This is a genomic window from Streptomyces xanthochromogenes (genome assembly GCF_014650455.1).
GTDB classification, from domain to species: Bacteria; Actinomycetota; Actinomycetes; order Streptomycetales; family Streptomycetaceae; genus Streptomyces; species Streptomyces xanthochromogenes.
On record NZ_BMUZ01000011.1, the window covers coordinates 169,724 to 226,954 of the forward strand.

Annotated in this window: 48 protein-coding genes and 1 tRNA gene (1 of these 49 running past the window's edge); 22 read left to right on the forward strand and 27 right to left on the reverse strand. The window is 72.2% G+C overall.

All coding sequences use genetic code 11. The annotated features are described in order from the left end of the window. From IE267_RS27305 to IE267_RS27320, 4 genes are all read right to left on the reverse strand, one after another. Positions 1-2,948 carry the 5' portion of a non-ribosomal peptide synthetase gene (locus tag IE267_RS27305; protein WP_189765052.1) on the reverse strand. The gene continues 241 nt to the left of window position 1, outside the view, so only the first 2,948 of its 3,189 coding nucleotides appear in the window; the start codon lies at positions 2,946-2,948; its stop codon lies beyond the left edge, outside the window. A gap of 156 nt (positions 2,949-3,104) precedes the next feature. Beyond that, positions 3,105-4,412, reverse strand: a complete 1,308-nt coding sequence (locus tag IE267_RS27310; RefSeq protein WP_189765053.1) for a non-ribosomal peptide synthetase — start codon at positions 4,410-4,412, stop codon at positions 3,105-3,107. A 95-nt stretch (positions 4,413-4,507) separates the two neighbouring features. After that, positions 4,508-5,821 carry an MFS transporter gene (locus IE267_RS27315; protein WP_229861452.1) on the reverse strand — a complete coding sequence of 438 codons (1,314 nt, stop codon included), beginning with the start codon at positions 5,819-5,821 and terminating at the stop codon, positions 4,508-4,510. A 294-nt stretch (positions 5,822-6,115) separates the two neighbouring features. Then, positions 6,116-6,565, reverse strand: a complete 450-nt coding sequence (locus IE267_RS27320; RefSeq protein ID WP_189765054.1) for a DUF6299 family protein — start codon at positions 6,563-6,565, stop codon at positions 6,116-6,118. 330 nt (positions 6,566-6,895) lie between these two features. Between IE267_RS27320 and IE267_RS27325 the strand changes: the two genes are divergently transcribed. Both IE267_RS27325 and IE267_RS27330 read left to right on the forward strand, forming a co-directional pair. Further along, positions 6,896-8,029, forward strand: coding sequence for a glutamate--cysteine ligase (locus tag IE267_RS27325; RefSeq protein ID WP_167160161.1), 1,134 nt, complete (start codon positions 6,896-6,898; stop codon positions 8,027-8,029). Between the two features lie 250 nt (positions 8,030-8,279). Beyond that, complete coding sequence (locus IE267_RS27330) at positions 8,280-8,918, forward strand: hypothetical protein (protein ID WP_189765055.1); 639 nt, start codon at positions 8,280-8,282, stop codon at positions 8,916-8,918. A 166-nt stretch (positions 8,919-9,084) separates the two neighbouring features. Here the strand turns inward: IE267_RS27330 and IE267_RS27335 are convergent, their stop codons facing one another. The 3 genes from IE267_RS27335 to IE267_RS27345 all read right to left on the reverse strand — a co-directional run bounded on the left by IE267_RS27335 (position 9,085) and on the right by IE267_RS27345 (position 10,784). After that, positions 9,085-9,786 carry a ribonuclease H family protein gene (locus IE267_RS27335; protein ID WP_167160157.1) on the reverse strand — a complete coding sequence of 234 codons (702 nt, stop codon included), beginning with the start codon at positions 9,784-9,786 and terminating at the stop codon, positions 9,085-9,087. Positions 9,787-9,952: 166 nt separating this feature from the next. After that, entirely contained in the window at positions 9,953-10,393 is a 441-nt protein-coding gene (locus IE267_RS27340; RefSeq protein ID WP_167160155.1) for a lamin tail domain-containing protein, read from the reverse strand. 317 nt (positions 10,394-10,710) lie between these two features. Further along, positions 10,711-10,784, reverse strand: a tRNA-Met gene (locus tag IE267_RS27345). Between the two features lie 179 nt (positions 10,785-10,963). On the opposite strand from IE267_RS27345, the gene IE267_RS27350 reads away from it, so the two are divergent. Beyond that, on the forward strand, positions 10,964-11,149 hold the full coding sequence (locus tag IE267_RS27350) for a hypothetical protein (protein ID WP_167160153.1): 186 nt from the start codon (positions 10,964-10,966) through the stop codon (positions 11,147-11,149). Positions 11,150-11,273: 124 nt separating this feature from the next. Here IE267_RS27350 and IE267_RS27355 read toward each other — a convergent pair whose 3' ends face one another. The 4 genes from IE267_RS27355 to IE267_RS27370 all read right to left on the reverse strand — a co-directional run bounded on the left by IE267_RS27355 (position 11,274) and on the right by IE267_RS27370 (position 17,913). Next, a complete protein-coding gene (locus tag IE267_RS27355) occupies positions 11,274-12,323 on the reverse strand; it encodes a PHP domain-containing protein (RefSeq protein ID WP_189765056.1) in 1,050 nt (349 codons plus the stop codon). Between the two features lie 179 nt (positions 12,324-12,502). Continuing rightward, positions 12,503-12,889 carry a hypothetical protein gene (locus tag IE267_RS27360; RefSeq protein WP_161246670.1) on the reverse strand — a complete coding sequence of 129 codons (387 nt, stop codon included), beginning with the start codon at positions 12,887-12,889 and terminating at the stop codon, positions 12,503-12,505. A 179-nt stretch (positions 12,890-13,068) separates the two neighbouring features. After that, positions 13,069-13,956: a C40 family peptidase gene (locus IE267_RS27365; RefSeq protein ID WP_189765057.1), complete on the reverse strand. Its 888-nt coding sequence runs from the start codon at positions 13,954-13,956 to the stop codon at positions 13,069-13,071. Between the two features lie 192 nt (positions 13,957-14,148). After that, the gene (locus tag IE267_RS27370; RefSeq protein WP_189765058.1) at positions 14,149-17,913 is read right to left on the reverse strand and encodes an nSTAND1 domain-containing NTPase; all 3,765 of its coding nucleotides are present in this window, start codon (positions 17,911-17,913) and stop codon (positions 14,149-14,151) included. 399 nt (positions 17,914-18,312) lie between these two features. Between IE267_RS27370 and IE267_RS27375 the strand changes: the two genes are divergently transcribed. Next, positions 18,313-20,097 (forward strand): M4 family metallopeptidase, encoded by a 1,785-nt coding sequence (locus IE267_RS27375; protein WP_167160145.1) that lies wholly within the window; start codon positions 18,313-18,315, stop codon positions 20,095-20,097. A gap of 57 nt (positions 20,098-20,154) precedes the next feature. Here IE267_RS27375 and IE267_RS27380 read toward each other — a convergent pair whose 3' ends face one another. Further along, positions 20,155-21,048: a hypothetical protein gene (locus IE267_RS27380; protein WP_308428855.1), complete on the reverse strand. Its 894-nt coding sequence runs from the start codon at positions 21,046-21,048 to the stop codon at positions 20,155-20,157. Positions 21,049-21,229: 181 nt separating this feature from the next. On the opposite strand from IE267_RS27380, the gene IE267_RS27385 reads away from it, so the two are divergent. Beyond that, the gene (locus IE267_RS27385) at positions 21,230-22,969 is read left to right on the forward strand and encodes an outer membrane protein assembly factor BamB family protein (protein ID WP_189765059.1); all 1,740 of its coding nucleotides are present in this window, start codon (positions 21,230-21,232) and stop codon (positions 22,967-22,969) included. Between the two features lie 66 nt (positions 22,970-23,035). Here the strand turns inward: IE267_RS27385 and IE267_RS27390 are convergent, their stop codons facing one another. Then, a complete protein-coding gene (locus IE267_RS27390) occupies positions 23,036-24,358 on the reverse strand; it encodes a serine hydrolase domain-containing protein (RefSeq protein ID WP_189765060.1) in 1,323 nt (440 codons plus the stop codon). Positions 24,359-24,769: 411 nt separating this feature from the next. On the opposite strand from IE267_RS27390, the gene IE267_RS27395 reads away from it, so the two are divergent. The 4 genes from IE267_RS27395 to IE267_RS27410 all read left to right on the forward strand — a co-directional run bounded on the left by IE267_RS27395 (position 24,770) and on the right by IE267_RS27410 (position 29,507). Next, the gene (locus IE267_RS27395) at positions 24,770-24,976 is read left to right on the forward strand and encodes a hypothetical protein (protein ID WP_161245873.1); all 207 of its coding nucleotides are present in this window, start codon (positions 24,770-24,772) and stop codon (positions 24,974-24,976) included. Positions 24,977-25,132: 156 nt separating this feature from the next. Next, entirely contained in the window at positions 25,133-26,677 is a 1,545-nt protein-coding gene (locus IE267_RS27400) for a carboxylesterase/lipase family protein (RefSeq protein ID WP_189765061.1), read from the forward strand. A gap of 136 nt (positions 26,678-26,813) precedes the next feature. Next, positions 26,814-28,322, forward strand: a complete 1,509-nt coding sequence (locus IE267_RS27405; RefSeq protein ID WP_189765062.1) for an MFS transporter — start codon at positions 26,814-26,816, stop codon at positions 28,320-28,322. 231 nt (positions 28,323-28,553) lie between these two features. Further along, a complete protein-coding gene (locus IE267_RS27410; RefSeq protein WP_189765063.1) occupies positions 28,554-29,507 on the forward strand; it encodes an NAD-dependent epimerase/dehydratase family protein in 954 nt (317 codons plus the stop codon). 17 nt (positions 29,508-29,524) lie between these two features. Here the strand turns inward: IE267_RS27410 and IE267_RS27415 are convergent, their stop codons facing one another. Continuing rightward, positions 29,525-29,941 carry an organic hydroperoxide resistance protein gene (locus IE267_RS27415; RefSeq protein WP_167160132.1) on the reverse strand — a complete coding sequence of 139 codons (417 nt, stop codon included), beginning with the start codon at positions 29,939-29,941 and terminating at the stop codon, positions 29,525-29,527. Positions 29,942-30,075: 134 nt separating this feature from the next. On the opposite strand from IE267_RS27415, the gene IE267_RS27420 reads away from it, so the two are divergent. The 4 genes from IE267_RS27420 (at position 30,076) to IE267_RS27435 (ending at position 32,541) form a co-directional block, all read left to right on the forward strand. Beyond that, complete coding sequence (locus IE267_RS27420; RefSeq protein ID WP_167160130.1) at positions 30,076-30,552, forward strand: MarR family winged helix-turn-helix transcriptional regulator; 477 nt, start codon at positions 30,076-30,078, stop codon at positions 30,550-30,552. A 216-nt stretch (positions 30,553-30,768) separates the two neighbouring features. Then, positions 30,769-31,509, forward strand: a complete 741-nt coding sequence (locus IE267_RS27425; RefSeq protein ID WP_167160128.1) for an SDR family oxidoreductase — start codon at positions 30,769-30,771, stop codon at positions 31,507-31,509. 37 nt (positions 31,510-31,546) lie between these two features. After that, complete coding sequence (locus tag IE267_RS27430; protein WP_189765064.1) at positions 31,547-31,987, forward strand: hypothetical protein; 441 nt, start codon at positions 31,547-31,549, stop codon at positions 31,985-31,987. Between the two features lie 83 nt (positions 31,988-32,070). Beyond that, a complete protein-coding gene (locus IE267_RS27435; RefSeq protein ID WP_167160124.1) occupies positions 32,071-32,541 on the forward strand; it encodes a hypothetical protein in 471 nt (156 codons plus the stop codon). Between the two features lie 36 nt (positions 32,542-32,577). Here IE267_RS27435 and IE267_RS27440 read toward each other — a convergent pair whose 3' ends face one another. Next, positions 32,578-33,612, reverse strand: a complete 1,035-nt coding sequence (locus tag IE267_RS27440) for a methyltransferase (protein WP_189765065.1) — start codon at positions 33,610-33,612, stop codon at positions 32,578-32,580. Between the two features lie 236 nt (positions 33,613-33,848). Between IE267_RS27440 and IE267_RS27445 the strand changes: the two genes are divergently transcribed. Further along, complete coding sequence (locus IE267_RS27445) at positions 33,849-34,235, forward strand: PPOX class F420-dependent oxidoreductase (protein WP_161245883.1); 387 nt, start codon at positions 33,849-33,851, stop codon at positions 34,233-34,235. Positions 34,236-34,240: 5 nt separating this feature from the next. Here the strand turns inward: IE267_RS27445 and IE267_RS27450 are convergent, their stop codons facing one another. Beyond that, complete coding sequence (locus IE267_RS27450; protein ID WP_189765066.1) at positions 34,241-36,475, reverse strand: RICIN domain-containing protein; 2,235 nt, start codon at positions 36,473-36,475, stop codon at positions 34,241-34,243. Between the two features lie 245 nt (positions 36,476-36,720). Here IE267_RS27450 and IE267_RS27455 point away from each other — a divergent pair, with 245 nt between their 5' ends. Then, a complete protein-coding gene (locus IE267_RS27455; RefSeq protein ID WP_189765067.1) occupies positions 36,721-37,227 on the forward strand; it encodes a hypothetical protein in 507 nt (168 codons plus the stop codon). A 103-nt stretch (positions 37,228-37,330) separates the two neighbouring features. On the opposite strand, the gene IE267_RS27460 is transcribed toward IE267_RS27455, so the two are convergent. Next, on the reverse strand, positions 37,331-38,548 hold the full coding sequence (locus IE267_RS27460) for a trans-sulfuration enzyme family protein (RefSeq protein WP_189765068.1): 1,218 nt from the start codon (positions 38,546-38,548) through the stop codon (positions 37,331-37,333). A 59-nt stretch (positions 38,549-38,607) separates the two neighbouring features. Between IE267_RS27460 and IE267_RS27465 the strand changes: the two genes are divergently transcribed. Continuing rightward, positions 38,608-39,081 (forward strand): Lrp/AsnC family transcriptional regulator, encoded by a 474-nt coding sequence (locus tag IE267_RS27465; RefSeq protein ID WP_167160114.1) that lies wholly within the window; start codon positions 38,608-38,610, stop codon positions 39,079-39,081. Between the two features lie 94 nt (positions 39,082-39,175). On the opposite strand, the gene IE267_RS27470 is transcribed toward IE267_RS27465, so the two are convergent. The 3 genes from IE267_RS27470 to IE267_RS27480 all read right to left on the reverse strand — a co-directional run bounded on the left by IE267_RS27470 (position 39,176) and on the right by IE267_RS27480 (position 43,858). Continuing rightward, a complete protein-coding gene (locus tag IE267_RS27470) occupies positions 39,176-40,759 on the reverse strand; it encodes a GMC family oxidoreductase (protein ID WP_167160112.1) in 1,584 nt (527 codons plus the stop codon). Next, the gene (locus IE267_RS27475; RefSeq protein ID WP_167160110.1) at positions 40,740-42,281 is read right to left on the reverse strand and encodes an APC family permease; all 1,542 of its coding nucleotides are present in this window, start codon (positions 42,279-42,281) and stop codon (positions 40,740-40,742) included. Before IE267_RS27475 ends, IE267_RS27470 begins: the two co-directional genes overlap by 20 nt. 89 nt (positions 42,282-42,370) lie before the next feature. Further along, positions 42,371-43,858 carry an aldehyde dehydrogenase family protein gene (locus IE267_RS27480; RefSeq protein ID WP_189765069.1) on the reverse strand — a complete coding sequence of 496 codons (1,488 nt, stop codon included), beginning with the start codon at positions 43,856-43,858 and terminating at the stop codon, positions 42,371-42,373. A 282-nt stretch (positions 43,859-44,140) separates the two neighbouring features. On the opposite strand from IE267_RS27480, the gene IE267_RS27485 reads away from it, so the two are divergent. After that, positions 44,141-44,740, forward strand: a complete 600-nt coding sequence (locus IE267_RS27485; RefSeq protein ID WP_161250303.1) for a Type-2Aa cytolytic delta-endotoxin — start codon at positions 44,141-44,143, stop codon at positions 44,738-44,740. Positions 44,741-44,749: 9 nt separating this feature from the next. On the opposite strand, the gene IE267_RS27490 is transcribed toward IE267_RS27485, so the two are convergent. From IE267_RS27490 to IE267_RS27500, 3 genes are all read right to left on the reverse strand, one after another. Next, positions 44,750-46,465: a ricin-type beta-trefoil lectin domain protein gene (locus tag IE267_RS27490; protein ID WP_189765070.1), complete on the reverse strand. Its 1,716-nt coding sequence runs from the start codon at positions 46,463-46,465 to the stop codon at positions 44,750-44,752. A gap of 315 nt (positions 46,466-46,780) precedes the next feature. After that, positions 46,781-47,434 carry a response regulator transcription factor gene (locus tag IE267_RS27495; protein WP_161251405.1) on the reverse strand — a complete coding sequence of 218 codons (654 nt, stop codon included), beginning with the start codon at positions 47,432-47,434 and terminating at the stop codon, positions 46,781-46,783. A 5-nt stretch (positions 47,435-47,439) separates the two neighbouring features. Then, a complete protein-coding gene (locus tag IE267_RS27500; RefSeq protein WP_189765071.1) occupies positions 47,440-48,645 on the reverse strand; it encodes a sensor histidine kinase in 1,206 nt (401 codons plus the stop codon). Positions 48,646-48,813: 168 nt separating this feature from the next. Here IE267_RS27500 and IE267_RS27505 point away from each other — a divergent pair, with 168 nt between their 5' ends. The 4 genes from IE267_RS27505 (at position 48,814) to lepB (ending at position 52,492) form a co-directional block, all read left to right on the forward strand. Then, positions 48,814-49,356 carry a YceI family protein gene (locus IE267_RS27505; RefSeq protein ID WP_189765072.1) on the forward strand — a complete coding sequence of 181 codons (543 nt, stop codon included), beginning with the start codon at positions 48,814-48,816 and terminating at the stop codon, positions 49,354-49,356. Between the two features lie 131 nt (positions 49,357-49,487). Further along, positions 49,488-50,174 (forward strand): N-acetyltransferase, encoded by a 687-nt coding sequence (locus tag IE267_RS27510; protein WP_229861453.1) that lies wholly within the window; start codon positions 49,488-49,490, stop codon positions 50,172-50,174. A 215-nt stretch (positions 50,175-50,389) separates the two neighbouring features. Next, positions 50,390-51,502 (forward strand): alpha/beta hydrolase, encoded by a 1,113-nt coding sequence (locus tag IE267_RS27515; protein ID WP_167160093.1) that lies wholly within the window; start codon positions 50,390-50,392, stop codon positions 51,500-51,502. Positions 51,503-51,649: 147 nt separating this feature from the next. Next, positions 51,650-52,492, forward strand: a complete 843-nt coding sequence (lepB, locus tag IE267_RS27520; protein WP_189765073.1) for a signal peptidase I — start codon at positions 51,650-51,652, stop codon at positions 52,490-52,492. A gap of 15 nt (positions 52,493-52,507) precedes the next feature. On the opposite strand, the gene IE267_RS27525 is transcribed toward lepB, so the two are convergent. The 4 genes from IE267_RS27525 to IE267_RS27540 form a co-directional block, all read right to left on the reverse strand. Beyond that, complete coding sequence (locus tag IE267_RS27525) at positions 52,508-53,014, reverse strand: hypothetical protein (RefSeq protein WP_189765074.1); 507 nt, start codon at positions 53,012-53,014, stop codon at positions 52,508-52,510. Then, a complete protein-coding gene (locus IE267_RS27530) occupies positions 53,011-53,664 on the reverse strand; it encodes an RNA polymerase sigma factor (protein ID WP_189765075.1) in 654 nt (217 codons plus the stop codon). The genes IE267_RS27525 and IE267_RS27530 overlap by 4 nt, the downstream gene beginning before the upstream one ends. Positions 53,665-53,737: 73 nt before the next feature. Then, positions 53,738-54,229 carry an LPXTG cell wall anchor domain-containing protein gene (locus IE267_RS27535; protein ID WP_167160087.1) on the reverse strand — a complete coding sequence of 164 codons (492 nt, stop codon included), beginning with the start codon at positions 54,227-54,229 and terminating at the stop codon, positions 53,738-53,740. A gap of 142 nt (positions 54,230-54,371) precedes the next feature. After that, a complete protein-coding gene (locus IE267_RS27540; RefSeq protein WP_189765076.1) occupies positions 54,372-55,604 on the reverse strand; it encodes a carbohydrate-binding protein in 1,233 nt (410 codons plus the stop codon). A 248-nt stretch (positions 55,605-55,852) separates the two neighbouring features. Here IE267_RS27540 and IE267_RS27545 point away from each other — a divergent pair, with 248 nt between their 5' ends. Beyond that, positions 55,853-57,013: a D-alanyl-D-alanine carboxypeptidase family protein gene (locus tag IE267_RS27545; RefSeq protein WP_167160085.1), complete on the forward strand. Its 1,161-nt coding sequence runs from the start codon at positions 55,853-55,855 to the stop codon at positions 57,011-57,013. The last annotated feature ends 218 nt before the right edge of the window (positions 57,014-57,231 follow it).

The following is a 57,231-nucleotide window of genomic DNA, read 5'->3' on the forward strand; positions in this document are numbered from 1 at the left end:
ACGGCCGGGTCCTGCGAGAGCGCGGGGTCCGTCAACGGCTGCGCTTCCCCGACGGGGGCGGCCGGGGCCAGTTCGGCGGCCAGGCGGGCGAGGGCCACCCGGTTGGGCTTGCCTCCGGCGAGGGTGGGCATGGCGTCAAGGAGCACCCAGCGGGCGGGCACCAGGGCGCCGGGGAGGCGGTTGCCGAGCTCGGTGTGCAGCGCCTGCTCGTCCCACTCCTCGACCTCGTCGGCGCGCTCGCGGAAGGCGACCAGGCGGGGGCCGCCGGCGGCGTCCTTGTCGAGCACGACGGCGCACGAGCGGCCACCGAGCGCGGCGGAGGCCGCGGCCTCGACCTCTTCGAGTTCGATGCGGTAGCCGCGCAGCTTGATCTGGTTGTCGCGCCGGCCGAGGAAGCGCAGCAGCCCGTCCTGGCCGCGGTAGCCGAGGTCGCCGGTGAGGTAGACCCGCTCGCCGCCGAGGGCCTCGACGGTGACGAAGCGGGCCGCGGTGGCCTCGGGGTTGCCGAGGTAGCCCTCGGCCAACCCGGCTCCGGCGATGGCGAGTTCACCGACGGCGCCGGTGGGCAGCGGGCGCAGGCCCTCGTCCAGCACGTGGACGCGCTCGCCGGGCAGTTCGCCGCCGAGCGGGATCTCGGCGCCCTCGACCAGGCTGTCCCGGGTGATCTCGTGGACGGTGGAGCTGATGGCCGCCTCGGTCACGCCGTACACGTTGAGCACCGAGAACGGGGTCGTGGCGTCCGTCTCCGTCTCGGCGAAGAAGGCGCGCATCACGTCCGCGGGGATGCGCTCGCCGCCCAGGACGACGAGCCGCGGCGCCCAGCGCTCTTCCTTGAGGACCGGCAGGAGGTCTTCACGGGTGGCGAGGAAGTAGCTGGTGGGCAGGTTGGCCACGGTGACCCGGGCGGCCGCGAGGAGCTGCGCGAGTTCCGCGCCGGTGGGCACGTCCTGCTCGGGTACGACGAGGCAGGCGCCCGCGTACAGGGAGGGCAGCACCTCTTCGAGGGCGACGTCGAAGGAGGGCTGGGCGAACAGGAGCACCCGGTCGCCGACCTCCAGGCCGAACCGCTCGGCGGCGCCGGTCAGGTGGTTGATCAGGGCGTCGCGCCCGACGGCCACCGGCTTGGGTATGCCGGTCGAGCCGGAGGTGTGGATGATGTACGCCGTGTTCGGCACGACGTCGGCCGCTCGTGCGGCGGGCAGGACGGGTGCGTCGAGTGCCGCGCTCGGCAGGCCCTCGGGGACGCGGACCGGGCTGCCGTTGGCGGTGAGGACGAGCGCCGGGGCCAGTCGCTCCAGGAGCAGTTCCAGGCGGGCGGCCGGGTCGGACGGCGACAGCGGGCAGTAGACCGCGCCGGTGCGCAGACAGGCCAGCAGGGTGACCACCGAGTCGACGCCGCGCGGCAGGACCGCCGCGACCGGCTGCCCTGCGCCGACACCGGCGGCCCGCATCCGCTCGGCGAGCGAGGCGACCTGGGCGTCCAGGTCGCCGTAGGTGAGTCTGCGGGCGCCGATCAGGAGGGCGGGCAGCGACGGGTCCTGGCCTGCGGCCGGGTCGAGCGCGTCACGGTCGGCCGGCACGACGGGCGCGGGCTCCGGTTCGGGGAAGGTGGTGGGGAGCGCGAGGTTACCAAGGACGGTGGCGGGGGCGTCGAGGTAGGCCCGCAGCAGGTCGAGGAAGCGATCGGCGAGGAGCTTCGCGACCTCCTCGCCGAACAGGTCGGCGTCGTAGTCCCAGACGAGCGTCATGCCCGCCGTGCCGTGTCGCAGGCTCACTCCGCGCCGGTCGTCGGGGAGCAGCACCACATCGAGGTCGAAGCGGGTGGTGCCGGTGTTGAACCCCTCGAACAGGGTGACTTCGAGGCCCGGCACGTCCAGTTCGGGCAGGGGCGCGTCGTGTGCGCTGAACATGACGCTGAACAGGGGGTTGTCGGCGCCCGATGTGTGCAGTCCGAGTGACCGGGTCAGCTCCTGCACCGGTACTTCCTGGTGCGGGAGCGCACGGATGAGGGTGTCGGTGACCTCGTCCATGGTGTCTTCGGCCGGTGCGGCAGCATCCAGGTTGAGGCGCAGTGGAATGGTGTTGACGAACATGCCGACGGCGTCCTCGAAGCCGCGCGGCCGGTTGCCCACGGCGGTGCCCACCACCATCTGGCTGCGTCCGCTGTGGCGGCGCAACATCTCGGCGAAGAGCCCGAGCAGGGTGGCGAACGGGGTGAGTCCGCGTTCGCGGGTGTGGGCGCGCAGCCGCTCCGCGAGGTCGGCGCCGATCGACTGGCGCAGCTGGCCGCCGTGGTGGCGGCGCCGGGCACCGGGCCGGGTCAGGCCCGGCAGCGGCATGTCGAACGAGGCGTCGCGCAGCGTGTCGGACCAGTACGCCAGGCTGGCGCCGAGCTCCTCGGACCGTACGTCCTCGGCGCGGGCGCGCACGTGGTCGGCGTACGAGCTGGGGGTGCCCAACTCGATCTCTTCTCCGAGCACATGGGCGCGGTAGACGCTGAAGACGTCGCGCAGGAGGATCGCGAAGGAGTGCCCGTCGTGGATCAGGTGGTGTTCCACGTGGATGAGCCGGTGCTGGTCCTCGCCGAGCTTGACGAGGGTCCAGCGGATCAGCGGTGCCTCGAAGGTGTCGAGCGGGGTCTCCGCCTCGCCGCGCAGCAGCTTCTCGAAGGCGGCCTCGGGATCGGCCTCCCAGGAGATGTCCACGGTGCGCAGCCGCGGCAGGCAGACGTCGGCCACCCGCTGGCCCGGCATCGCTCCGGGCACGGCCACGAGTTCGAGCCGCAGCCCGGTGTGCCGGGCGAGCGTGGCGGCGAGACCGCTGCGCAGCGCGTCGACGTCGAGGGTGCCCCACAGGTCGAGCGAGGCGGTGAAGTTGTAGGCGCGGCTGCCGGGCTGCACTTGTTCGTGCAGCCAGACGATCTCCTGCGAGGAGGAGAGGGGGAGCATGGGCGATCCCTTGGGTTGTCGGGTCGGAGTGGTGCGGAACGCGGTCGTGCGCCCGCACGGCGGCGCGCCGGCCGCGGATCGCGCGGCACGGACGGATGCGGGAGTTCTGGGGTGCGCGCGGCCGTCCGCGGACGTCCGCGCGCGGTGCGGGTGGTGCTAGTGGGCCGGGACCCCTGCGGGCAGCGCGCCGCACAGGGCCGCGAAGGCGTCCTCGGCCGCGGCGTCGTCGAGGACCGTGCGGTCCCACACCATGCGGAGGTGGAGTTCGGGCCCCTGGGTCGCGGAGACGGCGAACGGGGCGCGGACCTGGCGGCCGCCGATGTGCACTTCGCGGCCGGGCGTCGCGCCGAGGGCGAGCGGGGTGCGGTGGCGGGCGTCGTCCACGGTGAGCAGGCCGTCGAGCCTGCCGGACCAGGTGGAGCCGCCGGCGCGGGCGGCCCGTACCACTTCGTCGAAGGGGGTGTCGGCGCGGTCGAGGTCGTCCCACCAGTCGGTCGCGGTGACGTCGGGTGCCGTGGCCGCGCCGGTGTCGGCGGGGAAGACCACGGTGTTGAGGAAGCAGCCGAGCACCGGCTCCGCTCCGGCCGGGCGCCCGCCCCACGGGTAGCCGATGGGTGACACCGGGCCGGTGCCGAACAGGGCCCCGGCCGCCGCCCGGCAGGCGTCGAGCAGGACCGGGAAGGGGACGCCCCCGACGGGCGAGGGAATTCTCAACTCGGCCGCACCACTGGGCAGTTCGGCCGATATGGAGTGCCTTCCGGGCAGCGGGGCCTGCTCGTGTGCCGTACGCAGCCGCTCTCCCCAGTACGCCAGAGCGCGGGGCGAGGCGGCGCGGTCCTCCGCGTCGAGCTGGCGCAGGACGGCGTCGCGGTAGGCGGCGAGTTCGGTGGCCGCCTCGGTGGGCGACAGGTCGTCGGGGCCCAGGTGGTCGCGGTAGGCGGCGCCGAGTTCCTCGACGATGCGGGCGAGCGACTGGCCGTCGCAGGCGGTGTGGTCCAGGACCACGGCGAGCAGTTCCTCCTCGCCGTGCACGGGGTCCTGGGCGCCGTCGCGGGTGAGGAACAGGCGCAGCGGGGGGCCTTCGGCGGCCCAGCTCGCGAGCGTGCGGCGCAGCGCGTCCTCGGCACTCTCGCCGGGGGCGCAGGCCACCTGTTCCAGGGGCACGTCGGCCGGCTGCGGCCGCAGGACGGGCGTGCCGCGCACGATGCACGGCTGGGAGCGAAGGACGGGATGGCGGGCCGCCAGGTGGCCCGCGGCGGCGCGCAGCCGCGCCGGGTCGACGGTGCCGCGCGGGAACGCGAAGAACATCGGGACGATGTCCGCGCGGCCCGCGGGATCGAGGGCGCGGACGAGCAGGAAGCGCCGCTGGGCCCCGGTGACGGGCAGCAGTGCGGCGGCCGGGTCACCCGCGTCGCCGAGGCGCTGGTAGCGGGCCAGATACTGGCCCGTGATGCTGGGGAGCACGTGGTCCTCTCTCGGGTCGGAAACTCTCGGCGTGGGGGGCGGCGTGAACGTCCGTGCGGCGGTGCGGGGTTGGGCGGGTGCTGCGGCTTCGCGGGTCAGGCGACGGGGACGCTCTCGTCGTGGCCGGGGGCCACGAGCCGCGCCTCGTCGTCCTCGGGGTGGGCCGTATCCGGGAGTTCACGCATGCGGCGCAGTGGGGAGAGCAGCAGCGGCAGGGGGACGGCGAGGAAGCCGACGGCGCAGATCCACAGCGCGGTGCGGGCGCCCGACGCGTCGGCGACCGCGCCGCCGACGAGTGCGCCGAGCGGCAGGGTGCCCCACATGAGGAAGCGCAGGGTGGCGTTCATGCGGCCCAACAGGCGCGGCGGGCACAGAGTTTGACGGAAGCTCACCTGGGCGACGTTGTAGACCACGGCGCCGAAGAAGACGACGCCGGAGGCGACGGCGAACAGCGCGGCCGCGGCGCCCTTGCCGGCCAGCGGCCACAGCAGCGCGAACGGCCCGGTGACGAGGGCGGAGAGCCAGATGATGCGGGCCTGGCCGAAGCGTCCGGCGAGGCGACCGGCGCAGAGCGCGCCGGCGAGTCCGCCCACGGCGGAGGCGGAGAGCATCGCTCCGACCGCGGCGGGTGCGAGGTCGAGGACCCTGACCAGGAAGACGGTCTGGGTGGCCATGAGCATGGCGGTGAAGAAGTTGCCGAGGCCGGTGGTGCCCGCGATGACGCGCAGCAGCGGATGGCCGAGTACGAAACGCAGCCCCTCACCGACCTCCTTGCGCAGGGAGGCGCCGGGTACCGGCTCCGGTTTGGCCTCGGGACGGCGGATGGCCAGGAGGAAGACGGCGGATATGGCATAGCCGATGGCGTCGGCCACGATCGCCAGGTGCGCGCCGACGAGCTGGACGAGTCCGCCGCCCAGGCCGGGGCCGGCCACCTGCGCCGAGGAACGTACCGTCTCCAGGGCACCGTTTCCCGCCACCAGGTGCTCCCGGGGCAGCAGTTGGGGCAGATAGCTCTGGTGGGCCACGTCGAAGAAGACGGTCGCGACACCCACGACCAGTGCGACCACGTACAGCTGAACCATCGTCAGCACGTCGGCGATCGCGGCGAGCGGGACGCTTGCCATGGCGAGGGAGCGCACGATGTCGGCGCGGATCATCAGTGACAGCTTGCGCATCCGGTCGACCCAGGCCCCGGCCGGCAGTCCGATGAGCAGGAACGCGGCGGTCTCCGCCGCGGTGAGCAGTCCCACTTGGAAGGCGGGCGCCTTGAGTTCGAGTACGGCCACCAGCGGCAGCGCCACCAGTGTGACCTGGGCACCCACCTGCCCGGCCGCCGCTCCGGCGAGCAGCAGGCGGAAATCGCGCATACGGAGCAGGCCACCGGAAGCGGCCTGGGACGAAGGGGACATGCACGAGACCTTCACCTCAGGCCGATCAGGAGTCAAAACAAACAGGACACTTTCGGTCGTTTCTTGTGTCATTCTGACAGTGGATCAAGAGAATCTACGGCCAGATCAGGGCAACCACCATATGAATTGCAGGTGTTGACACCTGTCGACACAGGACTTTCACCACCGAGGACCGAGCATCCGCAGGGCAGGGCACGCCTCTGGCCCCCATGAATGCAGGTATGTCCGAAACTCACCGTCCCCACACGTGAGGAGGCAACCTTGAGCCCGCTCGACCGTCGGGGTGCGGGCCCCTCACTGCACGGCGGGACGCAGGTCCACCTGGTGCCGGTCGGCGGCGATGAGCGAGGGCAGCGGAAGTCCGCCGCGCATGATCAGCTGCACGAGTGTCGCCTGGACGTCCACGGGCCCGGCCGCCGGGGCCAGCCCGCTGCCGAGCCTGCCCCGGTTGACCCAGGTGTGCTCCGCGCCGTCGCACTGCGCGGCAACGCCGTTCATCCCGTACCGCACGGTGCCGCTGTCCGCCGAGCCGATCCCCACCGAGCTGGCCACGAGCACCGGGCCCGGGCTCGACGGCGCGGAACACCGGTAGGTGCCGGACAGGGTGATGGTGCCGTCCGGGGAGATCGTTCCCGTCGGGCCGGCGGTCACGGTTCCCGAGCCGGCGGCGGCCGGGCCCGCCGTCACTCCGAGCAGGGCTCCGGCGGCGGCAACGGCCCCGGCGGCGAAAAGGCTTACGCGCATCGGCAGATCTCCTACATCGTGACGTGAGTGGGGGTGCGTGGGCGGCACGTTCCCCCGCCCGCGCTGCCCAAGAAATACCGTGGGCGCACCCGCCCATCGGGGATTCACCCCGGTCGGCGGCGTGTCCGGCGGCCCGGGACGGCTGATGTCCCCGTGACGGGGCGGGAGTCGGTTGAACGGCTGGGGCAGGCGGTGCCGGGCCCCGCGCGGTGTGACCGAAAGAGAGCCCCGCACGGGGGAACTACGGGTGGCGCGGGCCGTGCATGCTGGTGCCCCCGGCCGTTTACCCGTGCCGCCCGACGGGCGCTCGGACAGGATGGGAGCGTCATTTTGCGCACCGTAGGCGTGGAAGAGGAACTGCTCCTGGTCGACCCGGGCACCGGGTACCCCTGTGCCCTGTCGTCGGAAGTACTGGCCCGGCTCGCCAAGTGCGCCGCCGCCGGAGGCGGTGCGTCGAAGGAGACCTTCGAAGGTGAACTGCAAGGCCAGCAGCTGGAGTTCGGCACCCGGCCCCAGACGGACCGGGAGGAACTCGGCGCGGAGATCATGCGCTGGCGCCGCGAGGCGGCCCGGCACGCGGCGGAGGCGGGAGCGGCGGTGGCCGCCCTCGCGACCTCTCCCCTGCCCGCCCGGCCGGCCGTCAACGTGGGCCACCGGTACCAGTGGATGGAGGAGCAGTTCGGTCTGACCACCCAGGAACAGCTCACCTGCGGTTGCCATGTGCATGTGTCGGTCGCATCGGACGACGAAGGAGTCGCGGTCGTGGACCGGATCCAGCCGTGGCTGCCCGTCCTGACCGCGCTGAGCGGGAACTCGCCGTACTGGCAGGGGAACGACACCCTCTACAGCAGTTACCGCAGCCGGGTGTGGGGGCGCTGGCCCATGTCGGGACCCACCGGGGTGTTCGGCTCGGCCGAGCGCTACCACGCCCAGGTCGACGACATGGTGACGAGCGGGGTGATACATGACCGGGGCATGATCTATTTCGATGCCCGGCTCTCCCATCGCTACCCCACGGTGGAGATCCGCGTCGCCGATGTGTGTCTGGAGTCCACCACCACGCTCCTGGTGGCCTGTCTGGGGCGCGCGCTGGTCGAGACCGCCGCCCGCGACTGGCGTGCGGGTCTGCCGCCGGTGGGGCACGGGGTGCAACTGCTGCGCCTGGCCGCGTGGCGGGCCGCGCGCTCGGGCCTCGAAGGTGACCTGTTGCATCCGCTGACCATGCGTCCGGTGCCCGCGCCCACCGTTCTGCGGGCGCTGCTCGACCATGTGTGCGAGGCCCTCGAAGACACCGGGGACCTCGCCTGGGCGCGCAAGACGACCGCCGAACTGCTCGCCCACGGCAACGGCGCCCTCATCCAACGCGCGTTGCTCGCCCACACCGGAAGCCTCAGCGGTGTGGTGGCCGCATGTGTGCGCCGGACCCTGGGCGAGCGCGAACTCAGGTGTACGACAACGGAATGACACCGGGCGACAGTGTTGGAGAACGCCGTCCCGGGGATGACATCGGGCGGTCCGCACCACACCGTCCGACCCATCACACAGCACCCACAGCTCAGGGCGGGACCTCACTCGATGTGCCCGTCGAGGCCAACACCACACCACTTCATCACCCTCAGCGGTCTCATCTACTGTCAAGTGGGTGTCCGGACACAGGCGAGGCGCGTAACATCCGGCAGCAATCACCAACGCACACACTTCGGAGGAACCACTCGTGCCGGACAGCACTCCGCTCCAGTCCCAGTACGCCACCCAGATCCAGAGCGACCTGGACAGCAACGTCGCCGAACGCGAACAGATCGCCGGCCAGATCGACGCGCTCCAGGAGCAGTTGAGCGTCCTGGAGAACAACCACGCACTGCTCGCGTCCATGCAGCAGGCGATCGGCCCCGCCTCCGCCGCGGCTCCGGCAAAGGTCCGGGCCAAGGACCGGAGCAAGGCCGCCAAGAAGACCGCCGGTGCCGCGGCGCCGCGGGTCCCCCAGGCCCGTACGGCGACGAAGTCCGCAGGTCGCGCCACGAAGAAGCAGGCGCAGCCGGCCGCCAAGGCCAAGGCGTCCGGGAACTCTCCCACCCTGCGGGACCTCGTCGCGAACCACCTCGCCCAGAGCGGTGAGCCGCGCTCGGCCGCCGAGATCACGGCGGGCCTCACCGACGCACACCCGCAGCGCAACATCGCCGGCACCGTGGTGCGCAACACCCTCGAGAACCTCGTGGCCAAGGGACAGGCACAGCGCACCCGGCAGAACCGGTCCGTCTTCTACACGGCCCCCGACGCCAGCACGGCCAAGGAGACGGCGGACGGCGACGTCAAGAAGGGGGAGGACGCCGTCACCCCCGCGACCACCGGCTGACCTCGCTGCGGAGCCGGACCGGTCGGCCCACCCGGAGCCACCTCCGGTCCAGCCGAGGCCATTTCCGGTCCGCCCGGAGCCCTCTCCGGTCCGCCCGGAGCCTGCTCCGGTCCGCCCGAAGTTTTCTGCGGAGCCACCCACCCACGAGGTGACATGGCCCCGTGCCTCATGCCACAGAGCTGCAGTCCGGGTGACCCCAGCCGCCCTCGCGCTTCATGATGGGAGTACCCGCGGCATATGGCTGCCCACAGGGGCAGCGGCCCGGGAACTTCGCCTTGATGGTCCGCGGCTTCCCCGAGGAGGCCGGCTTGGCCGCGGACGATGCCTTGCGTGTGGTGGCGGGCCTGGCTCGCGTCGCGGTGGCGCGTGCCGGCGCCGGCACCGGCAACTCCTGGTCGCCCTGGGCGGTACCGGCGGCCCGCTGGGTGGCGGCCGCATCGCTGGCGGCCTGGTCGGCGATCGCGTTGAGCGGGTCACCGCCCACCTGGTGTGCGGGCACATGGATGAACTCCACATCCCGCTCGGTGAGCAACTCGTCGATGCGCTCGACGAGTTCGCGGTTGGCGACGGGCTTGCCCGCCGCGGTCTTCCACCCGTTGCGCTTCCACCCCGGCAACCACTGGGTGACCGCCTTCATGGCGTACTGGGAATCCATCCGCACCTGCATGCGGGTGCCCGGGGCCACGGCTTCGAGGAGGCGTTCCAGGGCGGTCAGCTCGCCGACATTGTTGGTGGCGGTGCCGAGCGGCCCCGCACCCCAGCGCTCCGGCCGGCCCTCCGCATCCGCGATCACCCAGCCCCATCCCGCGGGACCCGGATTACCCTTCGAGGCGCCGTCACAGGCGGCAACAACAACACGATCAGACATCGCGCCATCATCCCACCGACGCTCGCCCATCAAGAAATCCCCGCCCCGGCGCCGCCACGGACGAGGCGCGGCGGGGCGCCGGAACGCCGACGGCCGGCACTCCCCTCCCGAGGTGCCGGCCGTCGTCAACTCCCTCTATGCGCACGCCACTTGGCGTGCCCTGTGTTCAGCGGCGCCCCCAGGACCTGGTCACGACGACGTGGCTGTGGTTGTCGCGCAGGGTGGCGGTGTCGCCGGTGTTGTTCCACACATAGGCGCGACGGTTCTGATAGACGTCGCCTCGGCTGTTGCGTCCGATCCCGGTGTGCACGCGCACCGAGGCGTGACCGCCCAGGGTGAAGCCGCCGAAGGTGTAGACGTGGTGACTGCGGTCGCTGAGCGTCCATCCCTTCAGGTTGACCGACGAGCGGCCGGTGTTGCTGACGGTGACCCACTCGGCGTCGAGGCTGCGCTGCGAGCCGTCGTCCTTGCCGGGGCTGTCGTACTGGATGGTGCCGAAGACGATCGGCGAGCGCGGGGCGGCGGTGGCCGGCAGGGCCGTGGCCCCGGCCAGTGCGGCTCCGGCGGCCAGGACGGCGAAGACCCGGGCGGTGGAACGTGCGGACATGGAGACCCCCGGTTCAGGACGGCGAGCAGGGTCCTGCCCGGCCGTCCGGCGGTGCGAATGTCCGGCCCTTCCCCCAGCCGGACACCCACACTCTGGACCCGATCCGCGCCGACCGAGGCAAGTAGTTCAACGCGTAACAGAACGCGGACATCGACACACCGTCAGCTCCCCCGGCGCACACGCCCCCGCGCACGTCGGCCCCAACGAGCCCTGCGCACAGGGAAGTCACAGCACCGCGCGCCGGTCGGCACACCCCCCGGTATGTGCCCGGCACACACTTCGGCCCCCGGCACTGGGTGCCGGGGGCCAAAATTCCGTAGCGGGGACAGGATTTGAACCTGCGACCTCTGGGTTATGAGCCCAGCGAGCTACCGAGCTGCTCCACCCCGCGTCGATGACTCCACCCTACGGCACGTGGAGCGGTGTCCCGACCACCCCGCACCCCGGCCCGTGCGGCCCCGGCTCCGTCTTCCGGAGCCGATGACACTGCGTGACGATTCGGCGCGCGATGCGTGAGGGGGCGTGACACCGTGAAGGGGTTCGATCCCCCCACCAGCAGGAGTGAACGCAATGGGCAAGGCCGAGAAGTTCCGGGACAAGGCGCAGCAGGCTGCCGAGCAGGCCAAGGCGAAGGCGGCGCAGACGCGTGAGCAGATCGCCGGGCGCTCCGACGAGTCCGACGAGCGCCGCCGGGCGCAGGAGCAGCAGGAGCGCACGGAGCAGGCGATGCGCGAAGCCGGAACCGACCGGGCCTGACGCGGCTCGCGGTGCGGCACATGAGCCGGGGTCTCGCCCAGTCCGGGGTGGGACCCCGGCTCCCGTACGCGCCGCTCGGCCTGCCGGGGAGGGGGCGACGGGCCACGCGGTCACCCGCGCCCGCTCATCCGCGTCCCGGCACCCCCGCCGGGACCTCGCGGGTTCGGGTCCAGGTCAGCAGGTCCTCCATCGGCCAGGTCGTAATGACCCGCTCCGGCGGGACGCCGCATTCCTCGGCCCGGGCGCAGCCGTAGATCTGCCAGTCCAGCTGTCCGGGAGCATGCGCGTCGGTGTCGATGGCGAACAGGACGCCCGACTCGACGGCCCGGCGCAGCAGGCGGCGCGGTGGGTCGAGCCGCTCCGGGCGGCTGTTGATCTCCACGGCGGTGCCCGACTCGGCGCATGCCGCGAAGACGGCGTCCGCGTCGAACTCGGACTCGGGCCGGCCGCGGCCGGTGACCAGGCGACCGGTGCAGTGGCCCAGGACGTCCGCCAGCGGGTTGCTGACGGCCGCGACCATGCGCCGGGTCATGGCGGCGGCGTCCATGCGGAGCTTGGAGTGCACGGAGACGACCACGACGTCGAGCCGGTCGAGCAGCTCGTCCTCCTGGTCGAGGGAGCCGTCGTCGAGGATGTCGCACTCGATGCCGGTGAGCAGTCGAAACGGCGCCCAGCGCTCGTTGAGTTCGGCGACCACGTCCAGCTGGTCGCGCAATCGCTCGGCGCTCAGCCCGCCCGCGACGGTCAGGCGGGGCGAGTGGTCGGTGAGTACGGCCCATGCGTGGCCGAGCTCGGCGGCCGTGCGGCCCATGTCGTCGATGGTGCTGCCACCGTCCGACCAGTCGGAGTGCAGATGGCAGTCGCCCCGCAGTGCGGCACGCAGGGTCTCCCCGCCGACCGCGAGCGGGGCCGCGGCCTCCAGCTCCGACTCCAGGCGCTGGAGGTAGCCGGGCACCTCGTCGGCCAGGGCCTCGCGCACGACCTGGGCGGTCTTCGGGCCGATCCCCTTGATCGATTCGAGCCGTCCCTCCACCGCCGCGCGGGCCGCGAGCTCGTCGGGCGGCATCTCCTTGATCGCCGCGGCTGCGGTCCGGAAGGCCTGGACGCGATAGGTGGCGCCCTGGCCGCGTTCGAGCAGGAAGGCGATGCGCCTGAGTGCCGCCACCGGATCCATGGACACCTCCCGCGAGTACGGCCGCCGGGCGGGCGGGCCGTCACCGGTCCCTCCCAGCTTCCCTCAGCCCTGCCCGGCCCGCAGTTTCGCGGCGGACGGGTGTGTTCCGCCCGCGCATGAGGCCGGGCCGCCCGTCGGGGGATCGACGGGCGGCCCGGTGCTTCAGTGCGGTGCCGGGATCAGCACTGGCGCAGGCCCGGCGCCGGGTCCTGACCGGTCCGCACGCTGACGGCGGGGACGTTGCCCCAGGCGCCGTTGTCGAGCTGCGTCCAGTACCAGATGTCGTTGCCGCCCTGGTGCGGGTCGCCGTGGCCCCAGCACACGAACCAGTTGAACCCGGTGGTGAGCTCGCCGCGGGTGGCCGAGCGGTAGGAGCGGTCGGCATAGCCCTTCGCGCCCACCGCGTTGCCGCAGTACAGCCTGCCGTCCGAGCGCACCCCGCACTCGGCGGCGGGCGCCGCCGCCTTGGCGGGTGCGGCGGCCGCGGCGGGCAGCCCGGTCGCGGTGAGGCCGGCGGTCAGCGCGGTGGCGGAGAGGAACAGGGCGATCTTCTTGCGTGCGTTCACTGCGAACTCCTGACGGGTGACTGACGAACTACGAGTGAGTGACGAATGACGAGCGCGGATGGGGTGCATTGTGTGGTTTCCGGCACCATGGGGCGTACCCGGAACGTCCGGGAACGTGGTGTGTGGCGCCATGTGGTCGGGGACCATGTGCCAGGCCGGGCACGGGCCGCGACGGGCGGTCAGGCGCAGGTGGGGACGCCGTCCAGCCAGGCCGGTCCCTGGATGTAGATGTTGGTGATCCAGGCCTTGTAGTCCGGCAGGTACGACCAGGCGTCGTTGCGGTAGCCGTCGGCCTCGACGAGTTGGGCGTGCTTCTGGCAGCCGACCTTCACCAGGGTCGGCCCCGCGAACTTGTTGACGCGGGCGCTGGTCGTGGACGGTTCGGTGTGGGTCCACACATCGGTGCCCCAGGTGGAGAAGTTGCCGGTCTGGCCGGGGCTCGCACCGATGCGTACGGCCCCGTTGTAGTCGCCGCCCAGGCGCACGTCGCTCACCATCACATGGGTGCCGGACTGGCGGGCCTCGACCATCTTGCCCGCGCCCAGGTAGACGGCGATGTGGTGGATGGAGTTGGCGCCGCCCCACGCCATCAGGTCGCCGGGCAGCAGCGGGCCGGTCCCCTGGGCCGCGCCGAAGCGGGCGGTGACCCGGGAGGAGTGGTACTGGCTGTTGGCGGTGCCGGCCAGGATGTCCTGCCCGGTCGCCCGGGCATAGGCGTACCGGACCAGGCCCGAGCAGTCGAAGCCGAGGCGCTCCGGGTCGTGGTTGCTCGCCGGGTCGGTGGGGTCCACCTGCCCGTAGGTGGCACCGGGTTGCGGGCCGTGGCCGCCGCCCCACGTGTACCAGATGCCGAGCTGTGAACAGGCGGCGCGGACGGCGGCCTCGGCGGCCGCCGAGGCGCCGGGGGCGAGCACGTCGCAGCCGCCGGCTGCCGCCGCGGCGCGACTGGCGTTGCCCGTCGAGTGCGGTGTGGCGGAGGCGAGTTGGGCGGTCGGCACGATGGCGCAGGCCGCCACGATGCCCGCGGCGACGAAGGTCCGTCTCGCTCTGGCAAGGGTGTGGTGCATGTGTGTGTTCCCCGTTTCGTCGTACGTGTGCCGGGTCGCTGCCCGGCCGGCCCGCGAGCCGCTCGGTTGCGGCGGATCGTCTGTCGCGGTGGTCCGAGACTGTGCCGTGGCGGGGGCCGCTGTCGAGGACCCCGGCGTCGCCCGCACCGTCGGGAAACGGGAAACACCGGGGAAACACCGGGACTTCGCAGGTCAGTCGGTCGCAGGGCACAGCGGCCGGTACGGCAGATCGGGCAGCAGGCGCGCCCAGCGGTCGCGGCCGGTGTCGCCCAACAGACGGCAGACCGCGCGCTGTTGACGGGGCACGTCGGTGTTCCAGATCCGTACGGTCCCGTCGTTGCTGCTGCTCGCCAGGGTGCCGGGGAGCACGGGATCGAAGGCGACGCCCCAGACGGCTCCGGTGTGTCCGCTCAGGGCGGCGAGCTGTTCGGCGTCGGCCGGGTTCCACAGGCGTACGGTCTGGTCGCTGCCGCTGCTCGCGAGGGTCCTTCCGTCGGGGCTGAAGGCGACCGCGCGCACCGAGCCGCTGTGGCCCGCGAGGACGCCGGCGGGGGCGCCGCGCACCGGGTCCCACAGGCGTACGGTGCCGTCGTTGGCACCGCTCGCCAAGGTGTGGCCGTCGGGGGCGAAGGCGACGGAGCGTACCGAGCCGGTGTGGCCGTGCAGCACGGAGCGCGCCTCGGCGCGGGGGTCGCGCGCGTTCCACAGACGGACCGTCAGGTCGTCGCTCGCGGTGGCCAGGGTGCGGCCGTCGGGGCTGAAGGCGACCGCGTTGACGAAGTCCTCGTGGCCGTGGAGCGTGGCGTACGGATGCCGCGTGCCGACCGTCCAGAGGACGGCGGTGCGGTCCGCGCTCGCGGAGGCGAGCAGGCGCCCGTCGGGCGAGAAGGACAGCGCGAACACGGAGCCGGTGTGGCCGGTGAGGGTCGCCTCGGGGCGCCCGGTCGCCGCGTCCCAGAGCCGGACCGTGCGATCGGCCCCGGCGGAGGCGATGAGGCGGCCGTCCGGGGAGAAAGCCACCGCGAACACCGATCCGTCGTGGCCGGTCAAAGTGGCGCGCAGCCGGTGGTGGACCACGTCCCACACCCGTACCGTGCGGTCCGCCTGCGCTGAGGCCAGCAGGGTGCCGTCCGGCGAGAAGGCCGACTGCCAGGCCTCGGTGAACGGCCGGGCGGTGAGCGCCGTGCGCCCCGGGTCCCACAGCACCACCGACTGGTCGAAGCCGCCGGTGGCCAGGCGTTCGCCGGGCCCGGCGGCGACGGCCAGGACGTAGTCGGTGTGGCCGGACAGGGTGGTGACGAGGCGGTGATTGACGGCGTCCCACAGTTTGAGGGTGCCGTCGCCGCCGGCGCTGATGACGGTGTCGCCGGTGCGCGTGAAGGCGACCGCGTTGACGTCGTCGCTGTGCCCGGTCAGGACGGCGCCCGCCGTTCCGTCGGGCAGGTTCCACAGGCGTACGGTGCGGTCGGCGCTGCCGGACGCCAGGGTGTGGCCGTCGGGGCTGAACGCCACGCCGAGCACTTGGTCGCTGTGCCCGGTGAGCACCATCGGCGGCCGACTGCCCGTCACATCCCATACCCGTACGGTGCGATCGGCGGACGCGGAGGCCACCTGGCCGCCGTCGGGGCCGAAGGCGACCGCCATCACGGCATCTTCATGGCCGGTCAGGACCGCACGTGCGGCGCCGCCGGGCACGTCCCACAGGCGTACGGTGCGGTCGACGCCGCCGGACACCAGGGTGTGGCCGTCGGGGCTGAACGCCACGGAGCGGACCGTTCCGCGATGCCCCGTCAGGGTCGCGGTCGTGCGGTGCGTCGCCGGGTCCCAGAGCCGTACGGTGCCGTCCTCGCCGGCGGTCGCGAGGCGGGCGCCGTCCGCCGAGTAGGCGAGGGAGGTGACCGCTCCGGTGTGGCCGGTCAGGGTGGCGGTGACCCGGTGGCTCGCGGTGTCCCAGAGTTTCACGGTGGCGTCCGAGCTCGCCGACGCGAGGGTCTTGCCGTCGGGGCTGAACGCGACGGAGTTGACGGGGCCCGCGTGACCGCGCAGCCGTCCGTCGAAGTACTGCGCCTGGGTGCTGAGCAGGGCGCCGCGCGCCTGCGGGGTGCGGTCGGTGCGGTAGGCGTCGGAGGCGAGCAGCATGGAGGCCTCGGGCTGCCCGGCCGCGAGCGCGCCCGAGCGGACCGCGAGGGCCTGTGACCGGGCGGTGCGGCTCTGGTCCAGGGCCCGCCGGCTCTGCTGGAAGGCGAGGGCTCCGGCCGTCAGGGCGAGTGCGAGCAGGCCCCCCAGGGTGACGAGCAGGGTGCGGCGGATGCGGAGCTGGCGTCGCAGGACGCGCGCTCCGCGCCCCTCCTCGGCCTCGCACGCCGCAAGGAAATCCCTTGCCTCCGGCCCGAGTTGGCTGCGGTCGGAGGCGTGCCGCGACCGGTCCCGCACGGCCGCCAGTCGGGCGCCGCGGTAGAGCAGACTCGGGTCGCGTCCCGCGCGCACCCACTGGGTCGCGGCGTCGAAGACCTCCTGGCGCAGCACGAGGCCCGCGCGGTCGGCGTCGATCCAGCCGCGCAGGCGCGGCCAGGCGTGCAGCAGCGCCTCGTGGGTGATCTCGACGGTCTCGCTGCCCGCGGTGACGAGGCGGGCCCGCACGAAGGCGTCCAGCGCCCGGCCTCCGGCGGCGGAGTCGCTCAACTGCCGCAGGAGCAGCTCGCGTTCGACGGGCTTGCGGGTCTGGGCGCTGTCGTCCGCCACATGGACGAGCCGCACCAGGAGCTGACGCGTCATCAGCTGCTCGGCCGGGTCGAGCCGGGCGTACACGGATTCGGCGGTGCGGGCGACGGCGCCGCGGATGCCCCCGGTGGTCTCGTAGCCGGCCACGGTGAGGGTGCGGCTGGTGCGCTGCTGCCAGGTGACGAGGAGCGCGTGGGCGAGCAGCGGGAGGGAGCCGACGGAGGCCGCCGAATCGGTGCCGAGATCCCTCAACAGGATCTCCACCAGGCCGGGTTCGAGGGTGAGCCCGGCCCGCTCGGCGGGTCCCGTGATGGCCTGGCGCAGCTGGGTGCCGGACATCGGGCCGAGGGCGAACAGGCCGTGGGTGAAGACCTCCACGAGCTGGGGGTGGTCCAGGCATCGGCCGCAGAAGTCGGCGCGCAGTCCGACCACGACCGCGGCCTGCGGGGTACCGTCACCGACGTCCCGTGCGGTGGCCAGGGCGTGCAGCACGGCGACGAAGCCGCGGCGTTCGCGGTCGTCCTCGCAGAGGGTGAACGCCTCCTCGAACTGGTCGACCAGGAGCACGAGTCCGGGCCGGCCACCGTGCGCCGCCGAGGCGTCGAGCAGGGCGCCGGGCCGTGCGGCCAGCGCTTCGGGGGTGAGCTCCGCGCCCGCCGCGCCGAGCACATCGGCCGCGCACCGCAGAAGTTCCTTGAGCGGGTGGGCCGTTGGGGTGCACACCACGACCGGCCAGCGTTCGGAACCGGCGACCGGAAGGGCTCCCCTGCGCAGTGCGGGCAGCAGCCCCGCCTGCAGGAGCGAGGACTTGCCCGCGCCCGAGGGGGCGACCACGGCGAGCGGCCCCCGGCCCATGCGTTCGGCGAGCCGGCCGGTCAGGTGGGCGGTGGCGCTCTCGCGGCCGTAGAACCACTCCGCGTCCTGCGGACCGTAGGCGGCGAGTCCCCGATAGGGGCACAGTGCGGTTTCGGCGGTGCCGCCCTGCGCGGCGCGGGCCGCGGGGACGGTCGGCGGATGCGCCACGAGGCGCAGCAGGGCTCCGCCCGCCTCCAGCGCTTCGTCGCAGCGGCGGGCGATGTCGAGGGTGGGCGGCTTGCCACCGTTCTCGATCTTGCTGAGGTACCCCTTGCTGTAGTGGATCGAGCGCGCGAGACCGGTGAGGGACACCTTGCGCAGGCCTCGCAGGCGGCGCAGTTCGGCCGCGAATCCGTCGGCCTTTTCGTCGTCCGTTGGCACGGGCCCTACCTTTCCGTGACGGGCGGGACGTACGCCTGAAAAGGACGAACTTCGTCCGGTTCCGGTCGGCAATGGACGTACGAGACGGGTTCGTTCGACAAGTCACCGAAACGTCGTCGGAGAAGGGAACGAACGTGCGTCGACGAGGCAACCGATCCACGCGTTCCTGCATCTGGGCCGGTGAACGGGAAGTTGGACACCTTCCGGCCACCCGGATCACCAGCAATTGTTAAATCTGGGTTCCGTGAGCACAGAAAGTCGATCATCCCTCTTTACATGCTCATGCCAGGCATAGCAGGGTTCCGGCCGGGACCACATGGTCCCCGCGGTGCACAACAGCACCGTGCGTACGGGTGGTTGTTGAGCCGACCGCCCCCGCACCTCTAAGGACCCCCCACCGTGCGTACACCCCACATACGCAGCCTGGCGATAGCCCTGGCCGTCACCACGGCCGTCACCATCACCGCGGGAGGCGGGGCCACGGCCCTCGCCGCACCCGCCGCCCCGGGGGTCACCGCCCCCGCCGCGAGCGCCGGTTTCCAGCCGGTGATCGACGCGGCCCGCACCGCCGCCGTCACCCACGCCTCCGCCACCGGCGTCGGCAAGGGCGACACACTTCAGGCCACCGACGTCCTGGTCGATCCGGACGGCAAGCAGCACGTCCGCTTCGTGCGCTCGCACCAGGGACTGCCCGTCCTCGGCGGCGACCTGGTCATCCACCTCGACAAGAGATCCGCCTACACCGGCGTGACCCGCGCGCTGCACCAGCAGGTCCAGGTCGCCACCACCAGCGCCAAGCTGACGGCCGGACAGGCCGAGGCCAAGGCCGCCGCCACCGCCAAGGGCACCGCGGGCACGGCTCAGCTCGTGGTGGACGCCCGCGCCGGACACTCGGCCCTGGCCTACCAGATCCAGGTGACCGACAGCTCCACCGCCGAGTCCGGCGCCCGCACCGTGGTCGTGGACGCTGCCAGCGGCGCGATCCTCAGCAACACCCCGGCCGCGGACTCCTTCCTGTCGCCCCGCGTACAGGAGAAGCTCCGCAAGAGCGGCCAGAAGCTCAACCCCTCCCTCACGGCCACCACGCCCGCCCCGCTCGCCTCCGCCAAGTCGACCGGTTTCCCCGCGCAGGCGAGCGGCACCGGCCAGTCCCTGTTCGTCGGCAGCGTTCCGCTGATCACCACGCAGACGGCGAAGAGCGCGTTCACGCTGAAGGACCCGAGCCGCGGCCAGACCGAGACCCGCGACGCCGGCAACAAGGAGCTGGAGCAGTTCTCCGGAGGCAAGGCGTTCACCAGCACCACCAACCGCTGGGGCACCGGAAAGGCGAACGACCGCGCCACCGCGGCCGTCGACGCGCAGTACGGGATCACCAGCACCCTGGACTTCTACAAGAAGACCTTCGGCCGCAACGGGATCAAGAACGACGGCGCGGGTGCGCACGCCCTGGTGCACTTCGGCAACAAGGTCGGCAACGCGTTCTGGTCCTCGGACTGCGGCTGCATGCTCTACGGCGACGGTGACGGGCAGACGTTCGCGCAGCCCCTCGTCGTCCTGGACGTCACCGGCCACGAGCTCACCCACGGTGTCGTCGACGCGACGGCGAACCTCCAGCCGACCCGGGTCGACGCGAACGACAACCAGTTCGGCGAGCCCGGCTCGCTCAACGAGTCGCTCGCCGACATCTTCGGCAGCAACGTCGAGTTCGCCACCAACAACCCGAACAATCCGCCCAACTACCTGATGGGCGAGAAGCTCGGCCTCCAGCAGAAGTTCCTGCGCCGCCTCGACAAGCCGTCCCTCGACAAGCTCGAAGGCACGGTCGACTACTGGTCGAAGGCGTCGTACGACACCGAGGTCCATGCCGGCTCCGGCGTCTCCTCGCACGCCTACTACCTGCTGGCCGAGGGCAGCGGCAAGAAGACCATCAACTCGGTCGCCTACGACTCGCCGACCTACGACGGCTCCACGGTGGCCGGCATCGGCCGGGACAAGGCGACGCAGATCTTCTACCGGGCCCTCACCCGTTACATGGTCTCCACGACCGACTTCCACGACGCCCGCACCGCCACGCTGAGCGCGGCCGCCGACCTCTACGGCGCGAGCAGCACCGAGTACAAGACGGTGGACAAGGCCTGGGCCGCCGTCAACGTGACCGCGGCGAACGCCCCGGCGCGCAGCTGACCCGACCCGCCGCTGCCACCCCGCGATCCGTGGGGCGGCAGCGGTGTGTCCGGCGCGCTACGGCACCAGGGTGTCCAGCGGCGTCATCACCACGTCGCTGGTGGGGCGCGACAGGTGCAGGGCCGTGTGGAAGGAGCCGTCGCACTCCTTGCCGGCGGGGTCGAGCCCCGCCGCGGTCACCGCGTCGACGGCGTAGCGCCGCTCGGCATCGTCGGTGAAGCGGCGCTGAGTGAAGGTCGTCGCGGTCCGTTCGGTGGCGAGGCCGAACCCGGCCAGACAGCCCGCGATGTCTTCGTACGAGCTGGTGCGCAGGACGAACGCGGCGACCCACACCGGTCCGCGGGCCGCGCACAGGAGCGGCCTGAAGGTGCGCCGGGACAGGAAGCTGCTGCCCCCGGTGACGGTGATCAGACGGACCTCCCGCACCGCGCGGCGCAGCGCCGGGCTCGGCGGTGCCTCCTCCAGGTTCTCGGCGAAGCCCTCCGCGAGCAGCCCGACGGCCCGCCCGTAGGCGACGGCACGCGCCGCGCTGTCGAGCCCGACGACCCGCACCTCGTCGTCGCGGCGGCGGGCGAGGAAGAACCCCCGGTCCCGGTCGATCAGTTCGGCCGTGCTCATGGCGGCGGCCTCGCGCGAGGTGTAGTGCTCGTACAGCTCTTCCAGGGTCACCTCATGGTTGAGCAGGGCCGCGTTGATGCCGTACGAGCAGCACAGGTCGAGCATGGTGAGGGGCTCCGACGTGCCCGGTGAGAGCGCCGCCCCCAGTCGCCGGAAGACCCGCTGGGCATGGCCGGGCGTGCGGTATCCCAGTGGGCCGAGTGCCTGGAAGTAGGCCCGCGGGTCCGGCTGGTCGTAGATCGCGTCGAACCGGGACATCTCGCGCGCCGCGACGGTCTCCGCCACGGTCACCCCGCCGGCCGCTCCCGTGCCGGTGCGTCGTTCGTCCGTCATCGTGTGCCCGTCCCTTCTCGCGGCGCCCCCGGTCCCGCCAGAGCATGCGGACGGCGACGGCCGTTGGGAACACGGCCCGTTCGAATCCGGCCACCGCCAACTCCCTTCCTGGTACGGCTGGTTGAGATTGGTCGTCGGATGCCGTTCGCACAAGACGAGCCCCGGACGTCACACTGGTCGCATGACCGCTCACGACTCCGGTGAACCGCCGCGCCCCGACGCCCCTCGGGGGCCGAACCGGCCCGACGACAACCCCCGGCCCGGGGCCGCCGGGCCTCCGTCCGCCTGGGACCAGCGGCAACCGCCGCCCGTCCAGCCCGGCTACGGGCAGGGGCAGTCGACGCCACGGGGGCAGGGCCCGGTCCCCGGAAACCCCTATGCCCAGCCGCACCCGGGTCCCCCCGGCGCCTTCGGGCCGCCTCAAGTGCCGCCGGGCCCAGCCGGGTTCGGGCCGCCCGGGCCCGGCCGCCCGAGCCGCTTCCGGGGCAGGCGTGGGTGGCTGGTCCTGGGCGGGTTGGCGGCGGCCCTCGTGATGGTGGGCGGCGCGGTGTTCTTCACCGGCGGGGCGCACGGGGACCGGGATCCGGTCGCCGGGCCCAGCGCCCCGCCCACCACGTCCGCCTCGCCCTCCGTCGACCAGGGCGACGGCAAGGGCACCGGCAGCGGCGGGGGCGACTACGACCCCAACGCCGGCATCCGGGCGGGCGAGGCCCGGGTCTGGCTGAACGACAACGAGACCCCGCTCACCCAGGACGGCGCCTGGCAGTACGGCCCGTGGCGGGTCGGTGACGTGATGGTCAAGGCGATGTACAAGGAGGTCACCGGCTACGGGGAGGCCGACGGCAAGGAGCGCTGGAAGGTCGCCTTCGGCACTCCGCTGTGCGGGGTGCCAAGGACGCCCTCCGCGCAGAACAAGCTGGTCGTCGGGCTCCTTGACAGCAACGCCAAGGGCGCCCACTGCAAGCTGCTCCAGCAAGTCGACCTCGCCACCGGCAAAGCGGGCTGGAAAGCGGTCAGGACCGAGGACCGCCCCGACGACTCCTCTCTCACCCTCAACATGGCCATCTCCGGCGACACCGTGGCGCTCGCCTGGCCGGGGGGCGCGACCGGCTTCTCGGTGACCGACGGGCACAAGCTGTACGACCTGCGGCGCAGCGGCGGATGCAGTCCCCAGGGATTCGCCGGCGGCGCCCGGCTGATCAGCGTGGCGTTCTGCTTCGACGGGACCGGCGTCAAGGACCAGCCGGGCGATCTGCTCCAGGAACTCGACCCGGCGACCGGCAGGGCCAAGTGGAGCTACCCATACGAGAAGGGCTGGCGCGTCGGCCAGGTGCTCTCGGTGGATCCACTCGTGGTGACGGCGCTGCCGCAGGAGGGCAAGAGCTGGAAGATCCTCGCCTTCACCGCGGACGGCAGGCTCCGCTCCCGCACCGAGCCGAAGTTCAAGACCCCCGGGGTGTGCAGCGGTTTCGGGCAGAGCGTCGACCGGCTCCAGGACTGTTACAGCGCGGTGGCGGACGCCCGGACGCTGTACGTCGGGGGCGACGGCACGCAGACGGACGGGACTGCGAACGCCGAGGGAACCCAGGTCGTCGCCGTCGACCTCGACACCGGCAGGGAGAAGTGGCGCGCGAGCCCGTCCGTGCCGCGCACGGTGCGCCCGCTCGCCGTCGAGGAGGGCAAGGTGGTGGTGTACCTGGAGGCCGGGCCCCGGATGGGGGCGGCGGTCGCCGCCCTCGCCCCCACGGGCGGGACCCCGCAAGTGCTGGTGCAGAGCCCCCAGGCCGCCGCCGACGCCCAGCGCTCCTTCTTCTCGGCGCGCCTGGCCTGGTCGGGCGGGCGGCTGTTCCTGCTCAACAACCGGGTGGAGACCTCCAGGCCGAATCTGAGGTCGCACGCCGCGCTGTCCTTCGGCAGGTGACGCCGCCCCGGCCGGCGGGCGATGCCCCCGACGGTCCGCCGGGAGGGGGCGTCGCCCGCGGGTGGGTCAGCGGCGCGCAGCCACGGCCGCGGCCGGGTCCTGGGTGCGCGGCAGGGGTACCGGAGGGGCGAGTGGCTTGCCCGAACGCGCTCCCGTGCTCGTTCCGCACAGCGCCTGGAGGTAGAAGGCGTCGAACGCCCCGTCGATCGGGTGCGGCTCCAACGTCCCGCCGGGGGAAATTTTCTGATACTTCATCAGGTTGTGGGCGAAGGACATCTGGCGCGTGCCGTCCGCGCTGGACAGGACTGCGGTACCGGCCCCGAACACCGCCCCGTCATGGCCCCAGACCCGCCCGCACGGCAGGTCCAGGGCGTAGATCCCGAGGCCGTACCGCATCGCGGTGCCGCCCTGCTCGCCGGGGACCGGCACCGTGGTCTGCATCTGGTGCAGCTGTGCGGCGGGCAGGAGCCGGCCGCGCAGCAGCTTGCGGTAGAAGTCGTTGAGGTCGCTGGTCGTGGAGACGAGCGCGGCCGCCGTACCGGCCCACGACATGTCGTGCACGCTGTAGTCCCGCGGCGGGTCGACGAGTCCGTAGTACGACTCGTACATCTTCGGGTGCGGCCCCAGGACATGGGCCGAGCGCGGGAAGTAGGTGTCGCGCAGCCCGGCCTTCCTGATGACGTGGCGGGTGATGTAGGCCTCGGGGTCCTCGCCCGTGATCTTCTGGAGCAGCATCCCGGCGATGATGTAGTTGGTGTTGGAGTACGACCACTTCTCGCCGGGCCTGCCGGTGGGCGCCGCTCCGAGGCCGATACGGACCAGCTTCCCGGGCCCGATGTGGCGGAACCGGTGGTCGTCCAGGCTCTTGGCCGAGTTCCGCGCGAGGGAGGGGAAGGCGCCCAGGACGTAGTCCCCGATGCCGCTGGTGTGGTCGAGAAGCATCCGTACCGTGATCGCCTGTCCGCGCTCGCCGGGCACGGTCTCCGGCAGATAGCGGCCGATCGGGGCGTCCAGGTCGATGCGGTCCTCGGCGACCTGCTGGAGCACGGCGACCGCGGTGAACGCCTTGGTCACGCTGCCCACGCGGTGCTGGAGCCGGGGTCGCATCGGCCGCCCGGTGTCCACGTCGGCGACACCGGTGGCGCCCAGCCACTCCTGCCCACCGTCCCGGACCGATGCCGTGACTCCGTACATGCCCGCCGCGCGGACCGCGTCGAGGGAGGCGGCCAGCGCCTCGCGGTCCAGGCCGTCCGGGGCCGCGGCGACGGCCACCGGTGACGGGGCGGACGCGGCCCGGGCCGGGACGGCGGCCGCCGGCAGGGCCATCACCAGTGCGGCGGTGATCGCGGCGAGGCGTGTGCGACGGCGGTCCGGGCGGGACAAGGACATGGGGTCTTCCCTTCGGCCCGCGAACGGGTGAGGCAGGCGAGCTGGACCCAACTCTCGCAAGGGGCCCGAGCCGGGCAAATCCTTCGCGGGCACGATGCTGTTCCCGCACGGGTGCATCGAACGGAGGAGCCGGTCTCCGCCACGTGATGCGCCGCGCCGTCGAGCAGGGCCGGGCGGGTCCCGGCCGCCGTGACGGGCCGGGCCGCCGCGCGAGGCCGCCGACCGAGGCCGCCGCGCGAGGCCTTCGTCGGGGCGTCGGAGGCGGTCCGGCCCGGCCCGGCGCGGTGTCACCTCCGGGAGGTGTTCCGCATGCGTCGGCGTGGTACCGGTGACAGTGTCGAAACGCCGGGGTCCACCCGGCGTCCGCGGCCGGGCGGCCGGGGGCAGTCCGAGACGGCAGAGGAGCCACCAGTGCGTCATCGCATCGTTGCCGAGAAACTCCCCGACGGCGACACCCTCAAGGAATGGCACATGGTCCGCGGCGACGAGCAACTGACCATGTGCGGACGCGAGTTGGACCCGGGTGCGGACGAACAGTCCGACGACGCCTGGGGGACGGAGACGGCCCACCCCTTCTGTCACACCTGCGGCGCGCTGTACCTGCGCGAAACCCCGTAGCCGGGCCACACGGCGGGCGGAGGAGCCACCCGCCCGCCGCCGCCCGAAGTGGACCGGGACAAAGGCGAGTTGACGGACCACCAACCCGAAACCGCATCCCCCCTTCCCGTCCCCGGCTCCGTATCGTGGAGTCCCGCCGCCGAGAGGGGACATCACATGACCGAGCCCGCCCGCGCACCCGAGATCCGTACCACCGCCGGTTGCGTCCGCGGACGGATGGCGGACGGCATGGCCGTCTTCCGCGGCATTCCGTTCGCCCAGCCGCCCGTCGGCCCCCTGCACCTGGCCCCGCCGGCACCCGCCCTGCCGTGGGAGGGCGTGCGTGAAGCGGTCTCGTTCGGGCCCACTCCCCCGCAGTCCCTCGGACTCGGGTTCGGCAACGGGCCCGAAGACGCTGACGACTCGGACGAGTGGCTGACGGTGAACGTGTGGTCCCCCGACCCGGCCGCGACGGCCCGACTGCCGGTCATGGTGTGGATCTACGGCGGGGCCTACCTGGTCGGCTCCTCCGAGGGCCCCACGTACGACGGCGCCGCGCTGGCCCGCCGGGGTGCGGTCGTCGTGACGTTCAACCACCGGATCGGCGCGGAGGGGTACGGCCACTTCGAGGGTGCGGTGCCCAACCGGGCCCTCCTCGACCAGGTCGCCGCGCTCGAATGGGTACGCGACAACATCGCGGGGTTCGGCGGCGACCCGCACCGGGTGACCGTCTTCGGCGAATCGGCGGGCGCCGGGGCGATCGCCGCGCTGCTCGCGATGCCGAGAGCCGCCGGCCTGTTCTGCCGGGCGGTGGCCCAGAGCGTGCCCGGGTCGGTCTTCAGCCCGGCGCTCGCCGCGGACGTCGGCGCGAGCGTGGCCGCGGAGCTCGGTCTGCCCGCGACCCTGGACGCGCTGGCCCCGGTCGCACCCAAGGCACTGCGGGACGCGGCGGACGCCGTGCTCGGCGGGATCAACGGGCGCGCGGCGCGCTGGGGCCGGATCGCCCACGCCCATCTGCCGTTCTCTCCGGTGGCCGACGGCGAGGTGCTGCCCGGCTCCCCCTGGGAGGTGCTGCGCGACGGCCGGAGCCGGGACGTGGAGCTGATGGTGGGTCACAACCGGGACGAGGCACAGCTGTTCACGGTCATGTCGGGACGTGCCGGAAGGATCACGCGGGAGGAGGCCGACACCACGCTGTCGCGCTTCGCGCCCGGGGCCGGGGGCGCGGCGGCCTACCGGGCGGCCCACCCGGACGCGGACCCGACCACGCTCCAGACCCTGGTCATGTCGGACTGGCTGTTCCGGATGCCCAGCCTGCACCTGGCCGAGGCCCATGTGGCGGGCGGCGGCACCGCGTATCTCTACGAACTGGCCTGGCCGGCGCCCGCGTTCGGCGGTGCGCTCGGCGCCTGCCACGGCCTGGACGTGCCGCTGGTGTTCGGCAACCTGCTCGGCGGGATCGCCACCCTGGCGCTCGGCGAGGAGCCGCCCGCCCAGGCGTGGGCGGTCTCGGACGCGATGGGCCGGGCGTGGACCGCGTTCGCGGCCCACGGCGATCCCGGCTGGGCGCCCTTGGGCACCGGCGAACGGCTGACCCGGGTGTTCGCCGCCGAACCGAACACCGTGCCGTACCCAGAGGAGCCCTCACGTCGCATCTGGGCCGAACACGACTTCGCCGCACTGGAGTTGAGCACGGAAACGGACTCCGTGGCCGCCTCCTGAGAGCGGCCCGCCGGGGGGCGCGCCGCATCCGCCGGGTGCGGCCGGGCGCGGGGGGTTGCGGGGAGTATGTCCGGTGCACGCCGGGTACACGCGTCCGGCAGGTGCGGTTTCGGCTCCCGGCGGCAGGAGACAGCTCATGAGCAATGCGGTGCAGGGCCCCGGGCCGGGGCCACGGACGATCACCACCTCCGTGCCGGCCAGACTGGACCGGCTCCCCTGGTCACGCTGGCACTGGATGATCGTGATCGGCCTGGGCACCGTGTGGATCCTGGACGGTCTCGAGGTCACCGTCGTCGGCAACATCGCGAGCCGGCTCTCGGAGCCCGGCAGCGGGCTCGCCATCAGCGACTCCCAGGTCACCGGCCTGGGCGCCGCGTTGTATGTGGCCGGTGCCTGTGCGGGCGCCCTGTTCTTCGGCTGGCTGACCGACCGGTTCGGGCGCAAGAAGCTGTTCCTGGTCACGCTCGCGGTCTATCTCGCCGCGACCGCGATGACCGCACTGTCCTTCACCGCGTGGTGGTTCTTCCTGTTCCGCTTCCTCACCGGCTTCGGCATCGGTGGCGAGTACGCGGCCATCAACTCGGCGATCGACGAGCTGATCCCCAGCAAATACCGCGGCCGGGTGGACCTCATCATCAACGGCAGCTACTGGCTGGGCGCGATGGGCGGGGCACTGCTCTCGGTGCTCGCCCTCAACACCGACCTGCTGCCCAAGGACATCGGGTGGCGCCTCACCTTCGCACTCGGCGTGGTGCTCGGCCTGGTGATCCTGCTGGTCCGCCGGCACGTGCCGGAGAGCCCGCGCTGGATGTTCATCCACGGCAAGGAGGAGGGCGCGGAGAAACTGCTCGACGACGTGGAGCACAGCGTGGAGGAGGAGACCGGCGAGCGGCTGCCCGAGCCGGGCAGCTCCATCACCATCGAGCAGCGTACGAGCGTGGGCTTCCTGGAGATCGCCCGGACGCTTTTCAAGTCCTACCCCAAGCGGGCCGTGCTCGGGTTCTCCCTGTTCATCGGACAGGCGTTCCTGTACAACGCGATCACGTTCGGATTCAGCTCGATCCTGGTGAAGTTCTTCGACGTCCCGAGCGGCACGACGGGTTATTTCTTCGCCGTCATCGCCTTCGGCAACTTCCTCGGTCCGCTGCTGCTCGGGAAGCTGTTCGACACCGTGGGCCGACGGAAGATGATCGCCGGGACGTATGTGCTGTCGGGTCTGCTGCTCTTCGTCACCGCCTGGTTCTTCGCCCAGGGGTGGCTCAACTCGACCACGATGACGGCCTGTTGGTGCGTGGTGCTGTTCTTCGCGTCGGCGGGCGCCAGCTCCGCCTACCTCACGGTGAGCGAGATCTTCCCGATGGAGACGCGCGCGATGGCGATCGCCCTCTTCTACGCCATCGGGACCGCCGCGGGCGGCATCTCGGGCCCGCTGGTGTTCTCCGCGCTGACCTCCAGCGGGGTGGTGAGTGATGCCGTGATCGCCTTCAGCATCGGGGCGGCCCTGATGACGGCGGCGGGAGTGGTGGCCGCCTTCCTGGCGATCGACGCCGAGGGCAAGTCCCTGGAGGACATCGCCGCGCCGCTGTCGGCGCGGGTCGCAGCGGCGGGCGAGGGCACGACGCCGCCGGGGGCACCGGCGACGTAGGACGGCCCTGCCTCGCAGGAGGCGGGGCGCATTTCGGCGGGCGGAGGGCGTGAGCCCCCGCCCGCTTTCGCATGCCCGCGTGCGGCCCCTGGGCCGCGCAGCGCCCGCCCACCGCAAGCGGCAGCATCACGTCATTGCGTCGATCCCTCACGGGCGTTACAGTCTCTAACTAACGGCACTGCACATAACACCGCCGGGCGCGACCGCGCCCCGGCCGGGAGGGGATTCGTCATGGCACACACCGAAACCAACCTTCACGTGGTCCTCGGATCGGGTCCGGCGGGCACCGCCCTCGCCACCGAGCTCGCCCGCCGCGGGCACCCGGTCCGGCTCGTCGACCGGTCCGGAACGGGCGCCGCGACGGCGGGAGTCGACCGCGTGCGGGGCGACGTATCGACGCCCGAGGGGGCCGCCGCCGCCATCCGCGGCGCCGGCGTCGTCTACCACTGCGTGAACGTCGCCTATCAGCTCCAGGTCGAGGTCATGCCCCGGGTCCAGCGGGCCGTACTGGGCGCCGTGGAGGCGGAGGGCGCGCGCCTGGTCGTGCTCGACACCCTCTACCCGTACGGCGAGACGCACGGCGAGGTGATGACCGAGGACACGCCCTGGCGGGCGACCACCGACAAGGGCCGGATGCGTGCCGAGCTCGACGAGATCTATCTGACCGCGCACCGCGAGGAGCGCGCGTCGGTCGTGCTCGGCCGGTCCGCCGACTTCGTCGGCCCCGGGGTCCTCAACTCGACGCTCGGCGCGGCGGTCTTCCCCGGCGCGCTGACGGGAGGCGAGGTCCTGACCCTGGGCGACATCGATCTGCCGCACAGCTACACCGACATCCGCGCGGTCGCGGCCGGGCTCGCCACGCTCGGCGAGAGCCCGCACGGGGACGGCCGCGTCTGGCACCTCCCGACGGCGCCGGCCCGCACCACCCGCGAGGTCCTCGCCATGATCGAGGACCGGGTGGGCCGCGCGCTGAAGGTCGTCACGCTGGACGCGCCCCGCCCCTTCGGCCCGTTCGACGAGGTCTTCATGGGCGCGTACGCCGAGATGTTCTACCAGCACACCGAGCCGCAGATCATGGACTCGGGCGCCTTCGAGGCCGCGTTCCGCACGGCACCGGTCGCGCTCGGCGACACCCTCGATGCCACGCTCGCCTGGTACCGCGGCCTGCTGGCCGGGCAGGCCTGACCGCGGCCCGCGGAGAACTACTCGATGACGATCTCGAACGGGATGTTGCCCCGGGTGGCCTTGGAGTAGGGGCAGGCGGCGTGGGTCAGTTCGACGAGCTTCTCGCCGCTCTCGCCCTCCAGGTGCCCGGGCAGCTCGACGCGCATGACGACGCCGATGCCGAAGCCGCCGTCGGCCGGGTCCTTGCCGATGCCGACCTCGGCGGTCACCGAGACGTCCTTGACGTCGAGCTTCAGCTGGCGAGCCACCGAGCCCATGGCGCTGGCGAAGCAGGCCGCGTACCCGGCGGCGAAGAGCTGTTCGGGGTTGGTCCCCTGGCCGTTGCCCCCGAGGGCCGGCGGGAAGGCGAGCGGCAGGTCGAGCCGGCCGTCGGAGCTGACCGTGCGGCCCTCGCGGCCGTTGGCGGTCGCCACTGCGGTGTAGAGCGCGTCCATGGGATCGGTTCCTCTCGTGTCCGTCGATGCGGAGGCGGTTCTGCCTCGCACCGGGAAGCCTCGGCTGCCCGAGACCAACTGAAGCACACAATTAAGTTGTGCACAACTAAATGGTGCGGTGTTAGCCTGGGCGCATGGTGACCACGCCCCCTGCCCGCACGCACGACGAGGACTATCTGCGGCTCGACCTCCAGCTCTGCTTTTCGCTGCACGCGGCCTCACGCGCCTTCAACGGCGTCTACCGCACGCTCCTGAAGGACCTCGGTCTGACGTATCCGCAATACCTCGTGATGCTGACGCTCTGGGAGCACGGCGAGCTGCCGGTCAAGAGCATCGGCGAGAAGCTGCGGCTGGACTCGGGAACGCTGTCGCCGCTGCTCAAGCGGCTGGAGTCGGCGGGCTTCGTCGAGCGGCACCGCAGCAGGGCGGACGAGCGGTCCGTCACCATCCGGCTCACCGGGCAGGGCACGGACCTGCGGGAGCGCGCGCGGGTGGTGCCGCAGCACATCGCACGGGCCGTCAACCTCCCCCCGGAGGACTTCCACACCCTGCGCACCCTGCTGGCCACACTGACCGAGGGCCTCGACGCCGCGGCGGCGGCCCACCCATAGCCCGGCCCAAACTCATGTGCGCGCCCCACACGGTTCGGCCCGGCCGGGCGGGACGACCGGGTCGTGCGGGAGCGTCACGAGCGGTGGCTCGCCTCCTGGCGGCGTACGGCGTGACCCGAGGGTGCGGGGTGAGGGGGCCCCGCGCCGGTCCGCCGCTCGTGCGGTAGGACTTGGTGGTGGCGCGCGGGACACCCGAACCAGCACAGGAGACAGCACATGGCACGTCCGGTCACCATCGTCACAGGCGGCAGCCGGGGCATCGGAGCGGCGACCTGCGCCCGCCTCGCCGCCGACGGGCACGACCTGGTCCTCGGGTACGTCAGCAACGAACGGGCCGCGCGGGAAGCGGCCGAGGCGGTGCTCGCCGCGGGGGTCCGTTGCGTCACGGTGCGGGCCGACACCTCCCAGGAGGCGGACGTGGAGCGGCTGTTCGACACCGCGGCGGCGGAACTGGGGCCGGTGACCGGCCTGGTCAACAACGCCGGTGTCACGGGCCCCCTCACCCGTCTCGCCGACGCCCGCACCGAGGACCTGCGCCGGGTTCTGGACGTGAACCTGCTCGGCTATCTGCTCTGCTGTCGTCGCGCCGCCCGCGACATGGCCGCCTCGGGTGGCGGCGCCATCGTCAACATCTCCTCCGCCGCCGCCACGCTCGGCAGCCCCGGCGACTACGTCCACTACGCGGCGTCCAAGGCGGCCACCGACACGCTGACGATCGGCCTGTCCAAGGAGCTCGGCCAGGATCGCATCCGGGTCAACGCGGTCTCGCCCGGCCTGATCGACACCGACATGCACGCCACGATGGGCGACCCCGGGCGCCCGGCCAGGATGGCCGACAGCATCCCGCTCGGCCGTCCCGGCCGGGCGTCCGAGATCGCGGCGGCCGTCTCCTGGCTCCTGTCGCCCGACGCCTCGTACACCACCGGCGCGGTCCTGCGGGTCTCCGGCGGCCGGTGAACCGGCCTGTCGGCACAGCGAAGTGAGGGGGCGTCAGATGAGCAGTACGGCTGCGCCGTTCGAGGCGGCCACGGGGGACGGGCCCGTCGCACGGGGTGGCGAGCGCGCGGCCGCCGTGCGCACCGCCTTCGACGGCCTGGTGAACATCCGCCGGGTCATGGGAAGTTCGGGCCCCGCCGAGTGGGAGCGGCTCCGGCCGGTGCGGGCCGTCGCGCTGGCCCTGGAGGCGGCGGGCATCGAGGCCTCCGGCGTCGATGCCGAGGGCACGCGGTGCGCCACGGGTTACCGGGTCGGCGCCGGGAACGACTCCCGGTCGGTACGCGTCGAGTGGCTGGGCCCGCCCGGCAGCGGCGCCGAGTACACGGCCAACGAGGCGCTGCGGCGGTGCGCCGAAGCACTGCGGGCGCTGGGCTGGGTGGCGCTGGAGTACCGCGGGCCGCGCCGGCACCACTACCTGGAAGTCGAACCACCGGGGTGATCCACCACCGGTTCGCACGTCACCCCGGCTGCCGCTAGAGTGCGATGCTTGTTCGATTGTCCAGGGGTGTGGGGGAAAGCGGCATGAGCGCGCAACTACGGGAGACAGCAGGCGAGTTGGCCGAGCTGTTGTGGCGGGAGCACACGCTGTACCGCGAGCGTTCGGGCACCGTGGTCATCCGGGGCTCCCATGTCGAACGCTGGATCAGCCTCTCCCCCACCGGTGGCAGGGACCAGGTGCTGATCCGGGCCGGCCGGATCCTGGACGGCGGCACCACCGCCCCGGCCCGATCGGAGACGGTGGCCAGTCTCGCCGTCGACAGGGCCGAACTCGCCGCCGTCTGCCGGAGGTTGCTCGCGGAGACCGCCACGGGGCCCGCACCCCGTGGCGCCGCGCGAGCGCCGAAGTCCGGGAGACCACGGAAGGCGAGGACGGGACGGACGGCAAGGCCGGCGCGCGGGAATCGGCACACCGGCCTCACCTCCTGGCTCGTCATCCTCGCCGTGCTCGGCCTCGTCGCCCTGTACGTCCGCAATCTGACCGTGGGGTTGTAGCGACCGGCCATCCCGGGAACGAGCGGCCGGGCACGTTCACACCGCCTCCGCCTCGATGATCGACGGCAGCGACGGAGTGGGAAGCACACGGTTCGGACGGAAGCCGGACCGGGTCAGCAGGCTCTCGAACTCCGCGGCCGTGCGCTCCCTGCCCTTCAGCACCATCAGCATGATCATGTCCAGTTCGACGGCGGGGTGCGGGTCGCCGTTGTCGGGCAGGACCGCGTCCACCACGAGGAGCCGCGTGCCGGGGGCGGCGGCCCCGCGGATGGCTCCCAGGATGCGCAGGCAGTCCTCGTCGTCCCAGTCGTGCAGGATGTTCTTGAGCAGATAGAGGTCTCCCCCGGCCGGGACCTCCGAGAAGAAGTCGCCCCCCACGACACTCCAGCGCCCGGTCAGCTCCGCGGTGTCGAGGAGGTGGTCGGACACGGTGTCCGGGCGGTCGAACAGCACGCCGTTCAGGCCGGGTTCGCGGCTCAGCACCGCGTGCAGGAAGCCGCCCCGGCCGCCGCCGACATCGACGACGGTCCCGCCGTCGGGAAACGCGTAGCTGTCCGCGACGAGCTCCACGACCCGGCCGGACAGCGAGGCCATCCCGGCGTCGAAGAGGTCACGCGCGTCGGGGGTGGCCGCCAGGTGCTCGAAGAACGGGCGCCCGTAGGCGACTTCGAACGGGGTCTCCCCCGTGCGCAGGATGTCGGTGATGCCGTAGGAGGCGCGGCGGAGCATCTCGTCGGTGATGAACAGGGCCGCCGCGTGCTGCGATCCGGGGACGTCCGAACGCAGCGGACGCCCCGCCTCGGTGAGGCCGAAGGCGCCCTTCTCGTCCTGGCTGAAAAGACCGTGCATCGCGAGCAGCCGCAGGACGCGCCGCAGGGAATCCGCGTGCAGTCCGGAGTCCTGGGCGAGCTCCTCGACGGTACGGGGGCCGTCGGCGAGGCGGTCCGCGATGCGGTGCACCGCCACGGCCCGTACCGCGGCCGAATAGATGTGTCCGTACAACAGCCCGTTGAGGGGCGAGGGGCCGGTGGAGCCGGTGGGGTGCAGGGGGTGGTCCGAGCTGGTCGCCAACGGTCGCTCCTGTCGTCACGCGAGGTGGCCTCTGTCACGCCAGAGGTCTGCCGTCCCATGGTCGCAGCGCGTGCCGCGTCCGGGTGCGGGTTTCGGCCGGGCGCACGGGCCGTCTGGCCGCCTTCCGGTCGCGCACCTTCCGGGGGGGGCGCTCCGGCGTCCGGCGCGGTCCACCGCCGGCGTCCACCTGCTAGAAAGGGCCTTCCGACTTCCGCGCGAACCACAGGGACGGCGCCATGCCCACCGAAGTACTGAACCGGCTCGGCGCCGGCAAGTACCTGCTCGTCACGACGTACAAGAAGGACGGCACGGGCGTCGCCACCCCGGTGTGGGTGGTCCGGGACGGCGACGCCCTGGTGATCTGGACGGTCGCCGACTCCTGGAAGGTCAAGCGCATCCGCAACCGGTCCGATGTGCTGGTCGGCCCCTGCGACGTGCGCGGCAATCCGACGGGTGAGCCGCATCCCGCGACCGCGGTGATCGGCGACCCGGCGGCCGCCGAGGCCGCCCGGGCGCTGCTGCGCCGCAAGTACGGCGTGATCGGACGGCTCACCCTGCTCGGCAGCCGGCTGCGGCGCGGCGCGACGGGCACGGTGGCCGTCCGGATCACCCTCGACGACTGACGGGCCTAGGGGCCCGAGACCAGGTCGGCCACGTTGCCGGCGGAGTTGGAGGGCCCTCCGCTGTTGTTGATGACGTGGTTGATGGTGCCGGTGCCGCCGAGGGAGACCGTCACCATGTCGTGGAAGCGGACTCCGGACGCGGCCGGCGCCTCGAAGGCCCGCTCGGCCACCACCGAGGGGTTGGAGCTGAAGTAGCAGTAGCTGCCGAGCCCCCACGCCTGGTGGCTGGTCACGCTGCTCGCCACCTTGTAGGCGTCGTAGCCGCGGGTCGAGCCGTTCATCCAGGACCCCTGGTCCGGCGGGTCGTAGGGCATCTCGTTCTGGAAGAAGTAGGTGCGGCCGCCGTTGCCGTTCCAGATGACCTGATGCTGCTGGTAGTGCTCGACGAACAGGCCGTACATCGTGACGTCGGTGCCGTTCACGACGAGCCCGTTGGCGGCGGTGTTGCTGGACCAGCCGACGCCGCTGCCGTGGTCGGCGCGCCACAGCCACATGTGGTCGCCGATGACGTCGGAGCTGTTGACGACGAGGCTCTGGGTCGCCTTGCCGACCCCGGCGCCGCCGATGCGGAAGAACACGTCGTGCAGGGAGGTCGGGTCGGCGGTGTGCCGGGCGCTCGCCCCGCTCTGGCCGACCCGCATCAGCGTCCCGGAGTTGGTGGTGCCCGCGTCGATGAGCAGACCGGCCACGTTCACGCCGTCGACGTCGGCCACGTTCATCGCGGTGATGCCGTTGTCGGGGATCAGCGTGGCGAGCCCGAGGCCGAGCACGACGGTGTCGGCCCGGTTCACGTTCAGGGTCTGGTCGAGGTGGTAGACGCCGGGTGTGAACAGCAGGTTCTTGCCCTGGGCGAGTGCCTGGTTGATGTCGGTGGCGGTGGCGCCCGGCTTCACGATGAAGAAGGTGTCGATGCCGAGCGAGCTGCCGGGCTGGTTGCCGCCCGACCAGGCCGTGCCCTGGGTGTTGGTCCGCAGGGCCGGTACGAACACCTTGTACGCGCCCGCGCCGTCCACGTACAGGAACGGCTTCTCGCGGGTCACGGGTGACTGCGCGACCGTGGTGTAGGGCGGGTTGGGGAAGGTGTTGGCGGGAGCGTTGACGTCGCCGACGAACACCATGTTCCAGTTGGAGCCGTTCCAGCTGCCCCACTGTGTGTTGCGCGAGAGCCACTGCTGCTGGGAGCCGGAGCGCACCTGTCCGTCGATCTTCGAGTCGGCGATGAAGCCGCCGCTCGACCAGCCGCCGTCGTCGAGCTGGAGGTCGCCCCGCACGTGCATCCGGCGGTAGGGGGCCGCCTGCGACACGGCCCAACGGTCGCTGCCACCAGTGGGGTTGACCGACAGGTTTTCCGCGGAGCGCCAGAAGTTCTGGGTGGCGTTGCCCTGGAACCAGTCGGCCTCGGCGTGCACGGCGCCGTTGATGGTGACGTCGTCCGGGGAGAGCCCGAGCCCGGCGACCTGGGTGTAGAAGCCCACGTTGGCGTCGGCGTTGTAGGTGCCGGGCTTGAAGAGCAGGGCGAAGCGCTGCGCGCCGAACTGGTTCTTCTCCTGCTGGGCGAAGACCTGGTTGAGTCTGCCCTGGATGGCGGAGGCGGACATCGACGGGTCGAAGACGGAGACGTTGGGCCCGAAGTCCGGTGTGCCCGAAGGTGGTTGGGGTCCGTTCGCGGAGTCCAGGGCGAAGGACTGGGCCGCGCTCCCGTTGCATGCGTACTGCTGCAGGCGGGCGCCGTCGGCGGTCGAGGCACTCGGCACGTCGAGGCACTTGCCGCTGTTGCGGTTCACGAAGTGGTAGGCGCCGCCCGCCTCTTGGACCGGCAGCCACTGCTGGTTGGCTCCGCCGCCGTACGTCCACAGCTGGATCGGCGCCGAGTCGGCGGTCGACACGTCGGTGACGTCCCAGGCCTTGCTCGCGTCGTTCCGGTTGTTGACGCGGACATAGCCGTCACCGGCCGCCTGGAACTGCCACTGCTGTGCGGCGCTCGCGTTGCAGGCGTACTGCTGGACCGCCGTGCCGTCGGCGGTGCCGGCCGCGGCCGCGTCCACGCACTTGCCGCTGTTCCTGGCGGCCACGGTGACCCAGCCGGACGGCAGGTCGGCGGCGTGCGCCGCGGGGGCGAGTGCGGTCGCCGACACCAGGGAGGCGAGCAGGGCGCCCAGGGCGAGCAGCGGGACGGTGGGGGTGGCGCGGCGCGGGACCCCGGGAGGAACCGGGGGCCGGGGTGATCCGGAAGTTCTCATACGTCTCTCCTGTACCGCGGGGTGCACGGAGTAAGTGGGGGGTGTACGGGAGGAGTTACGAACCAGGGACTGCACGGGGGCGTCACGAGTGACGCGTGGGGTTCATGGCTTTCTTCAAGGTGTGAAGTTAGGAGGACCCGGCGGACCCGTCAAGAGTTCAGGTACGGAAGAAGTTCCGATGGGCGGGGCGGGTGACTGGTAGCTTGACGCGTCCGGAAAAGCGCGTCGCAAGGGGACGATCAGCAGTGCACAGGTTCTCGCGTATCACCGGCCTCGCCTCCGTGGGGCTCGCCGCAGCCCTGCTGGCCTCGGGATGCAGCAGCGGAGGCTCCGACAAGGCCTCGGACAAGCCGTCGGGACAGGCATCGGGCCGGGCAACAGCAGCCGGCAGTTCGCCCACGCAGGCTCCGGCGGGTTCGGGCGCTGCCTCAACTCCCGCTCAGGGCAAGGCATCGGGCGCCCCCGCGGGCTCCGCGCCCGGCGCCAAGGGGCTCGACGGGAACTGGGTCGCCGTGACCCGGGGCAAGCCCGTCGCGCTCGTCATCAAGGGGAAGGTCGCCTCCGTGCTCGGCGAGCACCTGTGCAACGGAACGGCGAGCAGCACCGCCGGGACGACGGCACTGCGCCTGAAGTGCGCGGACGGGAACACCACCCGCGTCAAGGGCACGGCGAGGATGAACGGCGCGAAGCTGGAGGTCAGTTGGGACGGCTTCGGCAAGGACGAGTTCAGCCGGAACAGGACGAACGGCTGAGGCACCCCCGCGCCGGGGGCGCCCGAGTCGCTTCCTGAACACCCGGCCCGAGTGCCTCGGTACCCGGACTCGCCGCCCCTGGCGCCGCAGCGTCCGGACTCGCTCACACGTCGGCGAACCGGGCCTCATCGGCGGCGTGCAGGTTCCGAACTCCCGTGACGGGCAGGGGCGTTGCCAACGACTCCCCGAGCGCCTGGTCCAGGTCGCGCCACAGGTCCCCCGCGTCCTCCAGGCCGACCGACATGCGCAGCAGCCGGTCGCTGACGCCCGAGGAGGCGCGGTCGTCCTCGGGCACGATGCGGTGGCTGATCGAGGCGGGGTGCTGGATGAGGGTGTCGACGCTGCCGAGGCTGACGGCCGGGGTGATCAGACGGACCCGGGCGATCACCTCGTGCGGGTCGGCGAGCGTCTCGAAGGCCACCATGGCGCCGCCCAGCTTCGGATAGTGGACGCGCAGCACGCGCGGGTCAGCGGCGAGGCGGGCCGCGAGCCCGGCAGCGGTGGCGGACGCGGCCCGCACGCGCACCGGCAGGGTCGAGAGTCCGCGCAGGAGCAGATAGCCGGCGAGCGGGTGCAGGACGCCGCCCGTGGCGAAGCGGATCTGGCGCAGCCGGCGGGCGAAGGCCTCGTCGCAGGCCACGACGCCCCCGAGGACGTCCCCGTGACCACCGAGGTACTTCGTCGCGCTGTGCAGCACGAGCCGGGCGCCGCTGGTGACGGGCCGCTGGAGTACGGGCGTGGCGAAGGTGTTGTCGACGAGGAGCGGCACCGTGCCGCAGGCCTCGGCGAGCGCCGCGAGGTCCACCTCGGCGAGGGTCGGGTTGGCGGGGCTCTCGACCATGACCAGGGCGGTGTCGGGGCGGAGCGCGTCCGCGGCGTGCTCCGGGTCGGCCCAGGTGACCTCGGTGCCGAGGAGTCCGGCGGTCAGCAGGTGGTCGCTGCATCCGTACAGCGGGCGCACCGCCACGACGTGCCGCCTGCCCGTGGCGTGCTGGGCGAGCAGCACGGCGGACAGGGCCGCCATGCCGCTGGCGAAGGCGACCGCGGCCTCGGTGCCCTCCAGGGTGGCGAGCGCCGTCTCGAAGCGGGCGACGGTGGGATTGCCGAGCCGGCCGTAGACCGGCGGGCCCTCGGGGGCTTCGCCGGTGGCGGCGAAGGCGTCGATCCTGGCCGCTTCCCCCCTGCTGTCGTACGAGGGGTAGGTGGTGGACAGGTCGATCGGCGGTGCGTGCAGTCCGAGCCCGGCGAGGTCTTCGCGGCCCGCGTGCACGGCGAGGGTGTCCACGGCTCTGGCGTCCACGAGTGTGGTGTCGGCGTCCATGGGTCCACTGTGAACAGCGACCGGGCCCGTGGGGCCGCACCCCGTGTAACGTTCGGGCCATGGCCGAATCCGTCGTACTCGACCCGGTGGATCTGCACATTCTGCGGCTTCTGCAGAACGACGCCCGCATGACCTACCGCGATCTCGCCGCCGAGGTGGGCGTAGCGCCCTCCACCTGTCTGGACCGCGTGGCACGACTGCGGCGATCCGGGGTGATCCTGGGACATCAGCTGCGCGTCGACCCGGCGAAGCTGGGACGGGGACTGCAGGCGCTGCTTTCGGTGCAGGTGCGTCCGCACCGGCGCGATCTGATCGGCCCGTTCGTGGAGCGGGTCAGGGCGCTGCCGGAGTCCCGGTCGCTGTTCCATCTGACCGGGCCCGACGACTACCTGGTGCACGTCACCGTCGCGGACACCGCCGATCTTCAGCGGCTCGTCCTGGACGAGTTCACCTCGCGGCCGGAGGTCGCCCGGGTGGAGACCCGGCTCATCTTCCAGCAGTGGGACTGCGGTCCCCTGCTGCCTCCGGCCTAGAGCGCTGCCGCCGGCCCGGGGCCGGTCCGGCGGGCACAACCACAGGACCGGTTCCGGGCCCCGTGCAGGAGGCCCGGAACCGGTCGACGGGGGGTCAGCGCGCGTCGGCCTTCAGCAGGTCGGCGCACTTCTCACCGATCGCCATGGTCGTGATGCACGGGTTGACGGTGACGAGCTCCGGCATGACCGAGCCGTCGCAGACCCGCAGGCCGTCGATGCCCTTGACGCGCAGCCGGGCGTCCACCGGGGCCATCGCGTCGTCGTCGGCACCCATCTTCACCGTCGACGCGGGGTGGTAGACGGTGTTGTGGGTCTTGCGGATGTAGTCGAGCAGCTCGTCGTCGGTGCGCACGTCCGGGCCGGGGGCGAGTTCGGCGCCCGCCCAGCCGCTCAGCGCGGGCTGCGCGGCGATCTCGCGGGCCAGCTTCAGGCCGTACGTCATGACCCGCGCGTCGTGCTCGTGCGTGAAGTAGCGCGGGTCGACCATCGGCTTGTCCCGGTAGTCGCGGGTGCGCAGGCGCACGGTGCCGCGGGACTTGGCCTGCGTCACGTTGGGGGTGAGGCAGAACGCGTTCTCGGTGGTCGGGTAGCCGTACCGCGCGGTGTTCATGTCGAACGGCACCTGACCGTAGTGGAACATCAAGTCCGGGCGTTCCAGGCCGGGTTCGGTGTCCGCGAAGATGCCGATCTCCCACCACTGGGTGGAGGCCGTCGTCATGGGCTGCTTGGCCTCCCACATGATGACGCCCTCGGGGTGGTCCTGGAGGTTCTCGCCGACGCCGGGGGCGTCGACCAGGACGTCCACTCCCACCTCGCGCAGATGGGCGGCGGGGCCGATGCCCGACAGCATCAGGAGCTTGGGGGTGTCGATCGAACCGCAGGACACGATGACCTCGCGCCGCGCGGTGACGGTACGGGTGTGGATGAGGTCGGGGTCGAGGTACTCGGCGCCGGTGCAGCGGCGGTCGGCGTCGATGATCAGCTTCTTGGCGCGCACCCCGGTGCGCACGACGAGGTTGGGGCGCCGGTCCATCACGGGGTGGAGGTAGGCCACCGAGGAGGACTGGCGGATGTTGTTCTCGTCGGAGTTGATCTGGAACCAGTTGGCGCCCCGGATCACGGTCTTGCCGTCGTTGAACTGCGTGGTGGGGATGCCCTGTTGGGCGCACGCTTCGAGGAGCGCCGCGCCGCACGGGTCGGACGACTTGACGTTCCGGATCTTCACCGGGCCGCTGCGGCCGTGGTGGTCGCCGGGGGCGTCGTTGGTCTCCAGGCGCTGGTACAGCGGGAAGATGTCGGCCGCGCCCCAGCCCGAACAGCCCGCCGCCTCCCAGGCGTTGAGGTCTTCGGCGGGCGCCCAGAAGGCGATGCACGAGTTGTGCGAGGAGCAGCCGCCGAGCACCTTGGCGCGGGCGTGCCGCATGAAGCTGTTGCCGTGGGACTGGGGCTCGACGGGGTAGTCCCAGTCGTAGCCGGATTCGAGCAGGCCCATCCAGCGGTCCAGCTTGAGGACGTTGTCGTCGCCGACGTCGGAGGGTCCCGCCTCCAGGACGCACACGGTGACCGAGGGGTCCTCGCTGAGCCGGGCCGCGACCACGTTGCCCGCCGTGCCGCCGCCGACGACGACGTAGTCGAACTCCTCGGTGAGGACGGTGGATTCAGTGGGCTGTGTGGACATGGGTCTCTGACTCACTTTCGGTTTCCGATGCGGCGTGGCTCGCCAGGACGCCGGTCTTGTGGCGCTGGACGAACCAGTAGTAGGCGAAGCCGCCGAGCAGGACGGCTCCGACGAAGAGGAAGGCGCCCCAGCGCAGGTACCAGTGGTAGGGGGCGGTGGCGTTGTAGACCTCGGCGCGCGGCCAGGCCAGGTTGAGCGTCATGGCGCCGCCCCACAGGACGCCGAGGATGTTCACCGGCAGGCCCCAGCGGCCCAGCGAGAACTTGCCGTCACCGGCCGGGGTCCACTTGCCGCGCAGACGGGCGATGAGCATCGGCAGGGTGACGAGCAGATAGGCGACGTAGATCATGATGATGCCGATGCTGGTGACCACCGAGAAGATCTGCGGCTGGCGGATGTTCACCAGGAGGATCACCAGGGCCAGGACGCCGATCACGACGGCCGGCAGCACGGGCGTCTGGAAGCGCGGGCTGACCTTGGCCATCAGGGACGCGGCGGGCAGGTTGTTGTCCCGGGACATCGCGAAGGCGAGGCGGATGGCGGCGGTGTGCACGGCGAGCGCGCACACGGTGACCGCGATCAGGACGCACCACAGCATGAGCTTGCCGCCGGTGTCGCCGAGCACGTCGAGCACCACGTACTGGAGGCCGTCGCTGGTGATGCCCTTGCCGTCGAGGCTGGAGACGCTCATCAGGGCGAGGATCAGGATCAGGCCGCCGAGCACGAACGAGGCGAGCAGGGCCCGCAGGATCGCGCGCGGCGCGTTGCGGGACGGGTCGACGGACTCCTCGCCGAGGGAGGCGGCCGTGTCGAAGCCGTACATCACGTAGGCGGAGGCGAGGGCCGCGGTGAGGAAGGCGCCCATGTAGCCGAAGCTGCCGCTGCCGCCGTGGCCGTGGGTGTCGAGCACCACGGAGGGACCGCGCACCACGTGGACGGCGAACAGGACGATCAGGACGACGGTCGCGACGAGTTCGAGGAAGACGCCGGCCGTGTTGATGCGTGCCATCAGCTTGACGCCGAACGCGTTGACCAGGGTGGTGAAGAGGATGAGCACCGCGGCGAGGATCACGGCGTTGGTGGCGACGTCGTAGGTGCCGGTGCCGTCGCCGACTATCTGGAACACCTTGGAGATCTGCGGCAGGGTGGCCTGGTAGGCGAGGGCCACCGCGGCGATCGACACGATCGAGGCGATCAGCATCATCCAGCCGGCCAGCCAGCCGACGTGCGGGCCGCCGAGTTTCTTGGCCCAGTTGTAGACCGAGCCGGCCACCGGGTACTTGGCGGCGAGTTCGGCGAAGCAGAGGGCGACCATCAGCTGGCCGACGAAGACCAGCGGCCACGACCACCAGTAGGCCGGGCCGCCGAAACCGAAGCCGAAGTAGAACAGCTGGAAGGTGCCGGTCAGGATCGAGATGTAGCTGATGCCTGCGGCGAAGGTGTGGAAGTTGCCGAGGGTGCGCTTGAGTTCGGGTCTGTAACCGAACTCCCGGAGATCGTCGTCATCCTTCGTCATGCTCATGACCAGACTCCAAGTAGGCAGGGATTCAGGAGGGGCACGGTGCGGTGACCGGCCGTCCGCGGGGTACGGCCGGTCGTGGGTTCAGCGGGTCAGCTCTCGAACCACCGCTGGGGTTCGGGGGCGGTGTTGCGCCAGATGTGCTTGGTCTCCTGGTACTCGGCCAGGCCGGCGGGCCCGAGTTCGCGTCCGGTGCCGGACTGCTTGTAGCCGCCCCATTCGGCCTGCGGCACGTACGGGTGGAAGTCGTTGATCCACACGGTGCCGAGCCGCAGCGCGGCGGCCACCCGGCGGGCCCTGGCCTCGTCGGTGGTCCACACCGCGCCGGCCAGACCGTAGACGGTGTCGTTGGCCAGACGCACGGCCTGGTCCTCGTCGGTGAAGCGCTCGACGGTCAGGACCGGCCCGAAGGACTCGTCGCGCACCACGCTCATGTCGGCCCGGCACTCGTCGAGGATGGTCGGCGGGTAGTAGTAACCACCATCCAGCTCAGCGGAGTTGGGGCGCTCGCCGCCGCAGCGCAGCACGGCGCCCTCGGCGACACCGGCGGCGACGTACGCCTCGACCTTGTCGCGGTGGGCGGCGGAGATCAGCGGGCCGGTCTCGGCGCGCTCGTCGAACGGGCCCCCGAGCCGGATCAGTCGGGCCCGGCGCACCAGTTCGTCCACGAAGCGGTCGTGCAGCGCATCCTCGACCAGGAGGCGGGTGCCGGCCGAGCAGACCTGCCCGGAGTGCAGGAACACGGCGGTCAGCGCGTTGTCCACGGCCGCCTCGAAACCCGCATCGGTCGCGGCGACGTCGGCGAAGACGACGTTGGGGTTCTTGCCGCCGAGTTCGAGTGCGGTCTTCTTCACGGTGGGGGCGGCCGCGGCCATGATCCGGCGGCCGGTCACGAGGCCGCCGGTGAAGGAGACGAGGTCGACGTCGGGGTGCTCGGCGAGCGGTGCGCCGGCCTCGGCGCCCGCGCCGAGCACCAGGTTGGCGACGCCCGCCGGAAGGCCCGCCTCGGTCAGCAGCTTCATGAGGTGGATGGCGGTGTGCGGGGTCAGCTCGCTGGGCTTCAGGACGAAGGTGTTGCCCGCGCCGATCGCGGGGGCGACCTTCCACGCGGTCTGCAGCAGCGGGTAGTTCCACGGCGTGATCAGGCCGCACACACCGACCGGCTCGTGGACGACGCGGCTGTCCACGACCGGGTTGCCGGTGTCCACGACGCGGCCCGCGCCCTCGGCGGCGACGAGGGTGGCGAAGTAGCGGAAGCAGTTGGCGATGTCGTCCATGTCGTAGCGGGACTCGACGAGCCGCTTGCCGGTGTCGAGCGACTCGGCACGCGCGAGGAGTTCCTTGTCGCGCACGAGCAGATCGGCGACGCGAAGCAGCAGCGCACCGCGCTCGGCCGGGGCCGTCCTCGGCCACGGTCCGTGGTCGAAGGCGGCTCGGGCCGCGGCGATGGCGTTCGCGGTGTCCTGGGGACCCGCTTCGTCGACCGTGGCGACCAGGGTGCCGTCTGCGGGACACCGGATCTCACGGGTCCGCCCGTCGACGGCGGCACTCCACTGGCCGTCGATGAAGAGCTCGGGCATGTTTCGGATCCTCCGATGCGGTGCTGGGACAGGGCCACCACCGCCCCTGCCCCGGCATGCGGGGAACATGCCGAAAAAATAACCCGAAGTGACGGGCGTCACTTTGTGTGGTTATTGCAGGTCAGAGCGGTGCTCTTGATCACACTCGGTCACGCGGAGTCAATCCCCCACTCTCCTGGGGCATTTCACGTACGGAATGTGAGACCGGTCAGCCCGTTCGGGACCGCTTCGGCATACTGGCGCGGCTGAAACTGATCACTTCCAACCCTCGCGGGAGCAGCCATGGTTGACCGGGCCACCACCACAACGGCCGCCTTCAGGACGGTCGTCGAAGCCGGCCCGGAGGCCCTCGACCAGGTGCGGGCCGCCGAGGCCGTCCTTCAGGAGGCCATCGCGCCGGCGGCGGACGCGGCCTTCGACTTCGGGGCCGTGCGCTCGGCCGCCCGGAGCCTGCCGAACAGCTCGGTCGTCAAGATCATCCCCGGTTTCGGCCTCCAGGAGACCGCGCCCCTCCAGGTCATGGTCCTCACACTCCGGCAGGCCGTGCGCCAGGCGCTGGTCGAACCATTCGAGAACCCCGCGTTCTGGGACAAGGCGGACACCGCTCTGGCCGGCGTGTTCCTCGGCCTGGGAGCACAGCGGGACGCGGCCCATCTCGCCTTCCAGGAGAGCACGGACGGCACGCGGTACTTCTACCACCTGCTCTTCGCGCTCCAGGACGAGGAGACGGGCCGCCACCTCTACGTCGTCGCGTTCCGCGTCGAGGTGACCGTGGCCGCCGACCGGGCGACGCTCCTGTCGCTGGGCGCCGAGGACACCGCGGCGGTCACGATCCGCCTCGACGCGATCAGCGTGCGACAGGAGCTCGCCGCCACGAGCTGACGCCGGGCGTCACACGGGCAGCGCCCAGGTCTGGTTCGCCTGGTGGCTGCCGCAGGTCCAGGTGTCGAGCCTGGTGCCGCTCGCCGTGCCGCCGCCGTACACATCGAGGCAGAGGCCGGACCCGGCGTTGACCAGCGCCCCGTCCCCGCCGGTGGTCCAGCGCTGGGCATCCGCACCCGTGCAGGCCGACAGGACGGCGGAGCCGCCGGCAGCGGAACCGGTCGCCGTCAGGCACTTGCCGAGCGCCCGTACGGTGTCGTCGTCGGCCAGGCTCCAGCGTTGGTTGGCGTTGGAGGTGCACGGGAAGAGGATCACCGGGGTTCCGTCGGCCGTGCCGCTGTTGGACACGTCCGCGCAGTTGGCACCGTTGCCGGTGAGCTGCCCGGTGGGCACCGCGGGCGCACAGCCGCTGCCCGGGGTGAGCCGCCAGATGGCGGTGCCGTGGGCGGGGACATTGGCGGTCAGCGCGGGCGAGGTGCTCGAAGTGCCGCCGCTCCAGAGGTCCTTGGCGCTCACCGAGCAGCCGGGCAGGCCGATCGAGGCGAGGCTCGTGGACACGTTCCGCGCCGAGGAGGACCGGTTGAGCACGGCGACGGCCCGGTCGCCGTTCGCCAGCGGGCGGACCAGGACGTCGGTGGTGCCGTTGGTGGCGACCACGGCGGCCTGCCGGCCCATGCGGTCCTGGTCGAGGGCGATCAGACCGGCGTTGCCGAGGGCCGAGCGCCCGGCCGGGGTGAGGGCGGCCACGTCGGAGGAGAGGATGAACGGGGCGGCCATCATCGACCAGAGCGCCACCTGGCTGCGCGACTCGTCGGCGGTCAGACCCGGGTCGCCGGCCAGCAGGAAGTCGGGGTCGTTCCAGTTGCCGGGCCCGGCGTAGCGGCCGAGCCAGCGGTTGTAGCCGTAGTTCCACAGCACGCTCGCCCAGCGGCTCGCGGTGGGCTTCTGCGGGTTGAACACCACGATGTCGGTGCCCTCGCGCCACAGCTGGCCGTCCCCGCCGACCCAGGAGAGGACGGAGAACCAGTCCGGGCTGCCCCATTCGCCGTTCGGCTGGAAGTAGGCGGGCGCCGACTCCGAGAAGACGATGTCGCGCCCCGCGTTGTGGAGCGCCGCGGACTCGGCGTCGTACGCCTGGCGGTAGGCCTCCTCCTTGGTCTGGCCGGGGCCCACGTACATGTTGCAGCCGTCGAGCTTGAGGTAGTCCACGCCCCAGGACGCGAAGGTGGCCGTGTCCTGCTCGAAGTGGTCGGGGCCGCCGCCCTGGGGGCGGCCGCTGCCCGGGTAGCCCTCGCAGGTGGCGGAGCCCGCGTCCTCGTAGATGCCGAACTTCAGGCCGCGGGCGTGCAGATAGGAGCCGAGCCAGGCCATGCCGTGCGGGAAGCGGACCGGGTCCGCCACCAGGTTGCCCTGGCCGTCGCGGGTCTTGGCCATCCAGCAGTCGTCCACGGTGACCGTCTTGTAGCCCTTGGCGGCGAGCCCCGACGAGACCAGCGCGTCGGCGTTGTGCACCACGGTCTGTTCGCTGATGTCGCACATGTAGTGCGCCCAGTTGTTCCAGCCCATCGGCGGCGTGGCGGCGAGCCGGCCGCCCTGGGCGGGCGCGGTGGGCGGCGCCGGAGCCGCGGCCGCCGCGGCGTGGGCCCCGGTCGCGGTCAGCGGGACGGCCAGGAGCGCGGCGAGCAGGGCGGCGAGTCTCCTGCGCCGGGTAGGAAGTGACGGCACGACAGATTCCTTCCTGGCCCGGCCGGTCGCGGCCCGGGCGGGATGCGTAGGAGGCAGGGAAGGTGCCGATCCCGCCGGCGCACGAGCCTGCCGGAGGGCACCCGCCAGTGCAGTACTGATGCTCGTTCTTGTCAATGGCTCCCATCGGACGAGCAGGAACAAGCATCCGCCCCCGTCCGCGCCGAGCCCGGCATTGCCACGGCGTGTCCGCGCGCGGGCCGTCCGCCGCCGACGGGGCGCCGCCCCCGGATGTGCGCGGGCAGGACGTGGCGGTGCGTCAACTCATGGACGAATCAAGCTGGTTGGAGAGTGAAGCTACGACGCTACGATGCCCGCCTCGTGGGCGAGCAGTCCGGCCTGGGTGCGATTGGCGCATTCCAGTTTGTCGAGTGTGCGCGACACATAGCCCTTGACGGTCGCCTCCGACAGATGGAGCCGGGCCGCGATCCGCGCGTTGGAGAGCCCTTCCCCCAGGCCCGCGAGGACCTCGGTCTCCCGTTCGGTGAGCAGGGCGACGCGCTCGCGGGCGCGGTCACGGGCCGAAAGACCGTCGGTCGAGGCCGCGATGAGCCGCCGGGCGGCGGCGGGCGACAGCACGGTGTGGCCCTCGGCCGCCACCCGGACCAGACCGATGAGCTCCTCCGGCGGCGTGGACTTCACCAGGAACCCCGTCGCCCCGGCGCGCAGCGCACGCAGGACGTACTGGTCGGCGTCGAAGGTCGTGAGCACCACGATGGGCGGCGGCTGCGCGTCGCGCCGGGTCAGCCGCTCGATGGCGGTGATGCCGTCCATGCCCGGCATCCGCAGATCCATGAGGACGACATCGGGCCGGTGCCGCAGCACCGCCTCGATGCCGGCCGCCCCGTCGTGCGCCTCGGCGACCACCTCGATGTCGTCGGCGGAACCGAGGATCGTGCGCAGGAACCCGCACACCATTGCCTCGTCGTCCACGACCACCACCCGCACCACGGGCCTCACCCCACTGATTCCGCTGTCGGTACGTAGGCGGGCAGTTCGGCCGCCACGCAGAAACCGCCGTCCGGTTCGGGCCCGGCCCGCAGGCTGCCGTGCACGAGCTCGATGCGCTGCCGGAGCCCGGCGATGCCCAGGCCCGAACCGGTGCGCACCAGCTCGCTGTCGGGGCTCCCGCTCGGCCGGGTGTTGCGGACGGCGACGCGCACCCCGCCCGCGTCGTACTCCACGGAGACGGTGACACGGGCGCCACAGGCGTGCTTGTGCACGTTGGTCAGCGCCTCGCGCACGATCCGGTACGTGGTGCGGCCGACCACCGGGGAGGCCAGCGACCGGTCGCCCACTTCGACCAGTTCGGCGGGGACCCCTGCCGCCGTCGACTCGGCGACGAGCGCGGCCAGGCCGTCGGGCGAGGGGGTGCGGTCCTCCTCGGGTGCGGTGCGCAGGATGCCGACCAGGTCCCGCAGTTCCTCCAGGGCCTGGCAGCCGGCCGCCCGGAGTTCCTCCGCCGCCCGCCGGGTCGCCTCGTCGGAGGCGGTCACGCGCAGCGCGCCGGCCTGGAGCACCATCAGGCTGACCCGGTGGGTGACCACGTCGTGCATCTCGCCGGCGAGGCGGCCGCGTTCCTCGGCCCGCGCCCGCTCGGCGAGCAGATGGCGCTCCCGCTCGGCCCGTTCGGCACGCTCGGTCAGGGCGCACACGAGCCTCCTGCGCGCGTCGAAGTACAGGGCGAGCAGGGGCCCGACCGCGGTGCGCAGCAGGCCCACGGTGAGGACGGTGACGGACGGTTCCCAGGCCCGGGCGACGACCAGCGTGAAGAGGCCGAGGACCAGGAACGCGGTACGCCGGTTGCGGGCGGTCCTGCCGTAGAACACCGGGCCGTAGGCGGCGAGTGCCGTCGAGAACGGTGCCCAGACATTGCCCGGGTTCGCGGGGGTCAGGGCGTGCGCGGGTGAGATCAGCAGGGTGACGGCGAGCGTGAAGGCGCCGAGGACGGCGACCACCGTCAGGGGCGCCCGGCGCCGGATCACGAGGGAGAGGCAGGCCAGGGCCTGGGCGCCGAGCAGCACCCGAGCGAGGGTGTCCGGCCGTTCGGGCCACCAGGTCGCGCCGACCAGCGTGATCGCCGTGTCGCCCAGGGCGAAGCAGACGGCGATCGCCGTGTCCACGGCGAGCGGGTGCCGACGGTGCCACGGTCCGTCTCTCATGCCGTTCACGGTAGGTCATGTCGGCCCGGTGGCCCCCGGAAAGCAGACCTCCGGCCGCGGGGGACCCTACGAAAGTCGGGCGCCGCACCGGCCGGTCCTCCTTTCGTCGCACCGGCGCCCGCCCGCCCGCTCTGCCGCGGGGTGGTCGCCCCGCGGTGCAATCGGCACATGGAATCCAACGACGACAACGCCAACGCAAACGCCAGCGAGGACAAGGCCACGGCGGCGCCCGCGCTCGGGCACTACGCCATCGATCCCGCAGCCTCGACCGTCGAGTTCACGACCCGGCACGTGTTCGGGCTGCTCCCGGTGCGGGGCACCTTCACGATCCGCTCCGGCAGCGTCGACATCGCCGAGCCGCTCGGTGGTTCGGGCGTCCGCGCCGAGATCGGCACGGCGAGTTTCAGCACCGGCAGCAGGCAGCGGGACAGGGCCGTGCGCTCGGCGCGATTCCTGGACGCCGAGCGTCATCCGCTCATGACGTTCACGGGTGACCGCGTCGACGGCACCACGGTGCCGGGCACCCTCACGGTGTGCGGCGTCGCGCGCCCGGTGTCCCTGCGCATCGAGGAATCCGCTTCGACGACCGGGGGGTTCACCGCCCTCGCCACGGCCCGTATCGACCGGACCGAATTCGGGGTGACCGCGTCCCGTGGCATGGCCGGGCGGCACCTCACGGTGACGCTACGCGTCCGCTGCGTCCGGGCGTGATGTCGGGCCGGAACCAAAAGGAGTGGTGCTGACCTGCGGGTTCTGACAGGGTCGCGGTCGTGACGCACAGCCACGACATCGCCATCGGTACCCTCGCCGAGTGACCCGAACTGGCCGCCCGCATCTATGGGATGAGCGACAACTGGCCCGAGTTCATAGCCTGGGACCTGATCGGCTACGCCCTGCTCGCCCGGGTGCCCGAGGAATTCCCGCAGTACTGCGTGGTGGCCACCGAGGGCGACCGGATCATCGCCCGCGGCTTCAGCGTCCCCTTCAACGCGACGCTCGACGGCCGCGAGGAGATGCCGGACCGGGGCTGGGACCAGGTCCTGGCATGGGCGTTCGACGGCGCGCGGCGGGTCCGTCCCGTGACGACGGCGAGCGCGCTGGAGATCACCGTGGACCTCGATCACCTGGGGCGCGGTCTGTCCTACCGGATGCTCGCCGCGATGCGGGCCGCGGTCGGGCGTCAGGGTCTGGACGCGCTCGTGGCGCCGGTACGCCCGACCGCCAAGCACCTGCGGTCCCGGCTGCCCATGGCCGAATACCTGCGCGAGGTCAGGGACGACGGGCTGCCCGCCGATCCGTGGCTGCGCGTTCACGTCAAGGCCGGCGGCACCATAGTGAAGGCGGCCGCCGCCTCGATGACGGTGAGCGGGACCTCGGCCGAGTGGCGCCGCTGGACCGGGCTGCCGTTCGACCGGGACGGCGAGATCGAGGTCCCGGCCGCCCTGGTGCCGGTGCACTGTGACACCCGTCACGACCGGGTGAGTTACGTGGAGCCCCATGTGTGGGTGCGCCACCCCCTGCACGCCTGACGCCCGGCCACTGCTTGCCCGCCTGACACGGGGACGTCCTGCCGCCCGCGCGGAAAGGCGTCGGACGGAAGGCGTCGGCGACCGCCATGGCTTGATCGGTCACCTTCACAAGATTTGTAAGACAAATCCGGAACCCTTTGGCCGCTCCAGCCCATCAGCCCAGGTGGAACGAACAGGCATGCCCTTGGGCCACAGAACCACCCGGAGCGATAGCAATGACCGACCCCCGTCACGGGGCCTACCAGTCTCGGGGCCACCGCCGGGCCAGCCGCGCCAAGCGCTGGATACTCGGCGTGGTCGCCGTCACCGTGCTCGGCCTGATCGCGTGGCCCGTCCTGAACTACTTCGACGTCTTCTCCGACGAGGGTGACGCCATCAGTTTCGGCCAGGGCGGCTCCGGAGCCGGCGGTGACAAGCCAGGCGGTGACGGCGGCAAATCGGCCAACTCCAAGGTGCTGATGCCGACCGGGCCGGAAGCCAAATTCACGGTGGCCGGCACGGTTCCGGAGAACGGCACCAAGATCGCGGTGACGACCCTGGAGGGCAAGAAGTCCGGCTTCACCGGCAAGGTCTGGGTCTGGGTCCCGCCGGAGTACAAGGACCCGAAGTACGCCAAGAGCGGCTTCCCCGTGATGGTCGCCCTGCCCGGCGGCGCCGGCTACCCGACCAACTACTGGATGGGCACGGACCTCAAGCTGGAGTCGAGCATCTCCCAGTGGTCCAAGGAGGGCAAGAGCCTGCCGTTCATCCTCGCGATGCCGGTCCTCAACCCCCACCCGGACACCGGGGGCCTGTACTGGGACGCGAGTGACATCCCGGGCCAGCCGAAGATGGGCACCTGGCTGACGGAGGACGTGCCCGACCTCATCAAGGCCAACTTCCGTACGGTGAAGTCCCGTGACGGCTGGGCCTTCATGGGCTCCTCGACGGGCGGCTTCGCGGGCCTCAAGAGCGTGCTGCAGAAGCCCGGCCAGTTCAAGGCCGTCATCGCCTCCGGCCCGGACATCGTCCCCGACTCGCGTCTGTGGGCCGGGCACGACAAGGAGAAGGGCGAGAACAACCCCAATCTGCTGGCCCAGAAGCTGATCGCCGCGAAGGGCCCCGACGTCTATCTGGCCTTCCAGGTCGGCACCGTGGGTTCCGACGCCCAGGCCAAGCCGAAGATCGAGGAGTTCATCGCCAAGTACGGCAAGGGCCCCGTCAAGACGAAGCTCAGCGTCATCCAGGGCGGCGGGCACAACGCCAAGACGTACGTGCCCAACATGGCGGGCGGCGGGCTCATCCAGTGGATCAGCGAGCACATGCAGGGCCCCGAGCCCGCCTCCTGACCCGCCCCGCGTCCTTCGGATGCAGGAACGCGACCGGACACCGCCCGGCGCCCCCGGCGATCGGGGCCACCGGGAACTAACGTTCACCGGACAGGGCGTGAATCCACGCCGCCGGCGCGTGGGCGCGGTACGAACGAAGGAGCGGGCGTGGGGAATTCAGCGGTCGGCGCGGACGGGAGCCCTCAGACGGACGGTGAGGAGCCCGAAGGACCGCGCCGCTCCGGCCCCGGCAAGCAGCGCTCCTTCTGGCGGGAGCTGCCGATCCTCGTCGTGGTCGCGCTGGTGCTCGCGCTGCTGATCAAGACGTTCCTGGTGCAGGCCTTCTCCATCCCGTCCGAGTCCATGCAGAACGCGCTCCAGCCAGGCGACCGCGTCCTGGTCGACAAGCTGACCCCGTGGTTCGGCTCGCAGCCCGGCCGCGGCGAGGTCGTCGTCTTCCACGACCCCGACAACTGGCTTGCGGGGCAGCCGACTTCGGACCCGAACGTGGTGCAGAAGGTCCTGTCGTTCGTCGGCGTCATGCCCTCGGCCAATGAGCAGGACCTGATCAAGCGGGTCATCGGTGTCGCCGGCGACACCGTGGAGTGCAAGGGCACCGGCCCCCTGACGGTCAACGGAAAGCCCCTCGACGAGCCGTACGTCTTCCCCGGGAACACGCCGTGCAGCGTCGACCAGAGGGGCGGCCAGTTCAAGGTGACCGTCCCCAAGGGCAAGCTGTGGATGATGGGCGACCACCGGCAGGACTCGGAGGACTCCCGCTACCACCAGGCCGACAAGAACCACGGGTTCGTGCCGGTCGACGAGGCCGTGGGCCGTGCGTTCGTCGTCGCCTGGCCGCTCTCGCGCTGGGCGATGCTGCCCGTCCCGGGCACCTTCGACCAGTCCGGCATCAACACCCGGGCAGTCGTCGCACCGGGAGCCCTCTCGCTCGCGGGTGCGGTGCCCGTGGTGCTGTGGCGGCGCCGGCGCGGCGCGGCCCGCACCCGCTGACGCACCCGTCGACGGTCAGCGTCCCGGCGTCCGCGACGGCGGGACGGGGCCGTTCGGTGTCGCCCCGCTCGGTGTCGCCCCGCGCGACGGCTCCTTCGTCACCGGGCCCGCCCGCCGCACCGGGGTGGGCGTCGGGCCCTCGTCCGACAGCTTCGGCCGGGCGGGCGAGGGCGTGCTGCTGGGCGCCGGTGACGGCACGGGCAGGGGGGATGTGGCGTGGCTCGGCGGGGGCTCGACCGGGCCCGGTGTTCCGGCCGGCAGCGGGCGGGGCGGCTCGGGGGCGGAGCCGAGCGTGAACCAGCCGACCGCCACGGCGGCGGCCGTGGCCAGCCCGGCCAGCGGCAGCACGAACCGGCGCCGGCGCAGCCGGGCCAGCGGAGTGCGGCGCAGATGGGGCCCCGGCGGATCGGCGGGGCGCAGATCGACGACGGCGACGCTGTCGGCCCGGGCGGCGAGCGCCTCGCGCAGCCGCCGCTCGACCGGACGCTCGGGGCGGTCGGGCCCGCTCCAGTGGCCGCTCATGCCCGTGCCTCCAGGATCTTCTCCAGCGAGTCGAGGGCCCGGCTCGCGATGGACTTCACCGAACCCCGGCTGATGCCGAGGGTGGTCGCGATCTCGGCCTCCGTGAGATCGCTCCAGTACCGCAGGACCAGCACCTCGCGCCGACGGACCGTCAACTGCCCGAGGGCGGCGATGACTTCGCGGTGTTCCTCGTCGAGCACGACGCGTTCCTCGGCGGAGGGCGCGTCGGGTTCGTGCGGCGGTGTGTAGCCACGGGCGGTGCGTCGGCGGCGCAGTACGGACCGCGAGGCGTTGACGACGGCGGTGCGCAGATAGGCGAGCGCGTTGTCGATCTCGTCGATGCGGTCGCCGTGGCGCCGGTACAGGGCGGTGAACGCGTCCTGCACCACGTCCTCGGCCGTGGCCCGGTCGTCGACCAGCATCACGGCCAGACGCACCATCTTGAGGCGGTGCGCGTGGTAGAGCTCGCTGACGGTCGGCGGCGCGGCGCCGGGATCGTAGGCGTCCGTGACCGCGCTCGACCGCCCGGGCGCGACCGCCTCGCGGGGAGCGCGCGGTGCGGTGCGGCCGCGCCGCAGCAGTCCGCGCCACCAGGGCGCGAGCGCGCGCGGGGTGAAGGGGGCCGGGTGCAGTGCGGCGGTGTGCTCCATCAGTTCCTCGGTTGCGCGGGCGTGCCCCGCCTCCCCCTTGCCGGGGGGGACGGGGCCGTGGGTGCCTCGGTGCTCAGTTCTGGTGGCGTCGTCGGACGGCGATGACGGTGCCGGCGCCCGCGAGGATCAGCGCGCCCGCTCCGACGCCCATCACCGTGTTGGTGGCGGTGGACGCACCAGTATGCGCGAGCTCCTTCTGGTCCGAGGGCGCGGGGGCCGCGGCCGGAGCGCTGGGGGCCGCGCTCGGCTCGGCCTGCCCGGCGGACGGGGGCGCGGGCGCGGGCTGCTTGGCCACGGGTCCGGTCGGCGGGGCGCTGGCCTCGGGCTTCGCGGCCGGCCGCTTGCTCTCCCCCGCCCGCTTGACCGGCGAGGCGGGCGCGGCGCTCGGCTCGGCGGCCGAGGCCGGGGCCGGGGTCGCGCGCTCGGACCGCGGGGCCGGCGTGTCGGCGTGCGCGGTGCCGGCGAACACGGGGGCCGCGAGGGCGAGGAGCAGGCCGGTCGCCGCGGCGGCCCCGGCGAGGGAGCGGCGGGCCGGGCGGTCGGGGCGGTGCTGGGGGACGGTCACGTTGTGCTTCTCCACGGTCGGCGGGGAGGCGCGGAATTTAGCGCCTTCACCCCTGACGACGTGCGGCGGCACCCGGGGTTGCCGTCGCTCCGGAAGAACTTTCCGGAGCGACGGCGGGCGGCGGCCCGGTCCGCCGCGGGGTTCAGCAGGTGCCCTCGTCCTGCCAGACCCCCCACTCCCCCGTGGTGCCGGGCTCCTCGTTCTGGGTCCACCACTTGGCCTTCCACTTGTGGCCGTTGTGGGAGACCTCGTTGCCCTGGGTGTAGACGGCGCCCGAGCTCCAGGCCGTCACCGTGCAGGTGCCGCCGCCGGGCGAGGAGGGCGGCGGGGAGGACGGCGGGGGCGAGTCGGGCGGGGTGGCCCCGGCGAACTTCACCGAGTACTTGGCGAAGTCCCAGGCCGCCTGCGGAACGCTGCTGCACACGCCCGACGTGGTGCCGTTGTTGTCGGGCGGGGTGCACTGCCGGTCGCGGTTGAGGGACCAGAAGGTGAACCGCGCCATGCCGTGGCTCGTCGCGTAGTCGAGCACGGTCTGGAAGTCGGCCTGCGAGAAGTACTCGCCCGAGTCACTGCGGCCGTTCATGCCGGAGAAACCCTCGTGGGCGTAGGCGGTCGCGGCGGACCAGCCGAAGGTCGACTGGAGTACCGAGTTGAAGTTGGTCAGGGCGCTGGTCTGGGCGGCGGCCCCGCTGAACCCGCCGTCGAAGGGCATGATCGAGAAGTTGTCCGGGACGAAGCCCTGGGTCTTGGCCTCGTTCAGCATCTGCTTGCCGAACCAGCCGGTGCCGTCGGCGGTCCCGGCGGTGGTGACCGAGACGTACAGGCCGGGGTTGTTCTGCTGGAGGATCTTGGCGGCGCCTATCTCGTGCGAGATGGCGGCGGTGTTCTCGTACTCCGGCTCTTCGAGGTCGAAGTCGATCGCCTTGAGCTGGTACTTCGTGATGACCTGCTGGTACGCGGCGGCGGTGGAGGCGGCGTCCGAGCAGTTCTGGCCCAGCTTGGTGCCGCCGTACCCGCCGACGGAGACCGAGACGTCTCCGCCCTTGGCCCGGATCGAGCCGATGACCGCGGCAACCGCGGTGTCGGAGGAGACGGGGGCCGTTCCGCCCCAAGTCGGGCTGCACCCGCCCCCGTTGGGGGCGAGGACGAAGGCCAGCTGGAAGGCCTTGAGCCCGGTGGCGTCCATGATCGCGGAGGTGTCGGGCGGCTTGTTGTCGAGGGGCATCAGATAGGGAGCGGCGGCATACCAGCGGCTGCCGAGCCCGGCGGCGTCGGCGGTCGCACCGGACGCCTGTCCCGCGACGAGGGCGGTGAGGCCGGCCGCGGCGAGTGCGGCGCTGGCGGCGCCGCACAGGAGAGCACGAAGTGGCTTCATGTCGAGGTCTCCTGGGGAGGGAGGGGGCTCCCAGAATTGAGCGGTGGCCGGAACACGTCAACGACTTGGACTAGACCATTGCTCTTCCTTGAACAAAGGCAGCCGGGCCGGTGAACGGAGCCGTGCGGGCCGGCGTCTCCCCCGCGGGCCCCGCCCCACGGACAGAACCGCCCGGCCGAGTGCCTTCCGTGTAGGCCGGACGGCACAGCCGACCTGCGTGATGCCCGTTCTGTTCCTACGGTGGCTGAATGGTCATCAGATCCGGTTTCCGTTCCATGGCAGCACTCACCGCCACTGCCGCCATCGGTCTGTGCTGGCTCGCTCCGACGCCCGACAGCTCCGCCTCCTCGCCCGCGCAGGTCCCGGGAGCGGGCCAGCAGGTCAGTCCCCGGCCGGGCGCCCCCGCTCTTCCGGGTGATGTGTCCGCCCTGTCGTACGTGGTCGCGGACGCCCGCACCGGCAAGGTGCTCGCCGCCCGGGACGCCCACCGCAAGCTGCCGCCGGCCAGCACCCTCAAGACGCTGTTCGCCGTCACCGCACTCCCCCATCTGCACGCCGAGGACCGGCACACGGTCTCCGAGCACGAACTGGCCGGCATCGGCCCGGGCAGCAGCCTGGTGGGGGTCGAAGCCGGCCACACCTACCAGGTGTCCGATCTGTGGCGCGGCGTCTTCCTCAGCTCGGGCAACGACGCCGTGCACGTGCTGGCCTCGCTGAACGGCGGCTGGGAGGAGACCGCGGCCCAGATGCAGGCCCAGGCCAGGCGGCTCGGCGCCCTGGACACGGAGGTCGTCTCGCCCGACGGCTACGACACCCCGGGCCAGGTCTCCTCGGCGTTCGACCTCGCGGTGTTCGGCCGGGCCGGCCTGGCGCGCCCGGACTTCGCCGAGTACTGCTCGACGGCGTCCGCGCAGTTCCCCGGCGGGGGCGGCTCGTACGGGATCATGAACACCAACCGGCTGCTCTCGGGTACGGACGGGATCTCCCGCTACCCGGGGATCGTCGGGGTCAAGAACGGCTACACGACGAACGCGGGCAACACGCTGATCGCGGCCGCGAAGCAGGGCGACCGCACCTTGCTGGTGACCGTCATGAACCCGCAGGCCGGCGGCGGCTTCGCCGTCTACGACGAGGCCCGCACCCTGCTCGACTGGGGCTTCGCGGCCTGGGACCACGTCGACTCGGTGGGCTCCCTCGAACCCGTTCGGGCCAAGTCGCCCCAGCGGCAGGCGCAGATCGCGCACGTCGCGGCCGTCAAGCCCGAGGCCGCCGCGGACGACGACGAGCCCGGCTGGACGCTGACGAGCTCGGCGGCCGCGGGCATCGCCGTGGCCGGAACCCTGTTCCTGGTGGTACGCCGCCGCCGCGCCGTCCACGCCCGCACCGAACGGAGCCGGCCCACGGAGTGAGTCCCCGGTGGCGTCCCGGTCGCCGGGACGCCACCGGGGAGTCGCCGCGACTGCCCGGTTCCGGATCGGCGGGGCCGGCCGCGTCCGTCCGAAAGACGGACCCGCACACCTCCCGGGCGACGGGCACGGGTGACCCCCGAGGTCGCCCGGGACGGCCTCCGGGAGGAGGCTCCCGGGGCCCGGCGGCCGCACAACAGGATCTGACCACCCCTCAAACA

Bases quoted from the DNA above. Each gene is read 5' to 3' on its own strand.
- IE267_RS27315 (WP_229861452.1), bottom strand. From the start codon at position 5,821: ATGTCCCCTTCGTCCCAGGCCGCTTCCGGTGGCCTGCTCCGTATGCGC.
- IE267_RS27320 (WP_189765054.1), bottom strand. From the start codon at position 6,565: ATGCGCGTAAGCCTTTTCGCCGCCGGGGCCGTTGCCGCCGCCGGAGCC.
- IE267_RS27335 (WP_167160157.1), bottom strand. From the start codon at position 9,786: ATGTCTGATCGTGTTGTTGTTGCCGCCTGTGACGGCGCCTCGAAGGGT.
- IE267_RS27340 (WP_167160155.1), bottom strand. From the start codon at position 10,393: ATGTCCGCACGTTCCACCGCCCGGGTCTTCGCCGTCCTGGCCGCCGGA.
- IE267_RS27350 (WP_167160153.1), top strand. From the start codon at position 10,964: ATGGGCAAGGCCGAGAAGTTCCGGGACAAGGCGCAGCAGGCTGCCGAG.
- IE267_RS27355 (WP_189765056.1), bottom strand. From the start codon at position 12,323: ATGGATCCGGTGGCGGCACTCAGGCGCATCGCCTTCCTGCTCGAACGC.
- IE267_RS27365 (WP_189765057.1), bottom strand. From the start codon at position 13,956: ATGCACCACACCCTTGCCAGAGCGAGACGGACCTTCGTCGCCGCGGGC.
- IE267_RS27380 (WP_308428855.1), bottom strand. From the start codon at position 21,048: ATGACGGACGAACGACGCACCGGCACGGGAGCGGCCGGCGGGGTGACC.
- IE267_RS27385 (WP_189765059.1), top strand. From the start codon at position 21,230: ATGACCGCTCACGACTCCGGTGAACCGCCGCGCCCCGACGCCCCTCGG.
- IE267_RS27390 (WP_189765060.1), bottom strand. From the start codon at position 24,358: ATGTCCTTGTCCCGCCCGGACCGCCGTCGCACACGCCTCGCCGCGATC.
- IE267_RS27400 (WP_189765061.1), top strand. From the start codon at position 25,133: ATGACCGAGCCCGCCCGCGCACCCGAGATCCGTACCACCGCCGGTTGC.
- IE267_RS27405 (WP_189765062.1), top strand. From the start codon at position 26,814: ATGAGCAATGCGGTGCAGGGCCCCGGGCCGGGGCCACGGACGATCACC.
- IE267_RS27410 (WP_189765063.1), top strand. From the start codon at position 28,554: ATGGCACACACCGAAACCAACCTTCACGTGGTCCTCGGATCGGGTCCG.
- IE267_RS27415 (WP_167160132.1), bottom strand. From the start codon at position 29,941: ATGGACGCGCTCTACACCGCAGTGGCGACCGCCAACGGCCGCGAGGGC.
- IE267_RS27420 (WP_167160130.1), top strand. From the start codon at position 30,076: ATGGTGACCACGCCCCCTGCCCGCACGCACGACGAGGACTATCTGCGG.
- IE267_RS27425 (WP_167160128.1), top strand. From the start codon at position 30,769: ATGGCACGTCCGGTCACCATCGTCACAGGCGGCAGCCGGGGCATCGGA.
- IE267_RS27430 (WP_189765064.1), top strand. From the start codon at position 31,547: ATGAGCAGTACGGCTGCGCCGTTCGAGGCGGCCACGGGGGACGGGCCC.
- IE267_RS27435 (WP_167160124.1), top strand. From the start codon at position 32,071: ATGAGCGCGCAACTACGGGAGACAGCAGGCGAGTTGGCCGAGCTGTTG.
- IE267_RS27445 (WP_161245883.1), top strand. From the start codon at position 33,849: ATGCCCACCGAAGTACTGAACCGGCTCGGCGCCGGCAAGTACCTGCTC.
- IE267_RS27450 (WP_189765066.1), bottom strand. From the start codon at position 36,475: ATGAGAACTTCCGGATCACCCCGGCCCCCGGTTCCTCCCGGGGTCCCG.
- IE267_RS27460 (WP_189765068.1), bottom strand. From the start codon at position 38,548: ATGGACGCCGACACCACACTCGTGGACGCCAGAGCCGTGGACACCCTC.
- IE267_RS27465 (WP_167160114.1), top strand. From the start codon at position 38,608: ATGGCCGAATCCGTCGTACTCGACCCGGTGGATCTGCACATTCTGCGG.
- IE267_RS27470 (WP_167160112.1), bottom strand. From the start codon at position 40,759: ATGTCCACACAGCCCACTGAATCCACCGTCCTCACCGAGGAGTTCGAC.
- IE267_RS27475 (WP_167160110.1), bottom strand. From the start codon at position 42,281: ATGAGCATGACGAAGGATGACGACGATCTCCGGGAGTTCGGTTACAGA.
- IE267_RS27480 (WP_189765069.1), bottom strand. From the start codon at position 43,858: ATGCCCGAGCTCTTCATCGACGGCCAGTGGAGTGCCGCCGTCGACGGG.
- IE267_RS27485 (WP_161250303.1), top strand. From the start codon at position 44,141: ATGGTTGACCGGGCCACCACCACAACGGCCGCCTTCAGGACGGTCGTC.
- IE267_RS27500 (WP_189765071.1), bottom strand. From the start codon at position 48,645: ATGAGAGACGGACCGTGGCACCGTCGGCACCCGCTCGCCGTGGACACG.
- IE267_RS27505 (WP_189765072.1), top strand. From the start codon at position 48,814: ATGGAATCCAACGACGACAACGCCAACGCAAACGCCAGCGAGGACAAG.
- IE267_RS27510 (WP_229861453.1), top strand. From the start codon at position 49,488: ATGAGCGACAACTGGCCCGAGTTCATAGCCTGGGACCTGATCGGCTAC.
- IE267_RS27515 (WP_167160093.1), top strand. From the start codon at position 50,390: ATGACCGACCCCCGTCACGGGGCCTACCAGTCTCGGGGCCACCGCCGG.
- IE267_RS27525 (WP_189765074.1), bottom strand. From the start codon at position 53,014: ATGAGCGGCCACTGGAGCGGGCCCGACCGCCCCGAGCGTCCGGTCGAG.
- IE267_RS27530 (WP_189765075.1), bottom strand. From the start codon at position 53,664: ATGGAGCACACCGCCGCACTGCACCCGGCCCCCTTCACCCCGCGCGCG.
- IE267_RS27540 (WP_189765076.1), bottom strand. From the start codon at position 55,604: ATGAAGCCACTTCGTGCTCTCCTGTGCGGCGCCGCCAGCGCCGCACTC.
- IE267_RS27545 (WP_167160085.1), top strand. From the start codon at position 55,853: ATGGTCATCAGATCCGGTTTCCGTTCCATGGCAGCACTCACCGCCACT.